This window comes from Acidipropionibacterium jensenii DSM 20535 (assembly GCF_000425285.1).
GTDB lineage: Bacteria > Actinomycetota > Actinomycetes > Propionibacteriales > Propionibacteriaceae > Acidipropionibacterium > Acidipropionibacterium jensenii.
The window spans coordinates 1-57671 of the sequence record NZ_AUDD01000001.1 but is presented as its reverse complement, the minus strand read 5'-3'; the positions used below and the strand labels follow the sequence as shown (position 1 = coordinate 57671).

The 57671-nt window shown below is 68.1% G+C and carries 51 protein-coding genes and 2 riboswitches (1 of these 53 running past the window's edge); of the genes, 22 read left to right on the top strand and 29 right to left on the bottom strand.

Going from position 1 to position 57671, the window contains the following annotated elements:
• The 3 genes in view from cobA to cobO are tightly spaced (at most 17 nt apart) and all read right to left on the bottom strand, a layout consistent with a single transcriptional unit that may run on beyond the window.
• A protein-coding gene (gene cobA, locus H590_RS0100255; RefSeq protein ID WP_028701971.1) for a uroporphyrinogen-III C-methyltransferase crosses the window boundary here: on the bottom strand, positions 1 to 500 show its 5' portion. The gene continues 292 nt to the left of window position 1, outside the view; only the first 500 of its 792 coding nucleotides appear in the window; the start codon lies at positions 498 to 500; the stop codon falls past the left edge of the window.
• Positions 497 to 3181, bottom strand: a complete 2685-nt coding sequence (gene cobBC / locus H590_RS14005; RefSeq protein WP_036980395.1) for a bifunctional hydrogenobyrinic acid a,c-diamide synthase/histidinol phosphate aminotransferase CobBC — start codon at positions 3179 to 3181, stop codon at positions 497 to 499. Before cobBC ends, cobA begins: the two co-directional genes overlap by 4 nt.
• 17 nt (positions 3182 to 3198) lie before the next feature.
• Positions 3199 to 3813 (bottom strand): cob(I)yrinic acid a,c-diamide adenosyltransferase, encoded by a 615-nt coding sequence (cobO, locus tag H590_RS0100245; RefSeq protein WP_028701970.1) that lies wholly within the window; start codon positions 3811 to 3813, stop codon positions 3199 to 3201.
• 281 nt (positions 3814 to 4094) lie between these two features.
• Here cobO and cbiT point away from each other — a divergent pair, with 281 nt between their 5' ends.
• Complete coding sequence (gene cbiT / locus H590_RS0100240; RefSeq protein WP_028701969.1) at positions 4095 to 4682, top strand: precorrin-6Y C5,15-methyltransferase (decarboxylating) subunit CbiT; 588 nt, start codon at positions 4095 to 4097, stop codon at positions 4680 to 4682.
• Between the two features lie 28 nt (positions 4683 to 4710).
• Here the strand turns inward: cbiT and H590_RS0100235 are convergent, their stop codons facing one another.
• From H590_RS0100235 to H590_RS0100220, 4 genes are read right to left on the bottom strand one after another with little or no spacing between them, the layout of a single operon-like run.
• Complete coding sequence (locus H590_RS0100235) at positions 4711 to 5553, bottom strand: energy-coupling factor ABC transporter ATP-binding protein (protein WP_028701968.1); 843 nt, start codon at positions 5551 to 5553, stop codon at positions 4711 to 4713.
• On the bottom strand, positions 5550 to 6353 hold the full coding sequence (cbiQ, locus tag H590_RS0100230) for a cobalt ECF transporter T component CbiQ (protein ID WP_028701967.1): 804 nt from the start codon (positions 6351 to 6353) through the stop codon (positions 5550 to 5552). Before cbiQ ends, H590_RS0100235 begins: the two co-directional genes overlap by 4 nt.
• Complete coding sequence (locus H590_RS14000) at positions 6350 to 6817, bottom strand: energy-coupling factor ABC transporter substrate-binding protein (RefSeq protein WP_051237996.1); 468 nt, start codon at positions 6815 to 6817, stop codon at positions 6350 to 6352. Before H590_RS14000 ends, cbiQ begins: the two co-directional genes overlap by 4 nt.
• Positions 6810 to 7517, bottom strand: a complete 708-nt coding sequence (locus H590_RS0100220; protein WP_028701966.1) for an energy-coupling factor ABC transporter permease — start codon at positions 7515 to 7517, stop codon at positions 6810 to 6812. The genes H590_RS14000 and H590_RS0100220 overlap by 8 nt, the downstream gene beginning before the upstream one ends.
• A 411-nt stretch (positions 7518 to 7928) precedes the next feature.
• Between H590_RS0100220 and H590_RS0100215 the strand changes: the two genes are divergently transcribed.
• Complete coding sequence (locus H590_RS0100215) at positions 7929 to 8582, top strand: precorrin-8X methylmutase (protein WP_028701965.1); 654 nt, start codon at positions 7929 to 7931, stop codon at positions 8580 to 8582.
• A gap of 220 nt (positions 8583 to 8802) precedes the next feature.
• Here H590_RS0100215 and H590_RS0100210 read toward each other — a convergent pair whose 3' ends face one another.
• The 3 genes from H590_RS0100210 to ngcE all read right to left on the bottom strand — a co-directional run bounded on the left by H590_RS0100210 (position 8803) and on the right by ngcE (position 12252).
• Positions 8803 to 9696 carry a carbohydrate ABC transporter permease gene (locus H590_RS0100210; protein ID WP_051237995.1) on the bottom strand — a complete coding sequence of 298 codons (894 nt, stop codon included), beginning with the start codon at positions 9694 to 9696 and terminating at the stop codon, positions 8803 to 8805.
• Positions 9693 to 10715, bottom strand: a complete 1023-nt coding sequence (locus H590_RS0100205; RefSeq protein WP_028701963.1) for a carbohydrate ABC transporter permease — start codon at positions 10713 to 10715, stop codon at positions 9693 to 9695. The genes H590_RS0100210 and H590_RS0100205 overlap by 4 nt, the downstream gene beginning before the upstream one ends.
• A gap of 133 nt (positions 10716 to 10848) precedes the next feature.
• Complete coding sequence (ngcE, locus tag H590_RS0100200; RefSeq protein WP_028701962.1) at positions 10849 to 12252, bottom strand: N-acetylglucosamine/diacetylchitobiose ABC transporter substrate-binding protein; 1404 nt, start codon at positions 12250 to 12252, stop codon at positions 10849 to 10851.
• A 394-nt stretch (positions 12253 to 12646) separates the two neighbouring features.
• Here ngcE and H590_RS0100195 point away from each other — a divergent pair, with 394 nt between their 5' ends.
• Positions 12647 to 13528 carry a patatin-like phospholipase family protein gene (locus H590_RS0100195; protein ID WP_036980319.1) on the top strand — a complete coding sequence of 294 codons (882 nt, stop codon included), beginning with the start codon at positions 12647 to 12649 and terminating at the stop codon, positions 13526 to 13528.
• Between the two features lie 61 nt (positions 13529 to 13589).
• Here H590_RS0100195 and hisC read toward each other — a convergent pair whose 3' ends face one another.
• From hisC to H590_RS0100180, 3 genes are all read right to left on the bottom strand, one after another.
• Entirely contained in the window at positions 13590 to 14678 is a 1089-nt protein-coding gene (gene hisC / locus H590_RS0100190; protein ID WP_414973623.1) for a histidinol-phosphate transaminase, read from the bottom strand.
• Positions 14679 to 15017: 339 nt separating this feature from the next.
• Positions 15018 to 15767: an amino acid ABC transporter ATP-binding protein gene (locus H590_RS0100185; RefSeq protein ID WP_028701959.1), complete on the bottom strand. Its 750-nt coding sequence runs from the start codon at positions 15765 to 15767 to the stop codon at positions 15018 to 15020.
• Positions 15764 to 17959, bottom strand: a complete 2196-nt coding sequence (locus H590_RS0100180) for an amino acid ABC transporter substrate-binding protein/permease (protein ID WP_084149153.1) — start codon at positions 17957 to 17959, stop codon at positions 15764 to 15766. The genes H590_RS0100185 and H590_RS0100180 overlap by 4 nt, the downstream gene beginning before the upstream one ends.
• A 258-nt stretch (positions 17960 to 18217) precedes the next feature.
• On the opposite strand from H590_RS0100180, the gene lplAB reads away from it, so the two are divergent.
• From lplAB to H590_RS0100160, 4 genes are all read left to right on the top strand, one after another.
• Positions 18218 to 19279, top strand: coding sequence for a lipoate-protein ligase LplAB (gene lplAB, locus H590_RS0100175; RefSeq protein ID WP_028701957.1), 1062 nt, complete (start codon positions 18218 to 18220; stop codon positions 19277 to 19279).
• Positions 19280 to 19444: 165 nt separating this feature from the next.
• On the top strand, positions 19445 to 19831 hold the full coding sequence (locus H590_RS0100170) for a GntR family transcriptional regulator (protein WP_051237994.1): 387 nt from the start codon (positions 19445 to 19447) through the stop codon (positions 19829 to 19831).
• Positions 19832 to 19846: 15 nt separating this feature from the next.
• Positions 19847 to 20773, top strand: a complete 927-nt coding sequence (locus H590_RS0100165; protein ID WP_028701955.1) for an ABC transporter ATP-binding protein — start codon at positions 19847 to 19849, stop codon at positions 20771 to 20773.
• Positions 20770 to 21495, top strand: a complete 726-nt coding sequence (locus tag H590_RS0100160) for a hypothetical protein (protein WP_028701954.1) — start codon at positions 20770 to 20772, stop codon at positions 21493 to 21495. The genes H590_RS0100165 and H590_RS0100160 overlap by 4 nt, the downstream gene beginning before the upstream one ends.
• Before the next feature lie 32 nt (positions 21496 to 21527).
• On the opposite strand, the gene H590_RS0100155 is transcribed toward H590_RS0100160, so the two are convergent.
• The 9 genes from H590_RS0100155 to H590_RS0100115 form a co-directional block, all read right to left on the bottom strand.
• Positions 21528 to 22556, bottom strand: coding sequence for a LacI family DNA-binding transcriptional regulator (locus H590_RS0100155; RefSeq protein ID WP_028701953.1), 1029 nt, complete (start codon positions 22554 to 22556; stop codon positions 21528 to 21530).
• 3 nt (positions 22557 to 22559) lie between these two features.
• Positions 22560 to 23003 carry a hypothetical protein gene (locus tag H590_RS13995; protein WP_154655302.1) on the bottom strand — a complete coding sequence of 148 codons (444 nt, stop codon included), beginning with the start codon at positions 23001 to 23003 and terminating at the stop codon, positions 22560 to 22562.
• Positions 23003 to 23776, bottom strand: a complete 774-nt coding sequence (locus H590_RS0100145) for an HAD hydrolase family protein (protein ID WP_028701952.1) — start codon at positions 23774 to 23776, stop codon at positions 23003 to 23005. Before H590_RS0100145 ends, H590_RS13995 begins: the two co-directional genes overlap by 1 nt.
• Positions 23777 to 24072: 296 nt before the next feature.
• Positions 24073 to 24930 (bottom strand): PTS system mannose/fructose/sorbose family transporter subunit IID, encoded by an 858-nt coding sequence (locus H590_RS0100140; protein ID WP_028701951.1) that lies wholly within the window; start codon positions 24928 to 24930, stop codon positions 24073 to 24075.
• 11 nt (positions 24931 to 24941) lie between these two features.
• Positions 24942 to 25757 (bottom strand): PTS mannose/fructose/sorbose transporter subunit IIC, encoded by an 816-nt coding sequence (locus H590_RS0100135; RefSeq protein ID WP_028701950.1) that lies wholly within the window; start codon positions 25755 to 25757, stop codon positions 24942 to 24944.
• Positions 25758 to 25772: 15 nt separating this feature from the next.
• Positions 25773 to 26264 carry a PTS sugar transporter subunit IIB gene (locus H590_RS0100130; RefSeq protein WP_027586374.1) on the bottom strand — a complete coding sequence of 164 codons (492 nt, stop codon included), beginning with the start codon at positions 26262 to 26264 and terminating at the stop codon, positions 25773 to 25775.
• On the bottom strand, positions 26264 to 26692 hold the full coding sequence (locus H590_RS0100125) for a PTS sugar transporter subunit IIA (RefSeq protein WP_028701949.1): 429 nt from the start codon (positions 26690 to 26692) through the stop codon (positions 26264 to 26266). The genes H590_RS0100130 and H590_RS0100125 overlap by 1 nt, the downstream gene beginning before the upstream one ends.
• 424 nt (positions 26693 to 27116) lie before the next feature.
• Complete coding sequence (locus H590_RS0100120) at positions 27117 to 28160, bottom strand: NAD(P)H-dependent glycerol-3-phosphate dehydrogenase (RefSeq protein WP_028701948.1); 1044 nt, start codon at positions 28158 to 28160, stop codon at positions 27117 to 27119.
• A gap of 83 nt (positions 28161 to 28243) precedes the next feature.
• Positions 28244 to 29818, bottom strand: a complete 1575-nt coding sequence (locus H590_RS0100115; RefSeq protein ID WP_028701947.1) for a xylulokinase — start codon at positions 29816 to 29818, stop codon at positions 28244 to 28246.
• 461 nt (positions 29819 to 30279) lie between these two features.
• Between H590_RS0100115 and H590_RS0100110 the strand changes: the two genes are divergently transcribed.
• From H590_RS0100110 to H590_RS13970, 11 genes are all read left to right on the top strand, one after another.
• Positions 30280 to 30690, top strand: coding sequence for a tautomerase family protein (locus tag H590_RS0100110; RefSeq protein WP_028701946.1), 411 nt, complete (start codon positions 30280 to 30282; stop codon positions 30688 to 30690).
• A gap of 170 nt (positions 30691 to 30860) precedes the next feature.
• Complete coding sequence (locus H590_RS13990) at positions 30861 to 32090, top strand: pyridoxal phosphate-dependent aminotransferase (RefSeq protein WP_071161676.1); 1230 nt, start codon at positions 30861 to 30863, stop codon at positions 32088 to 32090.
• A 54-nt stretch (positions 32091 to 32144) separates the two neighbouring features.
• Positions 32145 to 32286: riboswitch (adenosylcobalamin (AdoCbl) riboswitch) on the top strand.
• Between the two features lie 218 nt (positions 32287 to 32504).
• Positions 32505 to 33413 (top strand): ABC transporter substrate-binding protein, encoded by a 909-nt coding sequence (locus H590_RS13985; protein WP_051237992.1) that lies wholly within the window; start codon positions 32505 to 32507, stop codon positions 33411 to 33413.
• A complete protein-coding gene (locus H590_RS0100095; protein WP_051237991.1) occupies positions 33410 to 34450 on the top strand; it encodes a FecCD family ABC transporter permease in 1041 nt (346 codons plus the stop codon). Before H590_RS13985 ends, H590_RS0100095 begins: the two co-directional genes overlap by 4 nt.
• Positions 34447 to 35325 carry an ABC transporter ATP-binding protein gene (locus tag H590_RS13980; protein ID WP_232020895.1) on the top strand — a complete coding sequence of 293 codons (879 nt, stop codon included), beginning with the start codon at positions 34447 to 34449 and terminating at the stop codon, positions 35323 to 35325. Before H590_RS0100095 ends, H590_RS13980 begins: the two co-directional genes overlap by 4 nt.
• Positions 35322 to 39002: a cobaltochelatase subunit CobN gene (locus tag H590_RS13975; RefSeq protein WP_051237990.1), complete on the top strand. Its 3681-nt coding sequence runs from the start codon at positions 35322 to 35324 to the stop codon at positions 39000 to 39002. The genes H590_RS13980 and H590_RS13975 overlap by 4 nt, the downstream gene beginning before the upstream one ends.
• Positions 39003 to 39068: 66 nt before the next feature.
• Positions 39069 to 39653: a hypothetical protein gene (locus H590_RS0100080; RefSeq protein ID WP_028701943.1), complete on the top strand. Its 585-nt coding sequence runs from the start codon at positions 39069 to 39071 to the stop codon at positions 39651 to 39653.
• Between the two features lie 82 nt (positions 39654 to 39735).
• A complete protein-coding gene (locus H590_RS0100075) occupies positions 39736 to 41691 on the top strand; it encodes a VWA domain-containing protein (protein ID WP_028701942.1) in 1956 nt (651 codons plus the stop codon).
• 17 nt (positions 41692 to 41708) lie between these two features.
• Positions 41709 to 42683, top strand: coding sequence for a magnesium chelatase ATPase subunit I (locus tag H590_RS0100070; RefSeq protein WP_028701941.1), 975 nt, complete (start codon positions 41709 to 41711; stop codon positions 42681 to 42683).
• A 110-nt stretch (positions 42684 to 42793) separates the two neighbouring features.
• A complete protein-coding gene (locus H590_RS0100065) occupies positions 42794 to 43012 on the top strand; it encodes a CbtB domain-containing protein (protein ID WP_036980314.1) in 219 nt (72 codons plus the stop codon).
• Positions 43013 to 43045: 33 nt separating this feature from the next.
• The gene (locus tag H590_RS13970) at positions 43046 to 44482 is read left to right on the top strand and encodes a carboxylesterase/lipase family protein (RefSeq protein WP_051237989.1); all 1437 of its coding nucleotides are present in this window, start codon (positions 43046 to 43048) and stop codon (positions 44480 to 44482) included.
• On the opposite strand, the gene H590_RS17055 is transcribed toward H590_RS13970, so the two are convergent.
• From H590_RS17055 to H590_RS0100025, 7 genes are all read right to left on the bottom strand, one after another.
• On the bottom strand, positions 44466 to 45185 hold the full coding sequence (locus tag H590_RS17055; RefSeq protein WP_051237988.1) for a class I SAM-dependent DNA methyltransferase: 720 nt from the start codon (positions 45183 to 45185) through the stop codon (positions 44466 to 44468). The two genes, H590_RS13970 and H590_RS17055, sit on opposite strands and share 17 nt — an antisense overlap.
• The gene (locus H590_RS0100050) at positions 45182 to 46000 is read right to left on the bottom strand and encodes an ABC transporter permease (RefSeq protein ID WP_028701939.1); all 819 of its coding nucleotides are present in this window, start codon (positions 45998 to 46000) and stop codon (positions 45182 to 45184) included. Before H590_RS0100050 ends, H590_RS17055 begins: the two co-directional genes overlap by 4 nt.
• Positions 45997 to 46839: an ABC transporter permease gene (locus tag H590_RS13960; RefSeq protein WP_051237987.1), complete on the bottom strand. Its 843-nt coding sequence runs from the start codon at positions 46837 to 46839 to the stop codon at positions 45997 to 45999. The genes H590_RS0100050 and H590_RS13960 overlap by 4 nt, the downstream gene beginning before the upstream one ends.
• Positions 46836 to 47888: an ATP-binding cassette domain-containing protein gene (locus H590_RS13955; protein ID WP_036980311.1), complete on the bottom strand. Its 1053-nt coding sequence runs from the start codon at positions 47886 to 47888 to the stop codon at positions 46836 to 46838. The genes H590_RS13960 and H590_RS13955 overlap by 4 nt, the downstream gene beginning before the upstream one ends.
• Before the next feature lie 41 nt (positions 47889 to 47929).
• Entirely contained in the window at positions 47930 to 48685 is a 756-nt protein-coding gene (locus H590_RS18590; RefSeq protein WP_161625988.1) for a hypothetical protein, read from the bottom strand.
• On the bottom strand, positions 48682 to 51618 hold the full coding sequence (locus H590_RS0100030; protein ID WP_028701937.1) for an amino acid adenylation domain-containing protein: 2937 nt from the start codon (positions 51616 to 51618) through the stop codon (positions 48682 to 48684). The genes H590_RS18590 and H590_RS0100030 overlap by 4 nt, the downstream gene beginning before the upstream one ends.
• 141 nt (positions 51619 to 51759) lie before the next feature.
• Positions 51760 to 52641 (bottom strand): condensation domain-containing protein, encoded by an 882-nt coding sequence (locus H590_RS0100025; protein WP_028701936.1) that lies wholly within the window; start codon positions 52639 to 52641, stop codon positions 51760 to 51762.
• A gap of 231 nt (positions 52642 to 52872) precedes the next feature.
• Between H590_RS0100025 and H590_RS17050 the strand changes: the two genes are divergently transcribed.
• From H590_RS17050 to H590_RS0100005, 4 genes are all read left to right on the top strand, one after another.
• Positions 52873 to 53550: a 4'-phosphopantetheinyl transferase family protein gene (locus tag H590_RS17050; RefSeq protein ID WP_028701935.1), complete on the top strand. Its 678-nt coding sequence runs from the start codon at positions 52873 to 52875 to the stop codon at positions 53548 to 53550.
• A 238-nt stretch (positions 53551 to 53788) separates the two neighbouring features.
• Positions 53789 to 54562, top strand: a complete 774-nt coding sequence (locus H590_RS0100015; RefSeq protein ID WP_028701934.1) for a DUF305 domain-containing protein — start codon at positions 53789 to 53791, stop codon at positions 54560 to 54562.
• 9 nt (positions 54563 to 54571) lie between these two features.
• A complete protein-coding gene (locus H590_RS0100010; RefSeq protein WP_051237985.1) occupies positions 54572 to 56029 on the top strand; it encodes a 4Fe-4S binding protein in 1458 nt (485 codons plus the stop codon).
• Between the two features lie 59 nt (positions 56030 to 56088).
• A riboswitch (cobalamin riboswitch) is annotated at positions 56089 to 56290 on the top strand.
• Positions 56291 to 56449: 159 nt separating this feature from the next.
• Complete coding sequence (locus H590_RS0100005) at positions 56450 to 57436, top strand: ABC transporter substrate-binding protein (protein ID WP_028701932.1); 987 nt, start codon at positions 56450 to 56452, stop codon at positions 57434 to 57436.
• Positions 57437 to 57671: the final 235 nt, after the last annotated feature.

The following is a 57671-nucleotide window of genomic DNA, read 5'->3' as shown; positions in this document are numbered from 1 at the left end:
CAGTCCAGTACCGAGCGGGAGTCGCCGGGGGCGACGTGGCCGGAGACCACCGTGAACCCCTGGACCATGTGGCGATGGGTGAGCGGAACCCCGGCCAGCTCCGGCCCGGCGACCGATGAGGTGACTCCGGGGATCACCCGGACCGGCACCCCGGCGGCGGCGCAGGCCTGCCACTCCTCCCCTCCCCGGCCGAAGACGAAGGAGTCGCCGCCCTTGAGCCGGACGACCCTCTGCCCGGCCCGGGCGTGCTCGACGAGCAGTTCGTTGATCCGCTCCTGGGGGACGTAGGGGCCGCGCGGCACCTTCCCCACCGGGATCTTCTCGGCGGCGGGGGCGTCGGCGAGGATGTCCTGGGGTGCCAGCCGGTCGTAGAGGATGACGTCGGCCTGGCAGACCGCCTGATATCCGGCCAGGGTGATGAGGCCGGGGTCTCCGGGCCCGCCGCCGACCAGGGTGACGGTGCCGGGGACCAGATCAGGCGCGTACCGGGGGATGGTCATCGAATCTCCTTGTCGAGATGGTCAGGGTGGGGTCGGGAGGTGCGGCCGGCGGAGATGTCGGCCAGGGCGTCGGCGAGCCGGGCATGGATGTCGGGATCGCGGACCGCCAACCGGATCCAGGTCGGACCCAGTCCGGGGAAGGTCTCCCCGCGGCGGACCGCCAGGCCGCGGGCGGCCAGCTCCTCGCGGATCGACCGGTGCGGATCGACCGACGAGGTGTCCACGAGCACGAAGGGGGACTCGGAGTCGATGACGGTCAGCCCCTGGGCCCGCAGTCTCGCCACGAGATCCTGGCGTGCGGCCGGGAGCGCCTCGACGAGGTCCCGGCGATGGGCGGTGGCGGCCGGCGAGCAGCAGGCGATCATCGCGGCGATCGCCGGCGTCGACACCGACCACGGGGGCTGCTGGGCGGCCAGCCGGGAGACCAGGGCCGGGTCGCCGAGGACGTATCCGGCGCGGATCCCCGCCAGGCCGAAGGTCTTGGTGAGGGAGCGCAGCACCAGCAGCTGGTCCATCCGCGGGCCGATCAGCGACTGGGCGCCGTCGGTGGCGTCCATGAAGGCCTCGTCGACCACCAGCACCCGCCCGGGAGCCCGCAGCCGGTCGAGGATCTCGGCGGGGTGCAGGACCCCGGTGGGGTTGGTCGGATTGCCGACCATCACCAGGTCGGCGTCGCCGGGGATCTCCTCGGGGTGGAGACGGAACTGGTCGGCCGGGTCCAGCAGCACCCTGTCGACGCGGTGACCGGCTGCGCACAGGGCGGCCTCCGGCTCGGTGAACTGGGGGTGGACGACGACCGCACGGCTGGGGTGCAGAGCCCGGGCGACCAGCGCGAAGGCCTCGGCGCCGCCGCTGGTGGGCAGCACCACCGCGGGGTCGACGCGGTGGTGGGCGGCCAGCGCGAGGCGGGCCGGTTCGGCGTCGGGGTAGGTCTGCCACCGGGAGGACGTGTCGGTGATGGCGGTGACGAGCCACCGGGGGGTGTGGTCGACGCGGACATTGACGGCCAGGTCGACCAGTCCGGCGGCGACGTCGCGGTCGCCGTGGTGGAGAAGGTCCGGCTCAACGGCCCGATCCCGGGGCTCGGGTTCGGCAGCCGGCGAGGGCCGGGGGTCCGCCGGGCGGGGAGGGGCCGTCTCCCCGATGCCGGACGGCTGCGGGGCGGACGACGAACACCGCCAGGCCTCGGCGGCGAAGCGGGCGGCGCAGGCCGGCTGTCCGGCCCAGTGCAGGTGGAGGTAGGAGGCGTGGACGGTGGAGCGTCCGATCCCGGCCGGATCCGAGGAGACGCCCTCCAGCCGGGTCGACCCGTCGGGCATCGCGAAGCTCCAGGCCGGGGTCGAGGGGCCCGACTCCCGGTCTCCGGTCGGGTCGACGGCACTCACACCGGTCCGGTGGAACTCGTGGCCGATCACCCTCTCCCCCGCTCCCGCCAGCAGGGTGTCGGAGTCGGCGACGGCGTCCCGGTACCCCATCGTGAGACGCGGTCTCATCTCGGCCTGCAGGTCCAGCACCCCGGTCATCGGATGGCCGTCCAGGGTGCGGCACAGCATCAGCAGCCCGGCGCACTCGGCGACCACCGGCATTCCGGCAGCCACATGGGAGCGGATCGACTCGTGGAGGGACCGGTTGGCGGCCAGCTGGTCGGCGTGCATCTCGGGGAACCCGCCGCCCAGGTACAGCCCGGCGACCCCCTCGGGCAGGGCGGCGTCGGTCAGCGGGTCCACCTCGACGACCCGGCAGCCGGCGGCCTCCAGCAGTTCGGTCGTCTCGGCGTAGCGGAAGGTGAAGGCCCGGCCGCCCGCAATCGCGATCAGCGGGGACTCGGCGCCACCGCGCCGACGAGCCTCCTCCAGCGATCCCCAGGCGGCACTGCCCCTCAGCGCCGCCGCCGGATCCCAGGGGTGCACGGCCAGGTCGGGGGCCCGGCGGGCCACCGCCAGCACGGCGTCCAGATCCACGTGGTCGGCGATCAGCCGGGCCAGGGCGCCGACCTGTGCGGCCGAGGCGTCCCGTTCGGCGGCCGGGACCAGTCCCAGGTGCCGGGAGGGCACGAAGATGTCCTTGTCGCGGGGGATCTCGCCGAGCACCGGGATCCCCAGGCGATCCACCCCGCGCCGGATCTCGGCTCCATGGCGCGCCGAGCCGACCCGGTTGAGGATCACCCCGGCGACCCTCACCCGCGGGTCGAATCCCGCCAGTCCGGCGACCACCGCGGCGTGGGTCAACGAGGCGTGGGAGGCGTCGACCACCAGTACCACCGGGGTGGAGGTGAGCCGAGCGATCTCGGCGGAGGATCCGGCGCCGTCGCCGAGTCGGCCGTCGAACAGCCCCATCACTCCCTCCACGACCGCCAGCTCGGCGGACCCGGGAGCCTCCCCGGACACTGCCGAGGAGGATGCGCGGGTCTGCGCAGAGGTCTGTGCAGTGGTCGCGGGGGCGAGGAATCCGTGAGCCAGCAGCGGGGCCATCAGATCGGGCCCGCACATCACCGAGTCGAGATTGCGGCCGGGACGACCGGCCGCCAGGCTGTGGTAGCCGGGGTCGATGTAGTCCGGGCCCACCTTGAACGGGGCCACCGGGTGGCCGGCCCGGCGCAGGGCGGCCATCAGCCCGGTCGCGACGGTCGTCTTGCCGCCCCCGGAGGCGGCGGCGGCGATGAGGATCCGGGGGATCCTCATCGGCTCAGGTCCGGCGCTCACCATTCGATCCCCGCCTGACCGCGCTGGCCGGCATCGAAGGGGTGCTTGATCTTGGTCATCTCGGTGACCAGGTCGGCGGCCTCGATGAGCGTGTCGGGTGCCCGCCGTCCGGTGATGACGACGTGCTGGGTGCCGGGCCGGTGGGTGAGGACGTCGACCACCTCGTCGACGTCGATCCACCCCCAGTCCAACGGGTAGCTGAACTCGTCGAGAAGGTAGAAGTCGAGGGCCTGTTCGGCGAGCAGCGAGCGGACGTGACGCCACCCCTCGCGGGCGGCCTCGGCGGGATCCTCAGAGGCCGAGAAGGCCTTCGTCCAGGACCATCCGGTGCCCATCGTCTCCCAGGTCACCGGCCCACCGACCCCGGTCTCGCGGTGGATCCGACCGAGGGCCTCCAGGGCGTCCTGCTCACCGACGTGCCAGCGTCCGGACTTGATGAACTGGAAGACGCCGACCGACCATCCCTGGTGCCAGGCGCGCAGGGCGGTGCCCATCGCGGCGGTCGTCTTGCCCTTCCCGTCGCCGGTGTTGACCGCCAGTACGGGCCTGAGGCGCCGCTGGCGGGTCGACAGCCCGTCGTCGGGGTCGACATCGGTGTGTGCGCGCGGCATCCGGATCCTCCTCGCGGGTCCTCGCCCGCATCGTGACCTCCGATGGCGTCACGGAGGCTGCCGGCAGGGACGACCTGGCTCGCGCAGATGCGCTCACAGTGGCGGGACCGCTCCGGAATGGGGGACGGAGGACCCGTCCCCGGCACCGGGATTCCTCCCCGACCGGCCGAGGGAGATTCTGTCACACGATCCGCCGAGACGGCGTCTGCCCCCGCGACAGGGCCGACGCCGCGGCCCCCGGCGTCGATTCCCGCCCGGCGCCGATCTCGTAGGGTGTGCCCGTGACCGATGACCCTGACACCAGCCTTCTGGGACGTACCCCCGGCCTCGACGAGGAGCACTTCGTCCACGACGGCCTCATCACCAAGCACCCGGTGCGGGCGATGGCCCTGGCCGTGCTGCGCCCGCTGCCCGGCCAGCTCCTGTGGGACCTCGGCACCGGTGCCGGCTCGGTGGCCGTCGAGTGGTGCCGCACCGACCCCTCCTGCCGTGCGATCGGGGTCGAGAGGAGGGCCGACCGGGCCGCCAATGCCCGGGCCAATGCCCGGGCCCTCACCCTGCCCGGCCAGTTCGAGGTGATCGACGCCGACCTGGCCGAGGGGCTGCCCGAGATGGAGGCCCCCGACGCCGTCTTCATCGGCGGCGGGGCGACCCGCGAGCTGGCCGAGGCCTGCCGCCAGGTTCTGGCGCCGGGGGGCCGATTCGTCATCCACGGGGTGACCATCGAGGCCGAGAGCCTGCTGGCCGAACTGCACGCCGAGTGGGGCGGGGAGCTGATGCGGGTCGGCGTGGAGACAGCCGATCACATCGGTCGACTGCACGGCTGGAAGCCGGCCCGCACCGTGATCGGCTGGAGCTGGACGAAGTAACCGCCCGGATGCGCCTCCGGGCCGCTTGTCAGGCGGTCGGCTGACGGGAGCCGATCAGCGCCACGACCTCCTCGACGGTGCGCGGCCGGCCCTCGAGTCCCAGTCGGCGCGCCAGATCCAGCGGCCACGGCAGTTCCAGGTGAGCCCTCTCGATGAGTTCGGCATCGGCCAGCAGCTGGTCGATCGGCCCCTGGACCACCTGGTGGTCCACCACCACGAGCGCCTCGTCGGCCCAGGCCAGCGCCCGGTCGACGTCATGGGTGGCCATCGCCACCGTCGTCCCGGCCTCCTGCAGCCTGTCCAGGGCCCCCATCATCTGGACGACGCCGGCCGGGTCCAGCCCGGCGGTCGGCTCGTCGAGCAGCAGCAGGTCGGGCATCATGGCGACCGCCCCGGCCACCGCGACCCGTTTGCGCTCGCCGTAGGACAGCTGGTGGGTGGCCCGGTCGGCCAGATGGTCGGCACCCACCAGGTGCAGGGCGCGGGACACCCGGGAGCGCACCTCCTCGACCTCCAGGCCCAGGTTCATCGGCCCGAAGGAGACGTCCTGGGTGACGTCGGCGCTGAACAGCTGGTCGTCGGGGTCCTGCAGCACCAGCTGCACCGACCGCCGGTGCTCCCTGAGCGCCTTGCGGTTGTGGCGCAGCCGGACATCTCCTCTGCGGACCTCCCCGGAGACCGGTTCCAGGGATCCCGACAGGCAGCGCAGCAGGGTCGTCTTGCCCGACCCGTTGGCCCCCAGAATCGCCACCCGCACGCCGCGTCGGATGGTCAGGGACACCTCGGACAGCACCATCGGCCGACCCGGATGGGTGGCGCACAGCCCCTCGGTGCTCAGCAGCGAGTCGGCGTCGTGCAGTGGATCGTTCATCTCCACAGCCTTCCTGCGATGGGCCAGCACGCGGCCCAGGATCCGAGGATCACCAGCACGGTGACCAGTTTGAACCGCCAGCTGCCGACCCGCTGGATCGGCAGGGTGAGCAGCGAGTCCTCGAACCCGCGGTTCACCAGTCCCTCGTTGAGCCGGTTGGCGCGCGACCAGGCGCGCACCCCCACCGACCCCATCAGGGCGGCGGTGTTCTCGAGTCGACGCCGGTACCCGTTGAGCCTCCCGACCGGGGCGTCTCCCAGCCGGCACTTCTGCGCCTCGTGGGCGGTGAACACCGTGTTGAGCAGCACGAAGATGAGCCGGTAGGTGAGACTGGCGATCTCCAGCAGGGGGTCCGGGACGCGCAGTCGGCGCATCCAGGTGAGCAGGTCGACCATCGGGGTGGTCAGGGCCAGGATCATCAGGGCCAACGTCCCGGCCAGTCCGTGGGCCGCCAGGTTGGCGGCCTGGCGGGCCGAGACCGGTCCGATCGCGAAGATCCCGCCGTGCCACCAGACGTCGGCGGTGGCCTGCGCGGTGCCGACGCTGACCAGCACCGAGAGGCCGCCGAGGATCAGGAAGACGATCGGGGCCGACATCGCCTGCCGGAGCACCTTCGGCCGGATCCGGGCGCAGCCGAGGATCGCGACCACCGCCGCCACCGAGACGAACAGGGTGCCCGGCCAGGCGGGGGTGCACAGCGCGACGAGGATCAGCCCCACCGACAGCCCCACCTTCTCCCCCACCGGACGAGACCGCCAGGGAGAGTCCCAGGCGGCGTCGTCCAGAGAGGTGATGGTCATCGCGCGGTCCGGTCGGCGGCCGGATCGGCAGCCCTGGCATCGGCAGCCTTGTCAGCAGCCGGCTCGACGGCTCCGTGAGAAGTCGCGACGGCGGGAGGCATCGCGTCGGGCAGCCGGGCGGCGTCCATCTCCTCCTGGGCCTTCTTGCGGCCGCTCATCCGACCCAGGGCGTATCCGGCGATGCCGGCCCCCAGCGCCGCCTGGAGGGCGAACAGGCCGGATGCGACCTCACCGGAGTTGGGCTCGAAGATCGGCTTGATCCACTGCTTGGCGCCGGCCTTCTCGGCCGCCTGGGCGGCGGCGTCGTCGGTTCCGGCGAATGCCTGGCCCTCCCCGGCGGGCTTCCTGCCGCCCACGATGAGGCTGACGACGAAGATCGCCACCAGCAGGGCCAGCAGGACGGGGGTGACCCACTTGTGGTTGCTGGTGAGGAAGTTGTTCTGCTTCTGGACGGTCTCAGACATCTGCGGCCTCCTTCGCCGGGGTGGTGGATGCGTCGGACCCGCCGGACAGCACGCCGAGGGAGCGCAGCTGGGGGCCGGCGACCTTGGCGAGGAAACGGAACAGGAGGATTCCGAGAACTCCCTCGGCCAGGGCCAACGGGATCTGGGTGACGGCGAAGATCCCCAGGAACTTGCCGGCGGCGCCCATGATCCCCGAGTTCGGGTCGGGGAAGGCGAAGGCCAGCTGGAAGGAGGTGACGCAGTAGGTGCTGAAGTCGGCGAAGACCATGCACAGGAAGATCGCCAGGGCATCGGGACCGCCCAGCTTCTTGGTGATCCGGTAGAACGCGTACCCCACCCAGGGGCCGGCGATGGCCATCGAGAAGGTGTTGGCGCCCAGCGTGCTGATGCCGCCGTGGGCGAGCAGCAGGGCCTGGAAGATGAGCACGATCATGCCCAGGAAGGCCATCACCGGTGGTTTGAACAGGACCGCCCCGACACCGGTTCCGGTCGGGTGGGAGGAGGAGCCCGAGACGCTCGGCAGCTTGATCGCCGACAGGACGAAGGTGAAGGCTCCGGCGGTAGCCAGCAGGAGCTTGTTCTCCGGGTGATGCTTCACCTGGCGAACGACCTCGCGGGCGCCGTGGATGACAAATGGTGCGGCCGCCGCGTACCAGACGGCACACTCGGTCGGTGAGAGAACTCCCTCTGCGATGTGCATGAGTGAAGTCGCTCCTTTCTCGGGATCTGCGTCCCATCCTGGAAAGGATCGATGCCGTGACTTTCTGACTCCCACCCTCGACGGGGTGCTCACAGTGGCGCGACCGTGCCGGATCTGTCCGGCTTCCATCTCGGCATCGAAACGTTATTCGTGATGTGTGTGACGGCCGACGGGCGTCCGGCTGATGTGCTCATCAGTCGTCCACGGGCTCGGCCGTCCTCAATTCAAGCACAGCCGGTCCCCGCCCGATGACCCAGGGTCGGGGTGGGGTCCGCCACCTCGCCGCCACCTCGCCGCCACCTCGCCGGCCCAGGATCCCACAGGCACCGGACGCCATCTCGACTACGCTCGACGCAGGTCGGGGCAGCGGCTCCGTCCGCACAGCCAGTCCGCACGGACAAGGAGCCACAGGTGGGACACGAGTACGTCAACAACGGGGCAGACATCTACCGGGAGTCCTTCCGGATCATCCGTGCCGAGGCCGACCTGTCGCGGTTCCCCGCCGACGTCGAGCACGTCGTGGCACGGATGATCCACTCCGCGGCCGACACCGCGATCGCTCCCGACATCGCCTTCACCCCCGGTGTGGTCACCGCCGCCCGCCAGGCTCTGGAGCAGGGTGCGGCGATCCTGTGCGACTCCTCGATGACCGCCACCGGGATCATCCGTTCCCGACTGCCCCGCAACAACGAGGTGGTCTGCCACATCAAGGAGCCGAGGCTGGCGGAGCTGGCGAAGGCCCAGCAGACCACCAAGACCTGTGCCGCGGTCGACATGTGGTCGGCCGACGGCCAGCTGGACGGCTCGGTGGTGGCGATCGGAAATGCCCCGACGGCGCTGTTCCGGCTGCTGGAGGTGGTCGCCGAGACTGGTCAGCGTCCGGCGGCGGTGGTGGGCATCCCGGTCGGCTTCGTCGGAGCGGCCGAGTCGAAGCAGGCCCTGGTGGACTCCGACCTCCACCTGGAGTACCTCACCCTGCTGGGACGCCGGGGCGGCTCGGCGATGACGGTGGCGGCGATCAACGCCATCGCCTCCTGGGATGAGTTGGAGAACAACCACATCTGAGCCCTGCCCAGGGCCCTTGAACCGAGGGCCCCGAGGCACCGGGGACGACGTCATGAGGCTTGAACGGGACGTCTGACTCCCCGGCGACACAGCGGGGACGACGACGTCATGGACCCCGAGGGGGACGCCTGACGTGAGCCGTATGAGACGAACAGCCCGACCGGGAGATCCCGGTCGGGCTGTTCGTCTCTGAGTTGGCGTCCGGTGCGACTCCGAACGGCTACTTCATGGTGCCCTGGGACACCGACCCCTGGAGCTGACGCTGGAAGATGATGTAGACGATCAGCACCGGGAGGATGGTCAGCACCACCGAGGCGAACAGGGCGCCGAAGTCGACCTCGTAGTTCGTCCGGGCGGCAAAGGCCGCCAGGCCCTGGGAGAGCACGTAGTTGCTCGTGTTCGTGTTGAGGGCGACCGGGATGAGGTACTGGTTCCACAGGCCGAGGAAGTTGAAGATCGCGACCGAGGCGAAACCGGGCTTGGCCATCGGGAGCATCACCAGGAAGAAGGTCTGCCACTCCCCCGCACCGTCGATCTCCGCCGCCTCGTAGATCTCATTCGGCAGCGTCTTGAAGAAGGCGTAGAGGAAGAAGACGGTGAACGGCAGGGCGAAGGCCACATAGGTGATGATGAGGCCGGGACGGGTGTTGAGAAGTCCCATGTTCTTCAGGGTGAAGAACAGCGGCACCACGGCCAGGAAGATCGGGAAGGTGTTCCCGGCCAGGAACAGCACGTAGATGACCTTGTTCCCGTAGAACCTGAAGCGCGCCAGCACATAGGCCGACATCGCCCCGAAGACCATCACCAGGATCAGGGCGGAGAACACCACGATCACGGTGTTGATGAAGTAGTCGCCGATGCCCGCGGTGGTCCAGGCGTTGCTGAAGTTCTTCCACTGGATCTTCTTGGGAAGAGCGAAGGGGGAGGAGAAGATCTCGCTGGTGGTCTTGAAGGAGGTGACCAGGGTCCACAGCAGCGGACCCACCACGATCACCGACCAGATGATCAGCAGAATGTGGGAGACCGTCGATACCGCCCTGTCACCCTTGGTGACCTTGACGTGGTGCACCGCGACCTCGTCGGCCGACAGGGGAGCCGTGAGTTGACTGCTCATGCCATCGTCACCGTGTCCTTACCGCCGGTGAGACGGTTGAGCAGACCGATGATCCCGGCGAAGATCATGGTCATCAGGGCGATCACAACGCCCATTGCACAGGCAATGCCGTACTGGCCCTTCTGGAATGCCGTGGAGAACAGCTGCTGGCTCATCACCAGGGTCGAGTTGCCCGGCCCGCCGAATGGGTTCAGCACGCTCATGTAGACGAAGGCGTCCAGGGATGCAATACCCAGGTAGATCCAGGCGGTCTGAACATTGTCGCGGATCAACGGGATGGTGATCGAGATCGCGGTGCGGAACCTCCCGGCACCGTCGATTCTCGCCGCCTCGAAGATCTCCGCGGGGATCGACTTGATTCCTGCCACGAAGAGCAGCATGTAGAAACCGACATAGGCCCAGATCATGATGAAGATCGAGATCGGCATCGCGGTCGACCGCTCGCCCAGCCAGGCGAACTCCTTGGCCTGGTCGATACCGATACCGGTCAGCAGTCCATTGACCAGTCCGTGCGAGGGATCGAAGATCTGACCCCACATCAGGCCGATGACGACGGCGGGCACGCAGTAGGGGAAGAACGAGGCGACGCGGTAGAAACCGGAGTGTCCCAGACCCCTGGTGTGGCCGAAGCTGGACCCGCCGACCGTGAGCAGGGTCGCCAGAATCAGCGACAGCACGATGGTGACGATCGGGACCAGGACGGCCAGCACGACGTTGTTGAGCATCGCCCGGGTGAACAGGTCGTCGGTGAGGATCTTGGTGTAGTTCGCCAGCCCGACGAAGTCGAAGGTCGCCGAGAACCCTCCCCAGTTGGTGAGTGAGTAGTAGAACGCCTGGATGAACGGCGACAGCACGAAGATCAGATACACGGCCAGCGGGAGACCCAGGAAGACCGCGAAGAAGCTGACCTTGTCGAAGGTCCAGGGGCGGTGCCGGCGTCGCCTGGGTACCGAGGCTGCGCTGACCGGCTGTTCCAGCGCGGTCTCTGCGACAGCACTCGGGGGGACTGTTGCACTCATATCTCAATCAATCTGCTGGGGAATACATGACGAACCGCCCGACCCGATGAGAGGTCGGGCGGCCAGGAGAGCCCCTGACACGCGCCGGGCGAGGTCCCGTCCGGGACCTCGCCCGGCGCGTGTCAGGACAGGCTCACTTGATGGTGATCTTCTGGACCGAGGAGTCGTTGGCGACCTTGTCGGAGATCTCCTGCATGCTACTGGTGATCTGGGCGACCGAGGACTTGCCGGCCAGGAAGTCGTTCCAGACGACCAGGTGCTCGGTGTTGACGCCGTAGTAGTCGACCCACTGGATATTGAAGACCTTCTCGCCGGCGGCGTCGAGCATTTTCGTGAGGGAGACCAGCGCGGTCGAGCCGAAACCGTCGGCCGGGACGGTGCCCTTGACGATGGTCGGGGACAGGATCGTCTTGGCGAAGTTGGTGGCGGCGGCGTCGGAGAGCATGGCGCGCATGAACTCCTTGCCGGCCCCGGCGTTGACGGCCTGCTTCGGGAAGATGAAGGGCTCACCGGGAGCCGCGTTCATCGCCTCGTAGCCCATCTTCGGGGAATCGGTGAGCACGAACTCCGGGGCACCGGTCATCTTGAACCCGGACTTCGTCTGGGACTTCATCTCGTTCTCGATCCAGGAGCCCGAGGGGTACAGGATCGCCGACTGGTCGTTGGACCACTGGGCCTGGGCCGCGGTGAACTGGGTTCCGGCGCCGCCCGGCTTCACGAAGCCGGCGTCGATGATCTTCTTGAGCGCCGTGAGAGCCTGCTGGACGACCGGCTGGGACCAGGCCTTCGGCTTGAGGTTCTCGATCGCCAGACGGACCTCGGGGCCGCCCTCCTTGTAGGCGGTGCCCAGGATCAGGGTGCGGTAGTAGGTGGCCGCCTCCTTGCCCCAACAGAACAGGTACTTGCCCTTCGCCTTGGCCTGCTCGCCGAGCTTGTAGGCCTCGTCCCAGGTCTTCGGCACCGTCCAGCCGTTGGCCTTGAAGAGGGAGTCGGAGTACCAGACCGCGTAGCCGCTCATCACGTAGTTGAGGATGGCGAACTTGTCGCCGCGGGTGCCCATCTCCTTGACTCCCGGGTACAGGGTGTCGGAGATCGTCTTGCCCTCGTAGTTCTTCGCGGTGAGCAGGTCGTCGAGGGTGTCGAGCTGGCTGAGGATCGAGGAGACGCCGATCGCGTTGGCTCCGGAGTTGTCGATGACGTCGGGCGGGTTGCCGCCGACGAATCGGGGCTGCAGCTCCTGGGAGATGTTGTTCGACGGCTTCACCGAGGTGGTGAGCTTGGGGAACTTCTTCTTCATCTGCTCGGCGCCGAACTGCGCGTAGGAGATGCCGTATCCGCCGTTGAAGATGACGGCGTCCAGCTTGCCGTCCTCCTTGATGCCGAACGGGTTGTCGGCGGACTTCGCACCCCCGGCGGGAGCGGAGGACGCGCTGCTGCTGCTGCCACCTCCGGCTGCGCATGAGGCCAGGGGCACCACGGCCGCTGCAGCGGCCGCACCCTTGAGGAAACCTCGACGGTTGAAGGACGACTGGGTCATGTCTCTCTCCTCGTTTCAAGCCCACCCACGCTGGTGAGCAATGAATCAATCGCTCAGTGCTCTCAGGAGGGCCCTGCGTCCTGAACAGTAGTAAGGCCCCGTAGTCGGCTATAAGCAGGAGCAGTGGTTGCAACCGAACCGTTACGTCGCACTCACATAGAGCGTCATCAACGGGCTTTCGAGTGCAGATTCGATCGAATCTTCTGAGCGATCCGCTCCATGCCGGTGATCATTTCGGACCCCCGGGATGATGCCCGGAAATGTCGGCGCCACCGCCGGCTCTCCGGATGACGACGCTACCGCAGTGAACGCGAGGATGAGCGAGCACCGCCGGGGACGACCCACATTCACCCGGAGTCTCACCGCCCGGGGCCGTGGTGGCAGGATCGGCGGCATGGGAGCTTTCACCGTTGACGACGTCGCCCTGGTTCTGGAGGGTGGCGGAATGCGCGCCAGCTACTCCGCCGCGGTGATCGTCAAGCTGCTTCGCGAACAGGTTCACCTGCCCCATGTCTCGGGGATCTCCGCCGGCTCCTCGCACACCGCCAACTACCTGTCGAATGACCCGCAACGGGCCCGGGCCAGCTTCGTGGAGTTCTCCGGGGACCCGCGGGTCGGCAGCCTGTGGACCTTCCTCACCGGACGCGGACTGTTCAACGCCGACTACATCTATCAGCAGACCTCAGCCCCCGGCCAGGCACTGCCCTTCGACTACGCCGCCTTCAACGCCAACCCGGCCTCCCTGCGGATCGGCGCCACCCGCACCGCGGACGGCACCCGGCGCTGGTTCACCCGCAAGGACGTCTCCTCGATGGGCGACCTCATGACGATCGTCCAGGCCTCCTCGACGATGCCCGGGCTGATGCCCCCGGTGACGATCAACGGGGAGGAGTACGTCGACGGAGCGATCGGACCCGACGGCGGAATTCCGCTCGACGCCGCCCAGATGGACGGCTACCGGCGGTTCGCCGTGGTGATGACCAGGCCTCGCAACTACGTCAAGAAGCCGCCCCGCGACATCCGGGCGCTGCGCCGGATCTTCCGCCTTCGCCCCGCGGTCGCCGATGCGGTGGCCGGCCGGTGGCGCCGCTACAATGCCACCCGCGAGGAGCTGTTCGACCTGGAGAGGGACGGCCGGGCGGTGCTCTTCTTCCCCGACACCATGACGATCTCGAACCGGGAGCGCAGTGTCGCCAAGCTGCGGCGCTGCTTCGGTCTGGGGATGGGTCAGATCAACCGGGAGTGGCCCCGCTGGCGGGAGTTCCTGGGGATCTGAGCCTCAAGCCCGAACCGGGGCCGCCCCCGGACCGGGTCGATGGCCCGCCCGGGAGCAGCTTTCAGGCTCGAACCGGTGCCGGAGCGATGGCTCGGGCGAAGGCGGCCAGGCAACGATCGTTCTCGCTCGGGCTGCCGATGCTCAACCGGATCCCCTCGCCCTGCCAGCAGCGGGCGAAGACGTGCTCGCCGCGCAGCACCTCGTCGATCCGGGCGGTGTCGTCACCGGTGGGCAGCCACACGAAGTTGGCCTGGGAGTCGCCGAGCGTCCAACCCTGGTCGCGCAGGGCGGCGGTGACCCGGCCGCGCTCGGCCACGATCTTCTCCACCCGCTCGGTCAGCTCGTCCTCGTGCTGCAGTGAGGCCAGCGCCGCGCACTGGGCGACATCGCTGACGGCGAATGGCACGGCCACCCGGCGCAGGTCCTCGCACATCTCGACCGACCCGATCCCGAAGCCGACCCGCAGACCGGCCAGCCCGTATGCCTTGGAGAAGGTCTGCAGGGCGATGACATTGGGGTGCCGGGAGACCATCTCCACCCCGGAGACCGCCTGCGGGTCCCGGTTGAAGTGAACATATGCCTCGTCGATGGCGACCACGATGTTCTCGGGCACCTGCGAAAGGAAGTGCTCCACCTCATCGGTGGACAGGGTGGTGCCGGTGGGATTGTTCGGGGTGCACAGCAGAATGAGCCGGGTGCGATCGGTGATCGCGGCGAGCATCGCCGCCAGATCGTGATGCAGGTCGGCGGTCAGCGGCACCTTCACCGGGGTCGCCCCGGACACCACGGTGAGAATCGGGTAGGCCTCGAAGGACCGCCAGGCGAAGATCACCTCATCCCCCATTCCGGCGGTGGCATGAACGAGCTGGGTGGCGACCTCCACCGATCCGGCACCGACGGCGACCTGGTCGGCGGTGACCCCGAATCGAGAGCCGATCGCGGTGCGCAGCTCCATGGCCCCCATCGAGGGGTACCGGTTGAAGCTGCCGCGCGGATCCCGCATCCGGTCGGCGATCTCGGCCACGACCGAGGGCAGCGGCGGGTACGGATTCTCGTTCGAGGACAGCTTGACCGCATCGGGCCCCTCGGCCGCTCCCTGCTTGTACGGCGGCAGTGACCTCACCACATCGCGTCGGCTCATCGTTGACATCCTCCCTGCTTGACACGCACCTCTGACTGTTTCACACGCCGGCCCCGGTGCTCATCAGGGGCCACATGGGGAAATGCACCTGCCGGCACGGGGCCGCCAAGCACCGGACCGGACCACACAGGGGAATCCGCCGGCGCCGGGCTGGTGCCACATCGGGAGGTACCGATGAGATCTGCCACCACAGCAGCCACCGCGTGGATTATCCAGCCCCCGGCCCACAGATGGCAGATCTCAACCACAGCCCCGTCAACCCCCACACGAGATCTGCCACCACGGCAGGCACCACGTGGATATCGCAGGCCGTGCCGCCGTGGTGGCAGAAGTCGTCTCAGGTCCGGCTCACAGCACCTTGGACAGGAAGTCCTGGGTGCGCTCCTCCTGCGGGTGGGCGAGAATCTGGCGGGGATCCCCCTCCTCGACCACCACTCCGTCGGCCATGAACATGAGATGGCTGCTCACCTCACGGGCGAAGCCCATCTCGTGGGTGACCACGATCATCGTCATGCCCTCACTGGCGAGCTTTCGCATCACATCGAGCACCTCGCCGACCATCTCCGGGTCCAGGGCGGAGGTGGGCTCGTCGAAGAGCATCACATCGGGCCTCATCGCCAGCGCCCTGGCGATCGCCACCCGCTGCTTCTGTCCGCCGGAGAGCTGGGCGGGCCGGGCATCGGCCTTGTCCTCCAGATGGACCTGGCCCAGCAGATCGGCGGCCCGGTCCAGGGCCTCGGCCTTCGTCATCCGCTTCAGCTGCACCGGGGCCATGATGATGTTCTCGGTCACGGTCATGTGCGGGAAGAGGTTGAAGTGCTGGAAGACCATCCCGATCTTCTGTCGCACCTCGTTGATGTCGGTGCCGGGGTCGGTGAGGTCATGGCCCTCGATGAGGACCTTCCCGGAGGTGACCTCCTCCAGCAGGTTGAGGCATCTCAGGAAGGTGGACTTGCCCGACCCGGAGGGCCCGATGACAGAGACCACCTGCCCCTTCTGGATGGTGCTGCTGATGCCCTTGAGCACCTCATTGGAGCCGAAGCTCTTGTGCAGGTCGACGGCCTGGACGACCGGCGCCTCGGTGGTGTTCTCGCTCACTTGTTGACCTTCCGATCGACGAAGTTCGACAGTGTTGTCAGGGCGTAGATGACGATGAAGTAGATCGCGCCCACCATGATCCAGATCTCGAAGGACCTGAAGTTACGGGCGATGATCTGCTGGCCCTGGTAGGTCAGTTCGGCGAATCCCAGGACAGCCAGGATCGAGGTGTCCTTGAGGCTGATGACGAACTGATTGATGAAGGAGGGGGTCATGATCTTGAACGCCTGGGGCACGACCACCTTGCGCATCGACTGGAGCCAGTTCAGGCCCAGCGACCGGGAGGCCTCCATCTGTCCGGGATCGACCGACTGGATGCCGCCGCGGACGATCTCGGTCATGTAGGCGCCGGCATTGAGGCTCAGGGTGAGCACTCCGGCGGTGAAGACATCGATCTTCTGTCCAGTGACGGTCGGCAGGCCGAAGTAGAAGAAGAAGGCCTGCACCAGCAGCGGGGTGCCGCGGAAGATCGCGACATAGACCGATGCGATGCCCGACAGGATCTTGACCCCGGACACCTTGCAGAAGCCGAAGATGACGCCGAGCGCCAGGGCGATCAGCAGGGACAGCGCGGTGGCCGCCACGGTCATCGCCAGGCCCTTCATGAGGGCTGGGAAGCTCTCGGCCAGCAGGGCGAAGAACCCCTCGTTCTTGTCCGACTCGGAGTCAGGAGCCTTGAGGTACTTGTCGATGAGCTGCTGGTAGGAACCGTCGGTCTTCATGCCGCTCAGACCGGCGTTGAAGGCGGCCAGCAGCGGAGCGTTGGTGCCCTTGAGGACGGCGAAACCGTAGGAGGCACCGGACTCCTTGGCGGTGACCACCTTGAGACCGTTGCCCTGCTTGATGCCGTATGCCAGTACCGGGTAGTCGTCGAAGACGGCGGCTGCATTCCCGGAGTTGACCTCGGAGTAGAGGGTGTCAGCCTTGTCGAGGGCCTTCACCGTGTACCCGTACTTGGAGGCGTTCTTCTGGGCGAAGGACAGCGACTCGGTGCCGGTCTTGGCGACCACCGTCTTGCCCTTGAGGTCGTCGTACCCCTTGATGTCGGAGTCCTTGGCGACGGCCATCTGGATGCCCGAGTCGAAGTACGGGTCGGAGAAGTCGAAGACCTTCTTGCGCTCATCGGTGATCGACATCCCGGCGATCACGCCGTCGGCCTGCTTGGCCTTGACCGCCTGGAGGGCGGCGTCGAACCCGACGGACTTGATCTGGACGGTGAACCCCTGCTGCTTGGCGATGGCCCGGATGAGGTCCATGTCGATGCCGGTCATGTTGCCCTTGGCATCGCGGTACTCGAAGGGGGCGAAGGTGGTGTCGGTGGCGATGATGAAGGACTTGCCCTTCACCGCCGCGACCGCGGCGTCATCGGCCGGGGCATTGTCGCCGAGGTACTTGACGAGAAGCTTGTGGTACGAGCCGTCGGCCTTCATCGCCGCCAGGCCGGTGTTGAAGGCCTTGAGGAGGGCGGCATTGGTGCCCTTGAGGACGGCGAAGCCGTAGGACGCGCCGGCCTCCTTGGCGGTGACCACCTTGAGGCCGTTGCCCTGCTTGATGCCGTAAGCCAGCACCGGGTAGTCGTCGAAGACGGCCGAGGCATTGCCGGAGTTGACCTCCGAGTACATGGTGTCGGCCTTGTCGAGGGCCTTCACCGTGTACCCGTACTTGGAGGCGTTGGCCTGGGCGAAGGACAGCGACTCGGTGCCGGTCTTGGCCACCACCGTCTTGCCCTTGAGGTCCTCGTAGGACTTGATCGAGGTGTCGGACTTCTTGACCGCCATCTGGATGCCGGAGGCGAAGTACGGGTTGGAGAAGTCGAAGGCCTTCTTGCGCTCGTCGGTGATCGACATCCCGGCGATCACCCCGTCGGCCTGCTTCGACTGGACGGCCTGCAGGGCCGCGTCGAATCCGACCGACTTGATCTTGACGGTGAACCCCTGCTGCTTGGCGATCGCCTGGATGAGGTCCATGTCGATGCCGGTCATATTGCCCTGGGCATCGCGGTACTCGAACGGAGCGAACGTGGTGTCGGTGGCGATGACGAAGGACTTACCTTTCACCGAATCGCCCGGAGAGTCGTCGGCCCAGGCCCTGACCCCTTGAGATCCGGGCGCTACGGCGAGAAGCGTGACCAGCACGCCGATGAGGGCGGCGAAGCGGGTCGCCCACCGCGACCTGCGAGTTCTGGAATGCATGGGGCCTCCAAGCGGTCAAGTGGCGGATAGATACGCCGTGACGCTACAGGGTCGTTTCGCCAGTTGGCGTGGGCATTCGCTGTGTCGAGACGTTTCGCAGAGGACACACGAAAGGACTACGGGACGGTGTCGACGACGTCATCGAGACACCTTGAGCCCATCTCACCCTCGGATGAATGCCCGCCGTGGGAGGAGCCGAGCACATAGCATGGCGTGGCTCCGGAGAGCTCGATGGAGACCAGCGAAAGGCGATGCGGAATGCACGGTGAGCACCACGGCGAGTACAAGGTTCCCGGCGGAAAACTGATCGTCGTCGACACCGGGGTCGAGGACTCCCGGCTCAGCGGCCTGCAGATCTCCGGCGACTTCTTCCTGGAGCCCGATGAGGCCCTGGGGCGCATCACCTCCTGCCTGGAGGGGGTCCCGGTGGAGTCCTCGGCCACCGAGATGGCGGCCCGGGTGAGGGCGGCCCTGCTGCCCACCGACGTCCCCTTCGGAATCACCCCGGAGGGGGTCGGGATCGCGGTCCGCCGGGCTCTGGGTCGCGCGGTGGACTGGGACGACATCGACTTCGATGTCATCCACGGCCCGGTCGTCGACCCGATGGTCAATGTCGCGATGGACGAGACCCTGGTCGCCGAGGTGGCGGCCGGACGACGTCGCCCCTTCATGAGGCTGTGGGAGTGGAACGCCCCGCAGGTGGTGATCGGCTCCTTCCAGTCCTATGACAACGAGGTCAACCAGGCGGGGGTGGACCGGTACGGGATCACGGTCTCGCGGCGGGTGACCGGCGGTGGGGCGATGTTCATGGAGCCGGGCAACTGCGTGACCTACTCCCTGGTGATCCCCCAGGCACTGGTCGACGGGCTGAGCTTCGCCCAGTCCTACCCGATGCTGGACCAGTGGGTGATGGAGGCTCTGGCGGAGGTCGGGGTGAGTGCGCACTACGTCCCGCTCAACGACATCGCCTCGACGGCCGGCAAGATCGGCGGCGCCGCGCAGAAGCGGTTCGGCAACGGCTACATGGTCCATCACGTGACGATGTCCTACGACATCGACGCCGAGAAGATGCTGGAGGTGCTTCGGATCGGCAAGGAGAAGGTCCGCGACAAGGGGCATCGCTCGGCGGTGAAGCGGGTGGACCCGATGCGGTCGCAGACCGGGATGTCGCGATCGGCGATTCTCGACGTCTTCTACCGGCACTTCAAGGAGAAGTACGGGGCCACCGACGGGTCCATCACCGATGAGGACCTGGCGGTCGCCGAGGAGCGCTGCCGGACGAAGTTCTCCACCGAGGAGTGGACCCACCGACTGCCCTGAGCCCGGGCCGGGTCCGGGAGGGGCGGGTGGATCCCTCCCGGCAAGACATCAACACCACACACGGCATCACCACCACACACGGCATCGACAACACATCTGCCGGAGGCCTTGATCCCTCCTTGGTTTAGTGGTTCACTAGTTGAGTAACGAACCAAGGAGGTGCACATGAGTCCTGTGCTCGACGACGGTCGCCCGATCTTCCTCTCCCTCGCCGACCAGATCGCCGACGACATCCTCTCCGGCGTCTACCCCTCCGGAAGCCACGTGCCCTCGACCAATGAGCTCTCCGCGTTCTACAAGATCAACCCCGCGACGGCGGGCAAGGCCCTCAACAGACTGGTGGACCAGCAGGTCCTCGAGAAGAGACGGGGGCTGGGCATGTTCGTCACCGAGGACGGCGTCGAACTGCTCCGGGAACAGCGAAGAGCCCGGTTCACCGAGAGCTACCTCGCTCCCCTGCTGGACGAGGCCGAACGCGTCGGCCTGTCCACCGACGACCTCATCACACTCATCCACCGCCAACGTTCCGGGCCCACCCACTCCCGCCCCTGACGGAAGGAGCATCCCATGCCCACCACCGGCACGGCCGCCGAGAGCGGCATCACCATCTCCTCAGTGTCCAAGTCCTTCGGTCGCACCGAGGTCCTCCACAGCATCGACCTCCAGCTGCCGCCCAACCAGGTCTACGGCCTGCTGGGGTCCAACGGGGTCGGCAAGACGACCCTGATGTCCATCATCTGCAATCACATCTTCCCCACCTCCGGCGAGGTGCTCATCGATGGCCGGCACCCCGCCGAGAATGCCGAGATCCTGGAGCGCACCTGCTTCATCCACGAGGACCAGCGGTGGCACGACGACTTCACCCTCGACATCCTCATGAGGGTGGCCCCCAGGTTCTTCGCGAGATGGTCCGCCCAGACCGCCGAGACCCTGGCCGAGAGGTTCCGGCTGCCCCGCCGGACCAGGCTCAAGAAGATGTCGCGGGGGCAGCGCTCGGCCCTGGCGATCACCATCTCGCTGGCCTCCCGCGCCCCCTACACCTTCCTCGACGAGCCCTACCTCGGCCTTGACCCGAGCGCCCGCTCGATCTTCTACTCCGAGCTGCTCCAGGAGATCTCCGAGGTGCCGCGGACCGTCATCATGTCCACCCATCTCATCGACGAGGCCGCCTCCCTCATGGAGGACGTCATCCTGATGCGACAGGGCCACGTGGAGATGCACGCCGACGTCGACTCGATCACCTCCCAGTCCTTCACCGTGCGCGGACTGAGCGCCGACGTCGCCCAGGTGGTGGCCGGCCTGGAGGTGCTCTCCCGGAAGTCGATGGGACGCATCGAGTCGACCATGGTGCGCGGCAACCTCAACGGCCAGGCCCACCGGCGGGCCGAGGAGTTGCACGTCTCGATCGAACCGGCCGGACTCCAGGACCTCGTCGCCGCCCTCGGCGTGATGTCCGAGCCGGCGTCCACCGCCCCGGAAGGAGCACAGTCATGAACCGCACTCCACGACCCCTCCGGTCGTTCCGACTCACCGTCTACTCGCTGAGCTCGGTGCTCCTGGCACCGCTGTCGATCCTGGCGATGATGGTGATCATCTCGGTCGCCATCGTGCTCATCATCGGCATCAGGACCGGACTCCCCCTCGACCCGCAGGCATCGATGGGGATGGCCAACAACATGGGATCGGTGCTCTCGATCCCCGGATTCCTGGTCACCCTGGGAGCGATGACGGTCAACCGGCAGTTCGCCACCGCGATGGCCTTCGGCTCCACCCGGAAGTCCTTCTGGCTGGGAAGTTCACTGGGCTTCCTGGTGATCTCCCTGGTCACCGGGGTGGGCAGCGTGCTGCTGCTGTGGCTGGAGAAGGCCACCGACCACTGGTTCATCGGGGCCCGGGCGATGGACGTCTTCGTCCTGGGCAGCGGCGACCCGTGGCAGACCTTCCTCACCATCACCGCCACCTCGCTGTGCTCGCTGTTCCTGGGCGCCGGGTTCGGCACCCTGTTCCGGGCCTGGGGACCGCGGGCGGTCATCGTCGCCTCGGTCGCCCTGGGAGTCGTGCTGTGCGGCGGGCTGGCGCTGACCGTGTGGCAGTGGGAGGCCTGGGGTCCGGCCCTGATGCGGCTGGGAGCCTGGCTGATCACGATCGCCACGACGGTTCTGGGTCTGGTCGCCGCGGCCGGCAGCTTCATCGCCGTCCGCCGCAGCACCGTCTGAGCAGGCGCCACGGCCCCCGACGCCGGCCACGATCAGCGGGGAGCCGGGATCTCCCCCGACCCACGCTCCACCAAGGTGGGCCGGATCACGATGTCGCGAGGTGCTGCGGAACTGCCGCGGATCCGCTCGGCCAGGCAGCCCACGGTGGCCCGGGCGAGCTGGTCGATGTCCTGACGCACGACGGTCAGCGGCGGGTCGACCAGGGAGGCCATCGGCATGTCGTCGAAGCCGACGATGGCCACCGTGTGCTGGAGACCGTTGTGCTGGAGGGCCTCCAGGGCGCCGATCGACAGATCATTGCGGCAGACCAGGATGGCGGTGAAGTCCACACCCTCGTCGATGAGGGACTGCACCGCCCGGCGTCCGTCCTCCGCGGAGCGCTCCCCGGAGAGCACCAGCCTGGAGTCGACCGGGACACCGGCGTCGCGCATCGCGTCGAGATACCCGGTCAGCCGGTCCTGGGCCGGCTCGATCGTGGTGCGGTCACCCAGACAGGCGATCTGTCGGTGGCCGGCGGCGATCAGGTGAGCGGTTCCCATCTGCGCGCCCAGCCAGTTGTCGGTGGTCACGGAGTCGACCGGCAGGCCGCGCGGCCGACGGTCCACGCAGACCACGGCCAGCCCGGAGTTCACCACCGTGCGCAGATAGGACTGGTCGGACAGGGTGGGCACCAGCACCAGGCCGTCGACCTGGTGGGCTACCAGGTCCTTGACCACCCGGCGCTCCCTCTCGGGCTCCTCGTCGAGGCTGGCCGCCAGCAGGGCGACGTCCTTGAGGAACTCCGAGCGCTCCAGCGACCTCAGCAGCTGGGAGGAGAAGTTGTTGCCGAGGTCCTGGGTGACCACCGCGATGCTGCGGGTCGAGCGGTCGTTCCGGCGCAGCCCGGCGGCGGCGACGTTGGGGGTGAAGTCGAGTTCATGGATCGCCCACTCGACCCGTTCGCGGGACTTACGGGCCACCTCGGGGGACTCGTTGATCACCCTGGAGACGGTTTTGATCGACACCCCGGCCAGCCTCGCGACGTCGCGAATGGTCGGGCGGCGGGTCGCCGGTGAGGCCACCTGTCACCGACCCTTCCGTGCGTTGCCGGCCTGACGCCGCTCAGCCCAGTCGAGGTACTCCGAGACGACCTTCTTGCTCTCGGGGCGCAGCGCCTTGTTGTCGCGCAGCATCTGCTTGGAACGGGCCTCGACGAAGTCGAGGTACTCGCCGTTGTGCGTGCGGTTGTACTGCTTCTTCGCCTCGGCGAGGTCGGAGAAGTCCCCGGTCGCCTGACGCTCCAGCATCCGCCGGCCGAGCATCGACATGATCGCGACCGCCAGGCAGACCACCATCGCCCAGGGGGTGACCAGGTAGAGCACGCCGCCGAGCACCATGAGACCGGTGACCAGCTTGCTCACCCCGTAGGTGTACCCCCCGTGGCCGTACTCGCCGCGCACCCACTCGGCTGCGGCCGTGCGCCGCTCCTCCTTGCTGGGGCGGTCCTCCTTGCGAGGGATGATGGCCATCATTTCTGCTCCTTGAGGATCTGGGCGATGAGTTGGGCGGCGGAGTCCACGGTGGCCTCGCAGTGCGCCCGCACCTGCGCGGGCGAGTGGGCCAGCGCGACGGGGTGGTCTGCCACCTCGTGCATGGACAGATCGTTCCACGAGTCGCCCAGAGTGTAGACGTCGCCGTGGTCGCCGATGAGATCGGTGAGGAGCCGGCGCAGGCCGGCCCCCTTGGACACCCCGGGCGGGACGACGTCGAGGAAGTTCTGGTTGCGGTGCACCTCGGCACGGCCGGCGCACAGCTTCCTGAGCGCGGGTTCGACGCGGTCCATCACGGTCGGGTCGGGGATGTAGAGGGGGATGCCGAACAGGTCGGTGTGACGGAGTCGGTCGAGGTCGGCCGGGTAGGACCGCGGCACGATCGAGGAGTGCTGCGAGACCCGGGCGGCGACCACGTAGTCGTGCTCGATGTCCGAGGCGTAGAGCACCAGGGGTTCGCCGTCCACCAGGGAGACGATGTCGTCCAGCAGGCCGGGTTGGTGGGCGGTGACGGCCAGCGGGTGGAGGGAGCCGTCGGTGATGACCGATCCCGTGAAGGCGATGACGTAGTCGGGGTCGGGCATCCCGACCTCGTGCCAGACGAGTCTGACGGCGTCCACGGACTTTCCGGTGGCCAGCACGAGGGTGTTCCCGGCCGCCAGCCAGGATCCGATGGCCTCCCGGTCGGCGGGGTGGATGCCGTCCTCGACGACCACCGTTCCGTCAAGATCGGTGGCAAGCACGGTACTCATGCGGACTCCATGCTCATGAGACTCGATGTTCATGGGACCTCGATCCCCTGGCGATGGAGCCAGGATCTCGTCCACGCGACGTCAGTGACGGGTGGAGCTGCGCGTGGGGCGACGACTGGTGACGGTGGGTTGCGGAGGGCGGGTAGTGGAGGGTGGGTTGCGGAGTGCGGGTGCGGGAGCGCGGTGTGCGGGACGGGTGCCATCACGAGGTGATGACGACGATCCCGACCGCAGGTCGGGTCCCGGGTCGAACGACCCGGGACCCGACCCCGGCGGAATCTTCAGGATCGACGGCCTCAGCCGAGGAACCCGGACCAGTAGCCGAGGATACCGACGGCGAACATGCCGAAGATGATCCAGATCGGGTTGACCTTCTTCTTGAGGATCCACATGCACAGGAAGGTCAGCAGCAGGGCGACCAGGCCTGGCAGCAGGGAGTCCAGGATGCTCTGGAGGGTTGTCACAACCTCCTTGCCGTCACTTCCCTTGTACCTGGAGATGACCAGTGGGAAGTTGATCGTTGTCCACTTGGACACCAAGGCGCCCATCACGAACAGGCCGAGCACCGAGGCGGTGGCGGTGAGCTTCTTGAGCTGGCCGCCGCCGAGATCGGAGACGATGGCCGTGCCGCGCTCGTAGCCGACCTTGAAGCCGTACCAGCGCATCAGCATCCGGATGATGTTGATGACGACGAAGAACAGCAGGGGTCCGATGACCGATCCGGTGAGCGCCATCGAGGCGCCGAGAGCCGCCAGGACGGGTCGGGCGGTGCCCCAGAAGATCGGGTCGCCGACGCCGGCGAGCGGCCCCATCAGGCCGATCTTGACGTTGGTGATGTCCGAGTCCTGAATGGGCTCGCCCTTGGACTTCTGCTCCTCCATCGCCGAGACGACGCCGAAGATCGGCGATGCGATCCACGGGTGGGTGTTGAAGAACTCCAGGTGGCGCTTGAGGGCCTCGGCCTGATCGTGCTTGTCAGAGTAGAACCGCTTGATCGAGGGGATCAGCGAGACCGCCACGCCGATGGCCTGGAAGCGCTCGAAGTTGAAGGATCCCAGCATGAAGGTGGACCGGATGTAGATCGACCGGTAGTCCTTCTTGGTGAGAGCCCCGGCAGGAGCCTTGCTGGTCTCGGGAACAGTGTCTGTAGTCATGGGTGTCCTCCTCAGTCCAGCTCGTCGTCGAGATCGTCATCGAGAGCGGCTGATCCGCCTCCGCCGGTGGCGGCAGCGGGCATCTTGATCTGGTCGTGGTACAGCGGGTTGAGCTGCACGTAGATCACGGCGAGGCAGGCGCCCATGATGCCGAGACCGACCAGGTTGAAGTTCGTGAACGAGGCCACCACGAAGCCCAGGAAGAAGAAGGGCATGAGGGCCTTGGCCTGCATCATGTTGATGACCATGGCGTAGCCGACGACGACGATGAAGCCGCCGGCCACCTGAAGGCCACCGGTGACGACATGGGGGATGGCGTCGAGGGCGTTCTTGACCGCATTGGTGCCGGAGACGGCGGCCACCACGGCGGTCGGAATGGCGACGCGCAGACCCTGCAGGAGCAGGGCTGTGAAGTGCATCAGTTCGACGCCTCTGAAGTTCGCCTTCGCCGCGAAGTTGTCAGCCTGATGTTGGAAGAACACGTTGATGGTACGGACGAAGATCGTCAGCACCTGGCCGGCGGCGGCCAGCGGCACGGCGATCGCGATGCCCTCCGCGACCCCCTGTCCACTGGCGATGACGACGACCGCGGAGATCGTGGAGGCCAGGGCGGCGTCCGGGGCCATCGCGGCACCGACGTTCATCCAGCCGAGGGCGATGAGCTCCAGGGAGCCGCCCAGGATGACACCGGTGTGAAGATCACCGAGGACCAGACCCATCAGGGTGCAGGCCACCAGGGGACGGTGGAACTGGCGCTCATCGAGCACACTCGCCATGCCGGCGACCAGGGCCACCAGGATGACGAGAATCATCTGAACTGCAGACATGTGGTGATCCCCGTCCTAGATGAGCTTCGCGGAGCGGAGCTTGTCCATCATGTTGGCGCGCGAGCTGGAGGGGACCTGCTGGACCTCGAGCTTGATGCCGCGCTTGTCGAGCTCCTGGAAGGCCTCGATCTCGGCGGGACCGACGGAGACCGACTCGGTGACCCGGGTCATCCCCTCGCGGTAGGTGATGCCGCCGACGTTGACCTTGTCGACGGGCAGCCCGGCGTCCATCAGTCGGATGACGTCCTGGGGGGACTCCACCACGACGAGGGCGTCGAGGTCCTTGTACTTCGGGTTGTTGTAGACCCGCATCATCTTGGCGAGGTCGAGCACGAAGGTCTTCGTGTTCTCCTTGCCGACCTGCAGCAGCAGGGTCTTGCGGATGTCGTCGTGGGCGGCCTGGTCCGAGACCGCGATCATGGTCTGGACGCCGACCGTGTTGACCCAGTTGTTCGCGATCTGACCGTGGATCAGTCGGGAGTCGATGCGCAGCAACTTGATGTTCATCAGAGTTCATCGTCCCCGGCGTCGCTGGCCGAGGTGGTGTTCATGTCGCTGAACGTGCACACCCCGGCAGTGCCGGAGGTGCGGGCCTGCTGGACGAGCGCCGGAACGTCGGTGAGCACCGCCCGGCTCATCAGCACCTCGATGAGCATCGGCAGGTTGACGCCGGTGACGACGTCGGTGCCGGGGTGGGCGGCAGCGAACCGGGCCGCTGCGTTGAACGGGCTCCCGCCGAACAGATCGACGAGGAACAGGACGTCGGAGCCGAGCTCCTTGCTGGCGTCCTCATATTTCTTGAGAAGGTCATCCGGCCCCTCCGACTTCGAGAAGGTGACGGCTCTCACATCTTCTGAGGGGCCGGCGATCATCTCGGCGGAGGCCAGCAGTGCCGGGGCCATTTCGCCGTGTGCGGCGATGACCAGAGCAACCATCCTTGGTTCTCCTTGCGTGTATCGGGGCACCACGGCCCCTGGGGTCACCGAGTTGTGACCCGCCGTTATCCGACCACACGATTGACAACGTTGACAAGAGTGACTCCCCGGGGCTCGGGACACGACGGCGCGAGGATCCGCCACGGGACTCACAGATTCGGTGTTGACTAGGCTCGCCACCCCGATATCACGCGCCCGAACGGGACTCGTAACATTTCGGTAATAATCAGAACCCGACGATGTCGCGCTCAGTAATTATGAGCGTTTGCTGTTTTGTATGAACATGGAAAGGCGGCCCGGTCCGAAATACCCTCCGGACCGGGACCGCCTTGTGTCGTGCGGCAAGGCATCTTGTGCGAGTTATCACAGTCTGTCCGCGATTCAAGACGCCTCCCTGAGCGCGCACCCGTCCGGGCGCGCCAGATCAGGGCCTGGCCGGCTTCACGGCTGCCGCCACGGCGGCATAGACGTCGTCGACGCCACCCTGGAGGATCCGGGCCACCGCGTGGAGCAGCGGGAGGGTCCCCTCATCGGCACCGGCCTGGTGGGCGAAGGCCACCGCCAGCGGTGCGGCTGGGTACCCCTCGACGGTCTGCTCCAGCCGGTTCATCTCGGCGAGGGCGCCGTCGGGCGTCTCCCCCTTGCCGAGTCGGACCCCGTAGAGCTTGTTGCGCCCGGACAGTCCGGTGACCTCCAGGTCGCCCACCCCGGCGAGCCCGTAAGGGGTCTCGGAATGCCCGCCGACCGCGGCCACCAGCAGGGACATCTCGCGGATCGCCTGGGCGAAGGCCGCCGCCTTGAGATTGTGACGCGGCACCCCGGTGGCCTCCCCCAACCCGTCGGCGATGCCCAGGGAGATGGCGTAGACGTTCTTGAGGGCTGCGCACAGCTCCACCCCGGTCTCGTCGTCGCTGGGCCGGATGCCGTAGGTGTCGGTGGCAGCCTCGCGGGCCAGGGTCTCGGCGAGAGCCAGATCCCTGGAGGCGTAGGTGGTGGCGGTCACCTCCCCGGCGGCGCACTCGTTGGCCTTCACCGGGCCGCCCACGGCGACCAGCGGGGGCAGCGAGACTCCTTTCTGGTCGGCGATGGCGCGGATGGCGTCGGGCAGCAGACGGATCCTGCCCTCGGGGTCGGTCCAGAATCCCTTCGCCGTCAGGCACAGCGCCCTCAGCCCTGCGATGTGATCGAGAGCCATCTCGGTGACCCTGGGAAGTCCCTCGGAGGTGACGGCGATGTCGACGACGTCAGCCCCCTCCAGAGCCTCGGCCAGTTGGCCGGAGCGGAAGGTCCTGATCCCGGGGGCGGCCGCCACCTTGATCCGGGGATGGGGTTGGCCGGCCTCGATCGCGTCGATCAGGTGGTCGTCGAGCCAGGTTCCCCACAGCCGGACCTCCCACCCGGCGTCGATGAACGGCTTGCACAGCGCGGTGCCCATGGCACCTGCGCCGAGAACGGTGAAGGTTGGCATCTGTGATGTCCTTTCGCGAGTGCTCAGTAGTCCCGGGTCTGACTGCCCAGGTCTGTACTGCCTACTGGTCTGTTCGGTACTGCTCAGCTCTCCACGGTGGGGGACTGCGGCTTGGTGCTGGGGTAGCGCTGGGAGAGGGTGTGGAGGTCCTCGAAGACGTCCTGGAGCTGAGGGTAGAGGCGGCGCTGGACGGCGGCGACGTCCCGGTACTGCTCATGGAGGGCGGCGTCGGGCTCGGTGGTCTGCCCGAAGTGGGCCATCGCGATGGCGGAGGCCGCGACGTCATGACTGCCGTGGGCCCCGATCGCGGCCATCGCCAGCACCGCAGCGCCGAGGGCGGAGATCTCGTCCTGGACGCAGGTGGTGATGGGCAGACCGGCGGTGTCGGCCATGATCTGACGCCACAGCGCCGATCGGGTGCCGCCGCCCATGGCGCGCAGGGTGGTGATCCTCACCCCGGTGCGCCTCTCGATGGAGTCGAGATTGGCGCGCATCTCGAAGCCGATCGATTCCAGGATCGACCGGTACATGTGGGCGCGGGAGTGGGTGCCCCGCCAGCCGACGACGGCGCCGCGAGCCACCGGATTCCAGTAGGGCGACTGGACGGCGTTCCAGTAGGGCAGGGTGATGAGGCCCTCGCATCCCGGCGGGATCTGGGATGCGGCCGAGTCCAGTGCGGGGTCGGGAGCGCCCAGCAGCTTCGGGTCACCGAGGGCCTCGCGGAACCAGCCGGCCAGGTAGGAGCCCGAGGACTGGAGCACCTCGAAGACGTACTCGCCGGGGATACCGGAGACCAGGGTGCGCACCCCGGAGTCATAGGCGTAGGTCGGTGACTCGACGCCGGCGTTCACCGCGGTGCCGAGGTTGAGGTAGGCGATCTCCGGGCTGATCGCTGCGGCGCCGATACCGGCGGCCTGACCGTCACCGAGGCCGGCGACGACCGGGATCGAGCCCGACAGCCCCCAGGCCTCCGCCAGATCGGCTCGCAGGTCGGCGACCGGCTGGGCGGGCGGCACCAGGTCGGCCATCTGGTCGCGGCGGACCCCGGCGATCTCGAGCAGCTCGTCGGCCCAGGTGCGGGCCTCGATGTCGAACAGCCCCAGGGAGTCGGCAGAAGCCTCCGAGGTGGCCCACCGACCGGTGAGCTGGAAGGAGATGTAGCCACCGACGTCGACGATCTTGTCGGCCTTGTCCATCACCTCGGGCTCGTGCTCGCTGACCCAGGTCATCTTGTAGATGGCGGGGGTGACGCCGGCCGGCTTGCCCGACAGCTCATGGACATGCTCCGTGCCGAACCGGCGGATCTGGTCGGTGGCCCGACCGTCCAGCCACAGGATTCCATTGCGAAGAGGGGTGCCGTCGGCCGTGAAGGGGGCGAAGGACTCGCGTTGCTGAGTGATGCCGATCGCACTCACCCGCGCCCGATCGGCCGCGCTGAGGCGTGCCAGCACCTCGGCGATGGTGTCCCGGGAGGTCTCCCACCATCGAATGGGATTGTGCTCGTACTCGTCCATCGCCGGGGTGTGGAGCTGGATCTCCCGCTTCGCGGTCTCCCAGACGTTGCCCTCGACGTCGACGACGATGGCCTTGGTGGAGGTGGTCGATGAGTCGATGGCCACGACGAGCGGGCCCTCAGAGCTCCGGGCTTCTACTGACATGTGAGTCCGTTCCTGTCTGGCTGCTGTGCCAGCGATGGTGTCCGGAGTCCGTCCCTTCTCCTCCCTCACCGGGCTTTCCGACGGGAGAGTGTCCTAGTCAACGATGATTGGGGGACGGTCTCGCGGGTACTCAACCCTAGAGGTTCGAGACCGTGGACCCCAACCCGCGCGCACCCCTCACCCGGATGGCGCCAGTCGCTGAAGTCCAGGTAACCCCAGGACGCCCACGGATTCCAGCACATCCACGATGCTCGCGAAGTTCGACGATGCTCGCGCTATAGCGCGAGCATCGTCGAACTTCGCGAGCATCGTGGAAGAGGGTGCGGGCCGGCTGAACCCTCCAGCGAGGAGGAGCCCGCCTGGAGCGGCTGACAAACTCCCGACAAAAGCGGGCATGCCCCCATTTGACACATGCAATTGGGTCATATAGACACATATGTAACGACAAATTGGAGGCTGTCATGCCACTGGTCCGCATCGACTTGAACAAGGGTCGCACCCCGGAATCCATCCGCGCGATCGCAGACGCGATCCACTCCGCCCTGGTCGGCGTCTACGGGATCCCGGAGCGCGACCGGTTCCAGATCATCACCCAGCACGACGAGGGCGAGATCATCGCCCAGGACGCCGGACTCGGGTTCGAGCGCGACTCGGGCGTCGTGATGGTCCACATCTTCACCCAGCAGGGCCGCTCCGACAAGGAGAAGGAGGCGCTGTTCGCCGGGATCGCCGGCAACCTGGAGAAGGCCGGAGTGCCGGCAGAGGACGTGTTCATCGGCTACTTCGAGAACACCCATCACGACTGGAGCTTCGGATTCGGACGTTCCCAGTACGTCGATGGCGAGCTGGCGGTGCCGAAGTCGGGTCAGTGACGGCGGCGAGCGCTCACCTGCGCCGGCCTCCCCGGCCCGGCCTCACCTGCCCCAACCTCCCCGTCCGGCTTCCCCGGCCCGGTGTCATCGGCGCGTAACGGCGATCGACCACAATCTGCCCTGACCGCTGTGGGCCCGCCACAGCCCACACGATCCCGAGGATCCCGCCGATGGAACCGATCAGTTCCGCGGCCAGCGCGACGCCCCTGTCCCTGCTGCGGGTCATCTTCAACCAGATCATCGGGATGGACGACGTCATCTCCTTCGCCGTCGGCGAGCCCGACTTCCCCACCCCGCCGGCCGTCATCGAGGCCGCGACCCGGTCCCTCGAGCACGACCGGATCGGCTACACCGACAACTCGGGGATCCGCCCGCTGCGCGAGGCGGTGGCCCGGGAGTTCCGTCGCTTCGACCGGATCGACTACGACCCGGCCTCCGAGATCATGGTCACCAATGGCGCCATGGAGGGGCTCTACCTCACCCTCGCGACACTGACCAACCCCGGCGACGAGGTGCTGGTGACCGATCCCTGCTACGCGAACTACCAGGGCACGATCGTCCTGAACCGGTGCACCCCGGTATTCGTCCCGACCCGCGAGGAGACCGGATTCTGCTTCGAGGAGGAGTCCCTGAGGAGGGCCGTCACCGACCGGACGAAGGTGATCCTGGTGAACTCCCCGGCCAATCCGACCGGCACCACCGCCTCCCGGGAGAACCTCGAGATGATCGCCCGGGTCGCCCTCGAGAACGACCTCTACGTGATCTTCGACGAGGTCTACAAGCACCTGGTCTACGGGCAGACCGAGTTCTTCAACATCGCCCGGCTCCCCGGCATGCGGGAGCGCACCTTCTGCGTCGACTCGGTCTCCAAGGCCTACGCGATGACCGGATGGCGGGTCGGGTTCATCCTCGGCCCCCGGGAGATCATCGGCCGGATGCCCGCCATGCAGGAGTGCCTGCTGAGCTGCGTCAATGCCACCGCACAGGTGGCCGCGGCCACCGCCCTGGACGGCGACCAGTCCGTGGTCGAGACGATGCGGGCCAGCTATCTGCGCCGGCGCGATCTCATCGTGGCGGCGATCAACCGGATCGACGGACTGGAGTGCCGCACCCCCAACGGCGCGTTCTACGTCTTCGTCAACATCGAGCGCACCGGCTTGACCTCGCAGGAGTTCGCCACCCGACTGCTGGCCGAGCAGCGCGTGGCGGTCGCCCCCGGGATCGACTTCGGATTCCTCGGAGAGGGACACGTCAGACTCTCCTACGCCACCTCGCAGGACGCCATCGAGGAGGGCACCAGCCGGATCGCGACCTTCGTCGCCCCGCTGATCCAGTCCCCCAGGCTCGCGGGGTCACTTGGAGGCCCACTCCCGTTCAGCCGAGTTCCGGAGGAATCCTAGTAGCGGCGGTCGGCATGATCTGCAGAGATTGCGACTGATAGCGTAATTGCGTCACGGAAGACGTGACCACATCGAGTGTCAGCGAAGCCGGTGAGAATCCGGCACTGTCCCGCAACGGTGACGCCATCTCGGCGAAGTCCGGTCGCCTGCCTCGGCGTGTCCACTCGAGTTCACGATGGATGAACTGGTGCGTCATGCGTCCAGCGCGTCCGTCCGGAGGCGCAGGTCATGCTCACACACCGTTCGTTTCGCCGTTCCCTCACCGCATCCTGTGCCGCGCTGACGATCGCCTGCACGGGCCTCCTCACGAGCTGTTCAACGCCGTCCGGGAGCGCCACCGGGTCCCCATCGGCCGCCAGTGGATCCCCGAGTGGATCACGGTCCGGGTCGGATGCCTCGGCGGGAACGAACCCGGTGAGAATCTCCGGAGCCTCCTTCCCCCTGACGGTCACCGATTTCAACAATCAGAAGCTCGTGTTCACCCACGCTCCTCGTCGAGTCTGCGTGATATCGGCGACTCCTCTCAATCTGTGGTTCGATGTCGACGGGAAGGCGGTGTGCCGGTCCGACATCACCCAGAATCTGCGCATCGTCCCGGCCCATGAGAAGGAGATGAAGGCGGTCCCCACCGTCGGTGGAGCGCTGTCCCCCAATATGGAGGCCCTCACCTCGTACAAGCCCGATCTCGTCATCATCATGAGCGGCGAGCAGGACACCCTGTACAACCGGCTCCACGAACTCGGCCTGCGCACCATGACCGTCAAGGCCCGATCCATGGATGAGCTGAGCGCCACCTACCGGGCATTCGGCGCTCTCACCGGGCACCCCGAGATCGCCGAGCAGCGCATCTCGCACATCCGGACTCAGGTGAACCGCGTCGTAGCCAAGCTGCCGAACCGCACCACCAAGGTCGCCATCGTCTACGTCACCGCCACCGCCCTGTCGGTCAAACTGGACAACAGCATCGCCGGCCAGATGGCCCAGACCCTCAAGTTGAGGAACCTGGCCTCCGGGCTCACCCCCGACAACCCCGGATCCGAGACGACTCCTCTGGACATCGAGGAGATCGTCCGCCAGAAGCCCGACTACATCCTCGTGACGAGCATGATGAAGTCGAACTCCCTGGCCAAGCAGCGCATCAACCAGGAGTTCGCCACCAACAAAGCCTGGCAGGCCGTCGACGCCGTCCGCAACGGCAAGGTCATCTACCTCCCGCAGCAGTACTTCCTGATGAATGCCGGCCCGTACTACGGCGACGCGATGGAGTTCCTCGCCGCCAGCATCTACCCGGACGTCTACGGCGCACCGAAGCAGGTCGCATGACCGTCCCGGAGATCCCCGCCAGGTCTCCGGCCCCGCTCGCGGCGTCATCCCTTCCTCTTCAGGAGCGCCGCTGGTACCGGACGACGGTGCTGACCGGTCTCGCCGTACTCGTGGTCGCTGCCGGCCTGCTGGCAGTCGGATGGGGAACCATCGACCTGACGCCGGGGCAGGTGGTCTCCGCGCTGGTGCACACCGACGACAGCTGGCACCGGGTGGTCTGGGACATCCGCCTGCCGCGGATGCTGCTGGCGGCTCTGGTCGGGATGAACCTGGCGACCAGCGGCACCATCCTGCAGGCCGTGATGGCCAATCCGCTCGCCGACCCGAGCATCATCGGGATCTCCTCGGGAGCCGGTCTGGTGGGCATCGCCATTCTGGTGATCCACCCGGAGAACCAGACCCTGGTTCCTCCGCTGGGATTCGCCGGTGCGATGGCGGCCGCGCTGACCATCTACGCCCTGGCCTGGCGGGGTGGGATCCAGCCGCTCCGGATCATCCTGGCCGGGGTGGCGGTCTCCGCGCTCTGCGGGGCCGGCATATCGGCTGTCATGGTGCTCTACTCCGACCGGGTGCAGGGCGCGCTGATGTTCATGAACGGCAGCATGTCGCTCCGCGGATGGACCGAGTTGCGGATGATCTGGCCGTACAGTCTCGTCGCCCTGGCCATCACCCTCATGGTGGACAGCCGTCTCAACATCCTCGTGCTCGGTGACGACGTCGCCGGTTCGATGGGCATGAATGTCCAGGCCAGTCGGCTGTTCTTCACCACCCTGGCCGCCCTGCTGGCCGCCGTGTCCGTCGCTGCCGTGGGCCTGCTGAGCTTCGTCGGGCTCATCGTCCCCCACATCATGCGGCTCGTCCTGGGTTCCGACCATCGAGTGCTGATCCCAGGCTCCATCCTGTGCGGTGCCGCACTTCTGATGCTCAGCGACACTCTCTCGCGCACCCTGTTCAGCCCGGTGGAGATTCCCGTCGGAATAGCCATGGCCGCCCTCGGCGTCCCCTTCTTCCTCTTCCTCCTGAGGAGGACGCTGTGACGGGCACGGCCCTCCCGGCACCCGCCCCCCCGGGAGGCATCCGCACGGTCGACCTCCGTGTCGAACTCGCCGGCACCGAGATCCTGCACGGCATCGATGCCGACTTCCGCGCCGGGGCGATCCATGCGGTGCTGGGCCCCAACGGTTCGGGCAAGACCACTCTCATCCGAGCCATCTGCGGGGCGCTGCACTGCACCGGCGAGGTCCTTCTGGACGGGCGGCCGGTCTCCGACCTCAGCAGCACCGCCCGGGCGCGGGCGATCGCCACCGTGTGGCAGAGTCCCCGGATCAGCTCCGACGTGACCGTGCGCAGAATGATCGGCTACGGCCGCTACGCCCATCGCCGGTGGTGGCAGGCGGGACTGTCCGACGACCAGCAGGTGGTCGACAACGTCCTGGACCTCACGGGCCTGACACACCTGGCCGACCGACGCATGGGCACCCTGTCGGGAGGCGAGCGTCAGCGGGCCTGGCTGGCCACCGCACTGGCCCAGCAGCCCACGGTGCTGCTCCTCGACGAACCGACGACCTACCTCGACATCGCCTTCCAGATCGACATCCTCGACCTGGTCGCCGAGCTCAACCGGGAGCGCGGGATCACCGTGATCATGGTGCTGCACGATCTGACACAGGCGGCACGCTATGCCGACACCTGCCTGGTGATGACCCAGGGACGAGTCCTGACGGCAGGCGCGCCGCAGGAGGCTCTGGCCCCCGTGGTGGTGCGCGAGGGGTTCGGCGTCGACGTGTGGACCACCAGTGATCCGCTGACGGGAAGGCCGGTGGTCCAGCCCTGCCGGCGGGCCGCTGCCACGCCCGGGACCGCCGTGGACCACGCCCCGGACGCCTGCACCCTCGGAGGACCGGCGTCATGAGGATCGTCATCGTCACGGTCTGCCCCGAGGTGATCGGCCGGCTCATCGACGCCGCCGACCGGATCGAGGCCACCCACCCCGGGGCCAGCGACCTGGTTCCCTTCAACGCCTCCCTCGCTCCCGCACGCCCCGACCTGGCCCGTCTGGCCGCGACGATCCCGGGTGCCGACATGGTCGTCGTCGACGAGATGGGGGCCGACCCGCGCTGGGCCGAGGCGATGGCCGTCCCCCTCAGCGGCTTCGACGGCCAGCTGCTGCCGACCGGTCGCGGTTTCAGCGAGAAGCTGCGGCTGGGCAGCGTCACCGCATCGGCACCGTCGGTAGGCCGAGGGCCAATGGGCGGGCGAGCCCTCGCAGGCTCCGCAGCCTCCCCGTCGGACCGCCGCAACCTCGGGACCCTGCTGTCCTGCTTCCACGCCATGGACGCCGACCGGGCGATGCAGTTCCTCACCATCTGTCTGCACTTCTACGGAGACCACCCGGAGATCGAGGTCACCGTTGCCACGACCCCCGTGGACGGGGTCCTGCCCTCTGACCCGTCCACCGCCACCCGCTATCACGACATCGCCGCCTTCGCCGATGCCCACCCGCAGTTCGGCGGTCGCGGCGGCCCGCTGGCCGTGCTGATCTACTCGGGACGCAGCTATCCGACCGCCACCGAGCCCATCGCGGCCGTCCTGGCCTCGGCCCTGTCCCGCATCGCCAGGGTGCTACCGATCGCCGTCCTCGGCGACGCCGGGCGCAGCCCCGAGGCACTGCGCACCCTGATGGCCGACGCCGGACTGACACCAGACCTCGTGATCAACCTGATGGGCTTCCGGCTGGGGGCCGGGCCCCGTGGTGGCAATGCAGACCGGGGAACCGACCTTCTCCGCGAATGGGGGGCGGCCTACCTGAGGCCTCTCGCACTCACCCGTCACACGGTCGAGGAGTGGCGGCGGAGCCCGGCCGGGCTGGGACCGGCCGAGACCATGGTCTCGGTGATGCTGCCCGAACTGGACGGCTGCATCGACGAGATCCCGGTGGCAGCGATGGGAGAGGCGACCCGCGACGAGCGCCACCAGGTCGCCTTCAGCTCGCTGGTACCGATCCCGGACCAGATCGACCGTCTGGTGAGCCGGGCCGCCGGCCTGCTGAGACTGCGCCGGTTGCCGGCCGGGAGCGTCCGCGTGGCGATCGTGGGGTACGACTACCCCGCCGGCGAGGATCGACTGCTGGGCGGCGCCTTCCTGGACGTCGCCGCCTCCATCTGCGCCATCCTCTCCGACCTGTCCCGGCGAGGCTACGACGTCGCCACCCCGCCGGCCGGCCGACTTCTCGACGACCTGCTGGCGCGGGCCGTCAACTCACCGAGGTACGTCACCGCCGGGGATCCGATCCGCTACCCGCGTCGGGAGGCAGAACGCGATCTCGGCGACGACGACGCATGGGCACGGGTGCGCGCCGAATGGCCGCACGGCGGCGCCGGCCAGCCCATGACCGCCCCGGATGGCGACTTCCTGATACCCGCAGTCGAGTACCGGAACGCCCTGGTCGCCATTCAGCCCGGCCGGGGCGGCGGTCCCAACGACGCCCACGACCGCACCCGGCCGCCGCACCCGCAGTACCTGGCCTTCTACACCTGGCTGAGGGAGGTCTGGTACGCCGACGTCATCATTCACGTCGGCACCCACGGCACCCTGGAGTTCCTGGCCTCCAAGGAGAACGCCGTCAGTACCCGCGACTTCCCCGACCGAATGCTCGGCGGAGTACCGCACATCTACCTCTACTACTGCGGAAACCCGTCCGAGTCGCTCATCGCGCTTCGCCGGTCGCACGCCCAACTGGTGAGCTACCAACCGGTCGCGATGCGCCCCGGAGGACTCCACGACAGCCTGGCGGACCTCGACGAGGTTCTTCAGGAGTACCGGCGCAGCCTCACCCTGGCGCCGGCCACCAGCGAGGATCTCCGGGACCGACTGAGGGCACTCGCCGAGGCCGCGCATCTGCCCACCGACGCCGACCGGCTCGAGGCCGAGCTCGAACGCACCCGGGAGGGTCTCATCCCGATCGGCCTGCACGTCTTCGGATCGCCCTGGGATGCCGATCAGATCGCCGCGATGGTGGAGGCCGTTCTTCTCCACGGGGCCGACTCGGTGCCCCCGGCGGAGGAGGTGCTCGCCCGGCAGCAGGGCCTGGACGCGGATCTGGACACCCTGCCCTCAGACACCCGCCAGGCGCTGCGGCGCCGGGCACGCACGGTGGTCCGGTCCTGCCTCGGCGGTGACTCCGATGCGCCTGAGGAGCTGCAGTCGGCGGCTCGCGAGCTGGCCCGGCGGTTCTCCACCAACCACGAGTGGGACGGCCTCCACGCGGCCCTGGCGGGACGGCACGTCCCGGCCCGGCTGGGCGGCGACGTCGTGCGCACTCCCGATGTGCTCCCCGCCGGCGGCGGCCTGTTCCAGTTCGATCCCAGGCGAGTGCCCACCGAGGTGGCCTGGAGGCGCGGCGTCCAGATCGCCGCCGGAGTCCGGTCCTCCTACCGCACCGGCCACCACGGACGCGACCCGCGCAGCGTCGGCGTCGTGCTGTGGGGGCTGGAGACCTCGCGCACCCAGGGAGAGAGCTTCGCCCAGATCCTGTCGCTCATCGGGGCGCGGCCGGTCGCACACCCCCGACCGGGCCGTCCCCGGTTCGAGGTGGTGCCGACCGACCAGCTCACCCACCCCCGGGTCGACGTCATCGTCACCATCTGCGGCTTCTTCCGCGATCTCTTCGGTCCACTGATCGGTGAGCTGGACGACCTCTTCGCCCAGATCGCCCAACTCGACGAACCGGACGAGGTCAACCCGATCGCCGCCCACACCCGTGCCGATCGCACCCGGCTGCTGGCCGCCGGGGGAGACACCGAGCAGGCCGACGAACTGAGCCGTGCCAGGATCTTCGGACCCGCCCGGGGCAGCTACGGCACCGGGCTGACCGACACCATCGAGTCCGGCGAGTGGGACGACACCCAGAGCCTGGCGGAGGCCTTCACCAGGGCGACCAGCCATGCCTACACCCGCAACCTCACCGGCGAACCGGCTCCCGCCCAGTACTTGGCGGGCCTGTCGCGGGTCGACGCGGTCTCCCAGACCCGCTCCTCCAACGAGTACGCCGTCACCGATCTGGACCACTACTTCGAGTACCTCGGGGGACTGACGGCGGCGGTCGGCCACGCGCGCGGCCACCAGGTCCCCGTGCTGGTGACCGACACGACGACCCGACGTCCCCACACCTCGACCGCCACCGAGGCGGTGGCCCTCGGTCTGCGCACCAGACTGTTCAACCCGCAGTGGCAGACCGCCATGCTCGCTCATCGGCACCGCGGCGGGGCCGAGATCGCCACCCGTGTGCTCAATCTCGTCGGGCTGGCAGCGACCACCGGTCAGGTCGAGGGCTGGATGTTCGACGAGACCTTCGACCGCCTCATCGGCGATCCCGAGATGCTCGACCGGCTGGTCGCCAACAACCCGCATGCCGCCATGGACACCGCAGCCCGTCTTGGCGAGGCCGCCCGCAGAGGCCTGTGGCAGGCCGACGATCAGCGCCTGGAGGGCTTGGCCCGGGCGATGTTCGAGATCGACTCAGATCTTGAGGCCGCCGGCGACACCGACGACCCCGACCCATCCATCCCCACCGACATCCATCTCACCTGACATCCGTCCCTACTGACTTCCCAACCCCACTGACTTCCCATCCCTACTGACACAGGAGAATCCACCATGAAGAAGACCGCACTGGCCACCCTTGCCATCCTCACCCTCGCACTGGGAGCCACCGCGTGCTCATCCGGTGGCACCGCGGCTCCGGCCGCCAGCAGCCCCGCCGCGACCGCGCCGGCCAGCAGTGCCGCCTCGGCCAGCAGTGCTGCAGCCTCCCCCGCGACCCTTGTCACCAAGGCCGGGAAGATCACCGTCACCGATCGCAGGGCCAACATCGAGAAGGGCTCCGGGGCGGCCATCACCATCACTCCCGGGGCGAGCGGACAGGCCAGGTTCCAGCTCATCGACCCCACCTCCGGTGGCAACTACGCCGACTTCTACGTCTTCAACTACGCGACCAACACCTTCCTGCGTCATCACAAGTCGGTCGCGATGGGCAAGACGTACGAATACACAGTGGATCTGCGGACGAAGAAGCTGCTGTCGGTGAAGGACGCCACCGGCAAGGACCTCTCCGCCTCGACCAAGAAGATGAACCGCTGGGACAGCGCCGAGCAGGAGAATGTCGGTTTCATGGAGACCGCCGAGACGTACTTCCAGAAGACCTATGGAAAGTCCATCCAGGACGCCACCACGAAGGCCTGAGCGCGTCCTCCACCCGACAGCAGCGAGAATGCCGGCAACAGCCCCGGATGGGGCCGGCAGCAACGATGCCTAGAGGATGACGATGACCGGATATCCGTTCTCCGCGGTGGCCGGGCAGGAGGAGACCCGCCTGGCCCTGCTGCTCGCCGCCGTGAACCCGTCGATCGGCGGCGTACTGCTGCGGGGACAGAAGGGCACCGCCAAGTCGACCATTGTGCGGGGACTGGCACGGCTGCTTCCCACCGGCCCGCTGCGCACGCTGTCCCTCGGCGCCACCGAGGACCGTGTAGCGGGAGGGCTGGATCTGGAGGCCAGCATCGTCTCGGGCCGGCCGGTGTGCTCCCCGGGACTGCTGGCCGAGGCGGACGGCGGGGTGCTCCACGTCGACGAGGTGAACCTGCTCGACGACCATCTGGTCGACCTGGTCCTCGACGCCGCCGCCAGCGGGCGTTGCATCGTCGAGCGGGAGGGTGTCAGCTCCTCCCACCCCTCCCGGTTCATCCTGGTCGGCACCATGAACCCGGAGGAGGGGGAACTGCGTCCCCAGCTGCTCGACCGGTTCGGGCTGTGCGTCGAGGTGGCCGGGGAGACCGATCTCGCCGTCCGCACCACGATCCTGAGGCGACGGCTGGCCTTCGACGCCGATCCGGCCGGATTCTCGGGGGCCTGGTCACAGGAGGAGGACCGACTGGCCGCGCGGCTGGCCGACGCGCGTCTGAGACTGGCCACCACCTCGGTGCCCGAACCGCTGCTGGACATGGTGGTCGCGCTTGCCGTGAAGGCTCATGTCGCCGGTCACCGGGCGGACCTGGTGATGGCCGAGTCTGCCCGCGCCCATGCCGCATGGTCCGGGCGCACCGAGGCGACTGAGGAGGATGTCGGGGCCGTGGCGCAGATGGTGCTGCGTCACCGGCGGCGGGAGACCCGCGCACAGAACAGGCCTCCTCGTACCGGTCCCGATGAGCGCACTCCGAGCTCCCCCCGCGGCACGCCCGGCGCCAGTCCCGACCGCTCGCCGATGGGCGGTCCCGGGCCGGACGGTGCGAGTCGCGAACAGGACATGCCGACACGCCGCGACGACCGGCACTGTCAGGACCGGCACTGTCAGGACCGGAGCGGTGGTGAGGAGGTCTCACCCATCGGGCAGGCCTTCCATGTCAGACCCATCGAACCGGATCGGGACCGGCGGACCAGATCGGGTTCGGGTCGGCGGCTGACCTCTCACAGCGAGGATCATCGGGGACACTGCTCCGGATCCCGACAGACCGATCTGGCCGATGACCTGGCGATCGACGCCACCCTGCGGGCAGCGGCCCTTCACCAGAGAGCTCGCCATCAGCAGGCGCGGCGCTCCGACGATGATCTTCCGGCGATCATCGTCACCAGGCAGGACTGGAGACGAAAGGTCCGGGTGCATCGCGTCGGATCCTGCGTCGTCCTGGTCGTCGATGCCTCGGGTTCGATGGGAGCACAGGGCCGGATGATCGCCAGCAAGGGAGCGGTGATGTCCCTGCTGCTGGACGCCTACACGCGCCGCGACCAGGTGGCGCTCATCGCCTTCCGCCGACGCACAGCCGAGACGCTGGTGCCGCTGACCCCATCGGTGGAGGTCGCCAGGAGGGGTCTTGCCGAGCTGCCCGTCGGCGGTCGAACGCCGCTGTCGGCGGGACTGGCCGGTGCGGACCGGCTGCTCAGGCCAGTCCTCTTGAAGGAGCCGACCACCCGTCCGGTCGTCATTCTGGTGACCGACGGACGTGGCAATGTCACTCTGGCCGGCGAGCCCTCCAGGACTGCGACCGAGGAGGCCCTCGCCCTCGCCGGCAGGCTGGCGGCCGACCGGCGCATCAGCTGGGTGGTCATCGACACCGCCGACCACCGGAACCCCACCGGTTCTGCGCGAAACGGGCTGTCGAGCGCAGCCGAGCTGGCCAGGGCCCTGGGAGCGTCCTGCCTGCGCATCAAGGACCTGCGCGCCGAGGATCTGATCGGTGCATCCCGACTCGCCTCCACCAGCACCTCCCCTCGCTCGCGACCATGACTTCGGAAAGGACCCCCATGGCACACCTCGGCTACCCCTTCGCCGCAATCGTCGGGCAGGAGGAGATGAAGCTCGGTCTCATCCTCACCGTCATCGCGCCGGAACTCTCCGGCATCCTCATCCGGGGGGAGAAGGGCACCGCCAAGTCCACGGCGGTGCGCGGTCTGGCGGCACTGCTGCCCCATCGGGCCGAGGTGGCGGGCCCCTACCATCTCGATCCCGATGAGTACGACGAGTACGCACCCGGACTCGGCCTGCCCCGGCACCCGGAGGAGATTCGTACCGTCCAGGTACCGGTGGTCGAGCTCCCGGTGGGCGCCACCGAGGATCGCGTCATCGGTTCTCTGGACCTCGAGACGGCCCTGAGACAGGGACGACGCCACTTCCAGCCGGGACTGCTGGCCGCTGCCCACCGAGGCATCCTCTACGCCGACGAGGTCAATCTCCTCGACGACCATGTCGTCGACCTGCTTCTCGACTCGGCCGCAATGGGGGTCAGCACCGTCGAACGGGAGGGTGTCAGCGTCACCCATCCTGCCCGGTTCACCCTGGTGGGCACCATGAACCCCGAGGAGGGGGAGCTGCGCCCACAGCTGCTCGACCGCTTCGGGCTGTGCGTCACCGTGACCGGGGAGGCGGACCCCGCGCTGCGGGTCGAGGTGATCCGGCGCAGGATCGCCTCCGAGACCGACCCCCAGCGGTTCGCCGATTCCTGGCGCGAGGCCGGGGAGACACTTGATTCCGGCATCACCGACGCGATGGAGCTGAAGCCCGCGGTCGAGGTGACTGACGACGTCCTCGTGACTGTGGCGACCACCTGCCTGGAGGCCGGGGTGGACGGTCATCGCGCCGACATCATGATGGTGCGCGCCGCCCGCGCCCTGGCAGCGTGGAATGGCCGCACCACGATCACCGACGAGGACCTGAACCAGGCAGCCCGGTTCGTCCTGCCCCACCGGATGCGCCGGCGTCCCTTTGACGAGATCTCCTGAGGGCTGAGAGTCCTGACCATCATGTGCGCGCGCAGGCGCGTAGGGTGCCGGTGTGCCCCGCGTGGGGCATCCAGGATTTATGGGGATCTGATACCCCGGGAGGTTTTGCCATGGCTTCGCATGAGATTGCCGTCAAGCCGCAGGTTGGTGCTGTCGACTGGGCCAAGGACTCGGCCCTCGGCTGGGTGATCGGCGCTGTCGTCGTCGCTCTGCTGCTGTACTACTTCATCGGTGTCGACCAGGGCGCCTACTCGGTCTTCGGGAATGACATGCACATCCACGAGTGGGTGCACGACTCCCGTCACTTCCTCGGGTTCCCCTGCCACTGAGTCGTCGCGCTGAGACCGTCGAACCCCCTCCCCGTGAGGGGGTTCGACACGTTCACGGGCCATCTGTCGGCAGACGCCACGATCACCGGAGAACTGGGAGGGACGATGAACCCGACGGTGATGACCGCCCAGGGGCCGGTGGTCGGCGTCGACCAGGGCGCCACCCGGGCCTGGTACGCCCTGCCCTATGCCGCCCCTCCCCTCGGCCCGCTCCGGTTCCGTCGCCCCTCACCGCCGTTGCCGCATCGCGAACCGCTGGACGCCGGGAGGTGGGGTCCGGCTCCGATCCAGCGCCTCATCGACGGCAGCGTGTCCGGATTCGGCGGTACCGCCGTGGCCGAGGACTGTCTGACCCTCGACGTGGTCCGTCCCAGCACCGACCGTGCCGGCAGTGACGTCGACGGTGACGTAGAGGGTGACGTCGCTGATGGTGCGGGCCTTCCGGTGCTCGTGTGGATCCACGGCGGGGCCTTCATGACGGGAACCGGCTCGACCTACGACGCACGGCGTCTCGCCGAGGCCGGCCGGATGATCGTGGTCACCCTCAACTACCGCGTCGGCCCGTTCGGCTTCCTGGACCTGTCCAGCCTGTCGGCCCCCGGGGTCCGGTGCGACTCCAATGTCGGCCTGTTCGACCAGATCGCCGCGCTGAAGTGGGTGCGGGCCAATATCGCGGCCTTCGGCGGCGATCCCGGCAATGTCACCCTGGCGGGCCAGTCGGCCGGAGGCACCTCGGTGCTGGCGCTGCTGTGCATGCCCGCGGCCAGGGGCCTGTTCGCCCGAGCCGTCGCCCAGTCCCCGGCGCCGGCGATGGGGCTGAGCGGGGCCGTCCACGCCCGCTGGGCGCACCGGTTCGCCGATCTGCTCCGGGCGAGGGTCGGTGCCGACACCGCGACGGCCCTGGAGACGGCGTCCCCCGATCAGCTCCTGGACGCCATGGACGCGTTGCACGCGATCTCGGCGGCCCGGTGCCCCGACGTCTCGATCCTGTGTCCCTGCATCGACCGGTCCCTTCCCGCCCCGATCCTGGAAGCCTTCGAGACCGGCAGGCAGGCCGCCGTCGGGCTGCTCATCGGCACCAACAGGGACGAGGATGGCCTGGCCCCGGGCCCCTACGACGAGTCGGTGGCCGCCGAGCTGAGGGCCTGGCACCGGACCGTGGTGCGGACCGCGGCGGCGCACGGCCGACGCGCCCCGACCTGGATGTACCGGTTCGACCACGTCTCCGCCGACCCGCGGATCGGCCCGCGGGGAGCCGCCCACAGTCAGGAGCTGCGCTACCTCTTCGGCACCCTGCCCGCCGACTCCCCCGACCGCGACTCACGGTTCTCCTCGACGATGCAGCGGCTGTGGTCCCGGTTCGCCGCCGATGGACGCCCCGCCGAGTCGCGGGACTGGCCGACATACCGTGCCGACCGCCGTCGGATCATGGTCCTCGACAACGACCCGGCGGTCATCTGCGGGGCTTGATCATCGTCACCAGCATGACGATCCCCCACACCCGGATCGCCTCGAACCGGAGACCCGCGCTCTCGGCCATCTGCCGGACCTCCCCGATCGGGAAGACGCGGTGGCCGAAGTGCTCCAGGACCCGGACCACTACCGAGCGCCGAGCAGATCGACGGCCGAAGGTCTGACAGAGCAGCACGCCTCCGGGGTCGAGGATGGCACCGGCCTGCTGCAGCACCCGATCGGCATGACCCATCTGGTGGAGTGCACCGCAGATCCACACCTCCTCGGCCCCCGGTCCGAGCAGTTGTGCGGCCCGGCCGGCGTCCCCCACCGAGAACTGCGGGGACCCGTCGGGGTCCCCTGCCCCGGCCCGGGAGGCGGCCTTGCGGCGTGCGACGTCGATCGCCTGCTCGGACAGATCCAGGCCCACCACAGGGAGGCCCCGGTAGTGCGGGTCTGCCGACATTCGCCGCGAGTACCACCCCGTGCCGCAGCCCAGATCGACGATCCGGCCACCGGTACGAGGCCTGCCATCAGAGCCTCCCGGACCGACGTCACCGGTTCCCCCGGCTCCGGCAGCCATCTCCCGAAGGCTCCGGTAGACCGTCCGGTAACTCACCGGCCGCAGGGCGAAGGCGCTGAGGAAGGGCCCGTAGACGAACCGTTCGTAGGCCGCCAGGAACCACGGGTGCTGGAAGGTCCGTTGCGCGAGGGTGCTCATGCTCTCCTCCGACGGGTGATCGCCTGGATGCCCAGCAGCCCCAGGACCACGATGCCGCCGAACCAGGCCAGCACCAGCGCCCACCGGCCGGGGGTGGCGCCCGATCCCAGGGTCGCGTCCATCAGAGAGACGACCGCGCTGACCGGGGTGTGGGCGGCGAAGCCGCGCAACGAGGGGGCGAACAGATCGGCCGGCAGGATGCCGGTGTTGACGATCATGAAGACGATGATCACCGGGATGACGCCGACCTGTCCCTGGGGGCTGTTGATGGCCACCGAGACCAGCACCCCGGTGCACGAGGCCGCCGCGGCCGCCAGGACCGTGACCGCCACCAGTGTCGTCGGAGCCTGGCTCCACAGGGTGAAACCGGTGGTCCAGGCGGAGACCGTCTCGACCAGCACCATCATCAGCGCGCACAGCAGCAGCTCGGCCAGCACCCGGGCGTACAGCGCGACTCCCTGAGGGGAGCGGCCGGTCCGGGCCCGGCCCACCGGCAGGGTGTCGAAACGATCATGGAGTCCGGCCCGACGCTCGGCCAGCATCGCCCCCGACCCGCTCACCGCCAGCACGAAGGCCCAGGACACCGCGACCACCATAGTGATGTGGTTGGCATCCAGGGTCCCAGTGAGGGTGCGGATGAATCCTCCGAACAGCTCATGGGTGATGTAGAGGTAGATCAGCGGCACCACGAGAGCGGTCAGGTAGCTGGCGGGCTGCCGGCTCCAGACACGCAGGTACCGGCCGGCGTGAAGGCCCAGCGCCCGGGGCACTCCCGGGCCTCCGATCAGGCCGGAGAGATCATGATCGGTACTCATCGGGTCCTCCTGCGCCGCAGTGCGTGAACCGACAGGGTCAGCCCCACCAGCAGCATCCCGGCCAGCCAGCACAGCGCCTCGGTCCAGGTGGCCCGGGAGGCCGAACCGGCCGATCCGGGAGCGGCCAGGACCGAGCGGGTGACCTCGATGACCGGTGACAGCGGCATGTGGATCACCACGTTCTTCAGGGCCCCGGAGAGGCTGGCCGCCGGGATGAAGGTTGTGGAGAACAGCACCAGCAGCATCTCGAGGGTCTGGATGAGATCGGCCCTCTCGACCGGGTGCCCGGCGACCAGAACCAGTCCGGTGGTGAGCACCCCCCACACCAGGGCGACCAGCAGGCCCCACAGGCAGGCCGACAGCACCCGCGAGGCGGCGACGTCCATCCCGCAGGCCCGGGCCACCGCGATGACCGCCAGGCTCGACAGCCCCATCCGCACCATGTCAGTGGCCATCCGACCCAGCAGGTATCCGGCGGTGCTGCGCGGGTAGATGCGGATCCGGTCGATGAGTCCCGAGTCCAGATCCACCGCCACCGCCATGCAGGACGCCGCGCCGGTGAACAGCGCTGCCTGGACCAGGCATCCGGCGAACAGGAAGGTGGCGTAGTCCAGGCCGATGGTGTCGGCCGCGTGACCGAAGACGGCGTACAGACACACCATGAACAGTCCGGGCACGATGAAGGTGCTGATGAGGGAGGCCGTGTTCCGCCTCAGCAGGGTGAGGTCGCGGACCAGGAAGGCCCCTGCCGATCTCACCCCTGCCGGGCGTGAACCACCCACCACACCGGCGGCACCGGCGGCACTGGCCCCGGGGGACCTCACTGAGATCTCGCTCATGAGTCCGCACCGTCCGTCATAAGGTGGACGAAGACGTCGTCGAGAGTGGGCGGGGCGACCGAGACGGACCGCGGATGGGCACCGGTTCTGCCGAGTGCCTCGGCTATCCTGCGCACCGTCGCGCCGGGCTCCTCGGTCCGGAAGCTCACCTGGTAGCCCTCGGCGAGCCGGGACACGTCGACGGCCGCCGGACCCTGCCGCGTCGTCGAGTCGGACGGAGTGGTCGGCCCGGGTTCCCCGGTCAGGACCGGCCGTGCGGACATCCCCGCCGTGCCGCTGCGCACCGCATCCCGGAACGCCTCGGCGAGGCTCTTGTCCTCGAGCACGACGCTGCAGACCGACCCGCCGAGCCGGTGCCGCAAGTCCTCGGGGGTCCCCTCGGCGGCCACCTGGTGGTCCTTGAGGATCACGATGCGGTCCGAGAGAGCCTCGGCCTCGTCGAGGTACTGGGTGGTGAGCAGGACCGTCAGACCGCCGTCGCGCAGCCGGCGGATGTAGCGCCACAGGTCGGCACGGCTGATCGGATCCAGCCCGGTGGTCGGCTCATCGAGGAAGAGCAGTCGCGGCACGACGCACAGCGACACGGCGATGTCGAGACGTCGTCTCATCCCCCCGGAGTATCCCGAGACCTTCTGCCGGGCGGCGTCGGCGAGCCCGAACTGGTCGAGCAGCTCGCCGGCCCGGTGGCGCGCCTGCCGGCCGCTCAACCCCCTCAGCTCCCCGAAGAAGACCAGGTTCTCCAGCCCGGTGAGGTTCTCGTCGACGGCGGCGAACTGGCCGGTCACCGCGATCATCGACCTCACCCGGTCGAGATAGTGCCGGACGTCGGCACCGAAGATCCGCGCCTGCCCGGAGTCGAACCCCAGCAGGGTGGTGAGGATCCGCACGGTCGTCGTCTTGCCCGCTCCGTTGTGGCCGAGCAGGGTGACGATCGTGCCGCCGGTCACCTCGAAGGTGACGCCGTTCAGGACCGTTCTGCGGTGCCTTCCGGTGCCGTAGGAATTCTGCAGTCCTACCACCTCGATGGCCGCTGGAACTGTGTTTTCCACATCATTTCCGGACCGATTCCCCTGCGTTGTCATGATGGTCATCACTTCGTCACCCCAGTCACACTCTGATCCCCTTGTCGATCATTCTTCCCGGTCCTCATCGGCGATGATTCCCGAGCACTCCCGGTGATCTCCGGGACGTCGATCCCGAACCGGGAGAGCTCCGCCCAGATCGCCCGGTGGAACTGTCCCAGCCGGTCCAGCTCACTGACCCCGGCCGGCACTCGGTCGACCTCCTCGGTGACGACCCGAAGCACCGCGAGGGCGCATGCCGCCGTCATCCGGTAGGAGGACGGCCCCGTCACGGTGCCCCGGAGGGTCTGCCCGTCTCGTCCGTGCAGTGCGATCGACAGGACGGCGGGATCGGCCTGGCGCCCCCGGCGGCGGTTGAGGGCCGTCGCGATCCCGGCCGCGCATCCGGCCAGGGCGGCGACGGTCCGGGCGCGGCGCGCCCTGCCCCGCTCGGACACCCCGATCCCCCACCCCCTGCCGTACTCCGAGAGGCGGTGAACCAGATCCACCGCAAATCCCGGGAGTTGCTCGAAACAGACCCGATAGGAGTACTCGGAGACCCCCGGGACAATTCTCTGCACGACATCGATGTCGGGACATTCATAGCCCACGAGATAGCGCGTCCTGATATCCCCGACCCGGACGGACCGGTCGACCGTGGCAGGCACCCGAACCACTGTTCCGGCCCGCCTCGCCCGGACCTCGCCGGTCAGGGAGAGCAGCATCGAGGTCAGCGAGGCGGCGCCGACGGGTTGGCCGGCGCCCACGATGAGATCGGAGGTCACCGACTCGACCGGCCAGTCCGCCCGGACCACTGCGGCCCTGGTTGCGCGCCGCCAGCCTCACCAGGTAGTCGCGGAAGGTGCCGGAGACCGGCAGGGGGTCGCGACCCTGGTAGAACCGGGTGAGGTCCTCCATCAGGATCGCCTGACTCGTCCCGTCGGCGATGATGAGGTCGATGCTGAGGAACAGCCGGTGCCGGCCCTCCCCCAGATCCGGCGGCGGCCAGCCGGAACATCGGCCAGCTGCCCACCGCGAAGACCTCATGGCTCATCCGGGAGCGCAGCGCCGCCAGGTCCGGGGCCCCGTACCGCTCGATCCGGTAGTGGGGCACCTCGGCCAGGATCCGCTGGGTTCCGTCGGCGTCGATCCGGCAGCGCAGCATCGGGTGGCGGGCGATCAGGGCGTTGAAGGCGTCCTCCAACCGCTCCGGATCGATCTGGGCCTCGGTCTCCCGGTAGTAGTGCTCCGAGCCCCCACTCAGTTCGAAGGCGGCATTGCGGCCCGTGAGATAGGCCAGCTGCATCTCGGTGAGGGGGAAGGGGGCGTACGGGTCGTCATCGCCGGTCTCGACACTCCGGGTGTGGTCGTCGGGCTCGGCATTCGAGCCCTTCGGGACGACGTCGTCGGGGCCGGTGGCGGTCACCGGCTCCGAACCGGCCAGCTCGCAGCACCGGCGCACCGTCGGATCCAGGATGATCTCCCGGAAGGCGAGCGGGCGCCCGGTCTCCTGATGCACCCGGCGCAGCAGGTCCTGGAAGGTCAGCGAGTCCCCACCGATCGAGAAGAAGGAGGCCTCGTCGTCGGTCACCCGGCCACCCAGCACCTGTGACCAGATCCTTCTCATCCAGGCCCTGGACGGGTCCTGGCAGGTGAACTCCGGGCAGGACTCCCGGCCCGCCGAGGAGTCGGGGTCCCCGGCACTGTCGCCGGCCACGCCGGCCCCGGCAGCCCCGCGGACCACGGCGGTTCCGGGACGCCGGAGCCGGCTCTGACGCGACCCGGCGTCGACCCTGGAGTCGCAGATCTCCTGGAGCCTGCGTTGATCGACCTTGCCGTTGGCGGTGGTCGGAATCTCGTCGACCACCGGGATCACCGAGGGCACCATGTACTCCGGCAGGAATCCGCCGGACCTGGCGCGCAGGGCCGCGACATCAACGGCGTCCGCCGGTCCGGAGGGCACCACGAAGGCGGCGATGGTGGGCTGACCGGACCGCTGCACGATAGCGACGACGACCTGGCTCACCGCGGGATCGTCCTCCATCACCGTCTCGATCTCACCCAGTTCGATCCGGTGCCCGCGGACCTTGACCTGGCGGTCCCGCCGGCCCAGGAAGTCCACCCAGTGGTGGGCGTTGAAGACCCCCATGTCGCCGGTCCGGTAGAGCCTGCCGAAGGGCCGGACATCCCGGAACGAGGCCGCGGTGCGGTCGGGATCGCCGCAGTATCCCAGCGCCAGACCCGCTCCCCCGATCCAGATCTCGCCGGGCACCCCCACCGGGCAGGGACGCCGGTCGAATCCGAGGACATGGATGGTCTGGTTGGCCAGCGGGGATCCGTAGGGCACCGCCGTGGCGTCGCAGTAGCCGTCCAGAGGATGGATGATCGACCAGATGCTGGCCTCGGTGGCACCGCCCAGGCTGAACACCTCGGCGTGGGGAAGGAGCCGGTGGCACCGGGCGGGAAGGGTGAAGGAGATCCGGTCGCCGCTGAGCATCAGAGTCCTCAGGGAGGGGGCGACGTCGTCATCGCCGGCTCTCAGCAGGGTCAGCTCCAGCAGTGCCGGGGTGGAGTTCCACAGCGTGACGCGGTCGCGGCGCAGCACCTCGAGGATCTCGTCGGCGTCGCGCTCGTCGTTGACCATCGAGAGCCTTGCGCCGGCGGCGAGGGTGCCGTAGATGTCGTAGATCGACAGGTCGAAGGTCAGCGCGGACAGCCCGATGACGGTGTCGGAGGTCCCCAGGCGGAACCGGGAGTTGATGTCGGCGATGGTGTTGAGGGCGCCGCGGTGGGAGATGACCACTCCCTTGGGCCGGCCGGTCGAGCCCGAGGTGAAGATGATGTAGGCCGGATCGTCGGGGTCCACCTGCACGGGTTCGACCTCGGCCGGCAGGGCCGCCAGGTCCTGGTCCCGGTAGGTCGAGTCCGCCAGGGTGGCGGTGGCCCTGGCGGCGTCCGCCATGTATCTCCTGCGCTGGGCGGGCAGCCCGGCGCCGACCGGCAGGAAAGCGCAGCCGGCGCGCAGTACCCCGAGCTGGTTGACCACCGACATCGGGTGCTTGGTGGTCTCCACGGCGACGACGTCTCCGGGCCGACAGCCCTGGCCGGCCAGATGTTGAGCGATCCGGGCGGACATCTGGTCCAGGTCCCGGTAGCTGTAGCTGACCCGGGCGGTGTGATTGACCACGGCGGTGCGTTCCGGATGGCGCGCGCAGGAGGCCAGCACCGCCTCGAGGAGGGTCTGACCGGGGACCGGGGCGGCGGTGTCGTTGTAGTGCTGCTGGAGCTTCTCGGAGCGGGAGTCGACGACGGGCAGCACCTCCTGGCCGCCCGCCGCACAGCCCTCGATCGTCCGGCAGGTGGCCTCGAACATCTCCTCGACGTCGAACCCGAAGTACCCGGGGACGACGTCCCAGGACAGCAGGACCGAGCCCGAGCGCGGGATGACCTGCATGTCGAGGAAGACCTGGCTGGTCTGGGTGTAGATCTGCTGGAGGTCCATGTCGATGTTCGCGGCCCGGGCGTGGCTGCCGAGCAGGCTGGTGAAGACCACCGGCAGGACGGCGGTTCCGGGCTGCTGACCCGCGGTGAGGTGCTCCCTGATGACCTCGACCCCGCTGTACCCGCGATGCCGGTGGTTGCGGGCCATCTCGCGGCCCAGGGCGTGGCAGAGCCGGCGGGTGCCCTCGGACCGGGAGACGTCGACGCCGACCACCATAGAGGTGGTGAGGTCCCCGATCAGTGCTCCAGAGGTCTCCTCGGGCAGCCGGTCGCGGTCGGTGAGGGTGACATTGGCGCTGAACCGAGGGGTGTTCGACCACCGGGCGATGACCGCGCTGTGCAGTGCCAGCAGGAGGACCTACAGGCTCGTCCGATCCTGCCTGCAGCGTCGCTCCAGGCCCGCCACCAGCTCGGCGGACAACAGTTTCTGGTACCCGCGGGTCTGCCAGCCGTCGATCATCCTCGCGCCGCGGCGGAAGCGCGGTGCCGGCGGCAGAGTCGGCGCCTTCTGCGCCCAGTAGGCCTTGTCGGGGTCCGGGTTCTGCCCGTCCGCCCTGGCCGCGGCGAGGGTCTGGACCTGGTGCATCGCATTGGTGTATCTGGCCGGGGCGGGCAGCGGCTCGCCGCGCAGCAAGGAATGGAGTTCACCGATGAAGACCACTCCGGAGACGGCGTCGGCGATGATCATGGAGGCGTAGAGGCAGACCCGGGAGGTGCCGTCGGCCAGCGGGATCGCCTCGGCGCCGTAGAGCCGCCCGGTGCGATGGCAGTCGCGGGCCTCGGCCATCAGCCGTTCGCGGACCTCGGCGATGAGTCGGCTTCCCGCCTGCCCTGACTGTGTCGCCTGGTCACACTGCTCGCGCTGGTCCTGCCGTTGCGCCGACCGCGGGGTCCCGTCCTCCTCGACACGGTCCGGACCGTGAACCCGGCAGGTCCGGATCGGGAGCTCGGGATCGAGCCGGATCACAGCCTCCTCCGGCCGCAGAGTCGCGGTGAAGATGTCGTGGCGGGCGAAGAGGGTGTCCATCAGGCGGGCGGCCCGCCCCGCGTCGCAGGCCATCGCGATGTCCACGTAGAGGAAGGTCGCCTGACCGCCCAGCTCCTGACCCTCGAGGCTGCCGAGCAGATAGGCCCGCTGCATCGGGGTCATCGCCACATCGACGACACCCTCGCGAGTCGTCGGATGCGGTGCCGGCCGAGGTCGGACCTGGGTCGGTGCCTGACGGGCGGCAGCCTTCATGGATCTGCTCCTTGGAAATATCGGGGTTGGGGACGTCGGGAACCGTTGCGAACGCGTGCATCGGGAGCACGAGCAACCGGCCCGCCCGGAGTGCCCCGGGTGGGGAGCACGGGAATCGGGGGCGGGGAGGAGACCCCCACACCGTACATGAGTATCATTCTCATTAATAACCCGGGGGCTCCCCACCCGGCGCCAGTCCATCCCGGCCGATCCGGTGTGAGGAGGACCCCTGTGAACTCACTCGCCCTGCACCACGCATCGAGCGGCCTGCAGGCCGTGGTCGCCTGGGCGGCGGTTCCGAACGCCGCGACCTGCCGGGAGGCGGAGAGCCGACTCAGCGGCGCGGAGCTCGGTCTCATGAGGCGGTTGCACCGCCCCCAGGACCAGCACCGGTTCGTCGCGGCCCGCCTTCTGCTGGCAGATCTGGCCGCCCGCCAGACCGGTGCCACTGCGTCCGCCATCCATCTCGGCGAGGTCCCCGGCGGTCCGGGACGGGCCAAGCCGCGCCTCAGTGTGCCGGGCTGGGACGCCTCGATCAGCCACGACGCCGGGATGGTCGCCGCGGCCGTCTCGCCCGCGCCCGTCGGGGTCGACATTCAGATGACGTCGTGCGCCGACCGGGTGCGCCGGCTCAGCGAGGTCTTCACCGAGGCCGAGCTCCACTGGCTCGCCGGCCACCGGAGCCGGGAGGACGCCTGCCTGCGCTGGACCGCCAAAGAGGCGATCCTCAAGGCGCGCGGGACCGGGTTCTGGGAGGATCCGAGGGACGCGCGCAACGATTCGCTGCACGCGAGGGCCAACGGCGTCGAACTGGTGAGCCTGTACCCGACCCCGGGATATGTGCTCAGCCTGGCCCTGCTGGCGCCGCAGGTGCCCCGGCGTCCTCACCGTGAGCCACCGCACCCCTGAGACCCCGCTGTCCGACCCCGGCGACAGAGCCGCCGGGCATGCTCACTATCGTCTGGAGAGTCACATGACGTGACCACGTCGAGACCCAGCGAAGCCGGTGAGAATCCGGCACTGTCCGCGCAACGGTGACGCCCTCAGGGCGAAGTCCGGTCGCCTGGCTCGAGGTGTCCCACAGTTCACGATGGATGAACCGGGGCCGCTAAACGACTCCGTGACATCCGCCCGTCCGGAGGTTCACATGAGTCCCAAGTCCCGCGTCGCGATCGGTTCCGGGGTCGCCGTGGTGGCGGTGATCGGGCTGGTCAGCTGTCTGGCCGCCACCAATCCCAGCACCGCCACGAGCTCCCCCTCAGCCTCGGCCCCGGCATCGGCGGCCGTCTCGCCGAAGCACAATGCCCAGGACATGAGTTTCACCACGATGATGATCGTCCACCACCAGGGTGCGATCGACATGTCGGCGCTGGTTCCCGAACGCGCCAGTAGTGACGCCGTGAAGACCCTCGCCGTTCAGATCCAGGAGGCCCAGGGCCCCGAGATCCAGCAGATGAAGGGCTGGCTGACGGTGTGGAAGGCCGCGATGGCGGGCTCCTCGGCCATGCCGTCGGCATCCTCCACAGGATCACCGATGGGCGGGATGAGCATGCCGGCGTCCTCGATGCCCGGCATGTCGATGCCGGCGTCCTCGATGCCAGGGATGGATCACTCCTCCCACCAGATGGAAGGCATGACGTCGCCCGGTTCGGCGGCGTCCTCCCCCAGCACCATGAGCGGGATGGACATGCCCGGCATGACCCCGGCCGACATGGCCCAGCTCAAGGCCGCCAGGGGGACCGCGTTCGACAGGCTCTTCCTGCAGAAGATGATCGTCCACCACCAGGCGGCGGTGGAGATGTCGAAGACCGAGCTCACCCACGGCACGAATCCACAGGCGATCAGCCTGGCCGCCGACATCATCAGCTCGCAGACCGCTCAGATCACTCAGATGCAGAACATGCTCGACGGGATGAAGTGAGTCCAAGTCATGACCACGACGTCACACCATGAGGTCCTTCTCGATCCCCGGATCCCTGTTCGGGATCCGAACCATCGGCAGCCCGATCCGGACGACGAGTTCCCTCCCCCGGACCTGTTGGCCAACCGGGGGGTGAACCGCCTGCTCAACAGCCGATGGTGGCCCGCAGCCCTGCAGATCCCGATCCTGCTGTTCTTCGTGTACTTGGTCTACGACCTGTTCGCCGGGCCCCGCGACGCCGACATGAACCTCGGCAGCGCGGTGATGTGGATCCTGTGGTGGTCGGCCCTGCCGATCGTCCTGCTGCTGTTCGGTCGGGTGTGGTGCGCCGTCTGCCCGTTCGGGTACCTCAACGACCTGGTCCAGAAGATGGTCGGACGCCGCCACCGCGCCCCCGCCTTCCTGAAGCGCAATGCCATGTGGATCATGCTCGGGGTGTTCCTGGTGGTCACCTGGTTCGAGCACGTCACCGGGATCGTCGAGGCTCCGCGCGCCTCCGGGATCATGCTGCTGCTGTTCGCCGCGGCGACGGTGGCTTTCGGCGCCCTCTACGAGAGGCGGACCTGGTGCCGCTACGTGTGCCCGGTCGGCGGATTGTCGAGCAACTACGCCCGGGCCGGGATGCTGGAGCTGAGAGCCCACCGATCGACCTGCTCGAGCTGCCAGACCAAGGCCTGCTTCCGAGGCACCGCGCAGGCGCCCGGTTGTCCGATGTTCGAGTTCCCGCGTGCCATGGACACCAGCGCCGAGTGCACACTGTGCGCCGACTGCGTCAAGACCTGCCCGTCGAACGCCATCCGGATCAGTCCCCGAATGCCCACCAGCGAGCTGTGGACCACACTCAAGCCGCGGTTCCCGGTGGCCGGTCTGGCGGTCGGGATCATGGGCATCGTGCTGCTGGAGAACGCCACCATGCTGCCGATCTGGGACGACGTGATGAACGTGCTCCACGCCGACGTCACCACTACCGCGAACACGGCTGTGGACTTCAGCGTCGCCTACCTTCCGACTGTTGCCATCCCGGCCGTCCTGGTGCTCCTGGCAGCACTCCTCGCCGGTGCGATCAACGGGAGGACGGCCAAGCAGAACTTCAGTCAGTTCGGCTACACCATGATCCCGCTGTGCCTGGGAGTGCACATCGCCCACGCCTGCTTCCACCTGCTCGGCGAGGGCAAGGCGCTGTGGTTCTCCCTGCTCCACGCCCTGGGGATGGCCCACCCGATGTCGACGGCTGGCGGAATGGACATGAACATGGGTCTGGTTCCCCCGGACGCCATCAAGACGGTCCAGTACACCCTCATCGCTCTGGCGACTGCCGGCGCCCTGTACACCGCCTACCGGATGGCTCACGGCAATCGCGCCGATCCTCGTCCCGGCGCGACCTTCGCCGTCAACGCAGTGGCGATCATGCTGCTCGTCGCGCTCAACTGCATCCTCTTCGCAATGCCGATGGCGATGGAGATGTGAACTGGGGTCTGCTGTGGCTCAGGTCACCGTCGGATCACTGCGCCGCCCCAGATGCACCACTTGAGAACTCATCGTCTAGGCTGACTACCATCAGGTCAAGGGAATCCGGTGAGATGCCGGAGCTGACGCGCAGCGGTATTGCTGACTGGCACTGGCTCGGAGACGAGTAACCACTGGCAGGGTGTGTGACCACCCGACTGGGAAGGTTCTGGTGCAGGGTTGAGGCCGAGTCCGAAGACCACCTGGCAGAGCTGTTAACACAGCGGCCGCGCAAGCCGCCATACAGGAAGCGCATCTGGCATGCCTTTTCTCTCTGTGACCATGGCATCCCTGTTCCATCGCACTGACGCCTCGCGTCCCACGGCCGGTCCCGATGGTTCGTCACTCAACCAGCACTCCACTCGTCGCGCCCACTTCTCGCTGACCGCGACGGCCGCGATCTCAGCGTTGGCAATCGGACTCTCCGGATGCGCTGGCGCCCCCAGTCCCACCTCGGGTCCGTCAGCCTCAACGTCAAGTGCTGCGACGCCGACCAGCATCTCCCTCACCAACTGTGGCCACAAGATCACTCTCGCAAAGCCGGTCACCCGAGCTGTCACCCTCAACCAGGGAGCCACCGAGAACGTTCTCGCCCTCGGAATGCAGAAGAGCCTCGTCGGTACCGCCTATCTGGACGGTGTGATGCCCGAGAAGTGGCAGTCGGCCTACAAGTCGGTGAAGGTGCTCTCAAAGGAGTACCCCGACAAAGAGGCCTTCCTGGCCGCCAGACCAGACTTCGCCTTCGCCTCGTATGCCAGCGCCTTCACCGACAAGGCCGTGGGCACCCGCGAGGCGCTCGCACGACAGGGCATCGGCACATACATCAGCCCATTCGGCTGCCCGGACGGCACCAAGTCGGCAGACGCCACTTGGGACAACGTCTACTCCGAGGTGACCAACGTGGCCAAGATCCTCGGCCGGCCAGAAGCGGCCAAGACCGTGATCTCCAAGCAGAAGGAAGAGCTGAACGCTGTCCAGGCCGCGCAGAACGGCAAGGGCCTCACAGCAGTTTGGTTCGACTCGGGCGACAAGACGCCATTCCTGGGAGGAGGGACTGGCGGGCCACAGTTGATCCTCAGCGCCGCTGGCGCCACCAACGTGTTCGCACATCAGAAGTCGAACTGGTTCGACGGGTCCTGGGAGAAGGTCGTAGCAGCCGATCCGGACGTCATCGTGCTGGCCGACGCGTCATGGGATACGGCCGCCAAGAAGATCAAGTATCTGGAGACCGACCCTGTCCTGAAGAACCTCCGGGCAGTGAAGAACAAGAGCTTCATCACTCTGCCCTTCGCCGCTACCACCCCGGGAGCGCAGCTCACCGACGGCGCGACAATCGTCAGTGACGGACTGGCGAAGTTCCAGAGGTGACCGGCCAGGAGGCCAATGCACCCACCTCCGACATCACGCCCGCGACGGGTGCAGAGGCCGGAGGCCTTCGCCATGTCGGAGCAGCGGTGTGGTCAGTCGTCCTCCTGACGATTCTGGTTGCAAGCGCGGTGGTGGTACTAGTGGTTCGCTTCTGAAGTCTTTTTTGGGTTGGCTTTCTTGAGGATCTGGTCGGCGGTCTTGGTCCAGACGAACGGATGTGAGCGGTCGTTCCAGC

Bases quoted from the DNA above. Each gene is read 5' to 3' on its own strand.
- H590_RS0100010 (WP_051237985.1), top strand. From the start codon at position 54,572: ATGACCACGACGTCACACCATGAGGTCCTTCTCGATCCCCGGATCCCT.
- H590_RS0100075 (WP_028701942.1), top strand. From the start codon at position 39,736: ATGACCGGATATCCGTTCTCCGCGGTGGCCGGGCAGGAGGAGACCCGC.
- lplAB (WP_028701957.1), top strand. From the start codon at position 18,218: ATGCACGGTGAGCACCACGGCGAGTACAAGGTTCCCGGCGGAAAACTG.
- H590_RS0100120 (WP_028701948.1), bottom strand. From the start codon at position 28,160: ATGCCAACCTTCACCGTTCTCGGCGCAGGTGCCATGGGCACCGCGCTG.
- H590_RS0100195 (WP_036980319.1), top strand. From the start codon at position 12,647: ATGGGAGCTTTCACCGTTGACGACGTCGCCCTGGTTCTGGAGGGTGGC.
- H590_RS0100210 (WP_051237995.1), bottom strand. From the start codon at position 9,696: ATGAGCAGTCAACTCACGGCTCCCCTGTCGGCCGACGAGGTCGCGGTG.
- hisC (WP_414973623.1), bottom strand. From the start codon at position 14,678: ATGTCAACGATGAGCCGACGCGATGTGGTGAGGTCACTGCCGCCGTAC.
- H590_RS13990 (WP_071161676.1), top strand. From the start codon at position 30,861: ATGGAACCGATCAGTTCCGCGGCCAGCGCGACGCCCCTGTCCCTGCTG.
- ngcE (WP_028701962.1), bottom strand. From the start codon at position 12,252: ATGACCCAGTCGTCCTTCAACCGTCGAGGTTTCCTCAAGGGTGCGGCC.
- cobBC (WP_036980395.1), bottom strand. From the start codon at position 3,181: ATGAGGATCCCCCGGATCCTCATCGCCGCCGCCGCCTCCGGGGGCGGC.
- H590_RS0100180 (WP_084149153.1), bottom strand. From the start codon at position 17,959: ATGCATTCCAGAACTCGCAGGTCGCGGTGGGCGACCCGCTTCGCCGCC.
- H590_RS0100130 (WP_027586374.1), bottom strand. From the start codon at position 26,264: ATGAACATCAAGTTGCTGCGCATCGACTCCCGACTGATCCACGGTCAG.
- H590_RS0100015 (WP_028701934.1), top strand. From the start codon at position 53,789: ATGAGTCCCAAGTCCCGCGTCGCGATCGGTTCCGGGGTCGCCGTGGTG.
- H590_RS0100160 (WP_028701954.1), top strand. From the start codon at position 20,770: ATGAACCGCACTCCACGACCCCTCCGGTCGTTCCGACTCACCGTCTAC.
- H590_RS0100140 (WP_028701951.1), bottom strand. From the start codon at position 24,930: ATGACTACAGACACTGTTCCCGAGACCAGCAAGGCTCCTGCCGGGGCT.
- cobO (WP_028701970.1), bottom strand. From the start codon at position 3,813: ATGCCGCGCGCACACACCGATGTCGACCCCGACGACGGGCTGTCGACC.
- H590_RS0100220 (WP_028701966.1), bottom strand. From the start codon at position 7,517: ATGCACATCGCAGAGGGAGTTCTCTCACCGACCGAGTGTGCCGTCTGG.
- H590_RS0100110 (WP_028701946.1), top strand. From the start codon at position 30,280: ATGCCACTGGTCCGCATCGACTTGAACAAGGGTCGCACCCCGGAATCC.
- H590_RS0100205 (WP_028701963.1), bottom strand. From the start codon at position 10,715: ATGAGTGCAACAGTCCCCCCGAGTGCTGTCGCAGAGACCGCGCTGGAA.
- H590_RS0100065 (WP_036980314.1), top strand. From the start codon at position 42,794: ATGGCTTCGCATGAGATTGCCGTCAAGCCGCAGGTTGGTGCTGTCGAC.
- cbiQ (WP_028701967.1), bottom strand. From the start codon at position 6,353: ATGACCATCACCTCTCTGGACGACGCCGCCTGGGACTCTCCCTGGCGG.
- H590_RS13960 (WP_051237987.1), bottom strand. From the start codon at position 46,839: ATGAGCGAGATCTCAGTGAGGTCCCCCGGGGCCAGTGCCGCCGGTGCC.
- H590_RS17055 (WP_051237988.1), bottom strand. From the start codon at position 45,185: ATGAGCACCCTCGCGCAACGGACCTTCCAGCACCCGTGGTTCCTGGCG.
- H590_RS0100050 (WP_028701939.1), bottom strand. From the start codon at position 46,000: ATGAGTACCGATCATGATCTCTCCGGCCTGATCGGAGGCCCGGGAGTG.
- H590_RS0100145 (WP_028701952.1), bottom strand. From the start codon at position 23,776: ATGAGTACCGTGCTTGCCACCGATCTTGACGGAACGGTGGTCGTCGAG.
- H590_RS0100125 (WP_028701949.1), bottom strand. From the start codon at position 26,692: ATGGTTGCTCTGGTCATCGCCGCACACGGCGAAATGGCCCCGGCACTG.
- H590_RS0100025 (WP_028701936.1), bottom strand. From the start codon at position 52,641: ATGAAGGCTGCCGCCCGTCAGGCACCGACCCAGGTCCGACCTCGGCCG.
- H590_RS0100070 (WP_028701941.1), top strand. From the start codon at position 41,709: ATGGCACACCTCGGCTACCCCTTCGCCGCAATCGTCGGGCAGGAGGAG.
- H590_RS0100235 (WP_028701968.1), bottom strand. From the start codon at position 5,553: ATGAACGATCCACTGCACGACGCCGACTCGCTGCTGAGCACCGAGGGG.
- H590_RS13995 (WP_154655302.1), bottom strand. From the start codon at position 23,003: ATGGCCATCATCCCTCGCAAGGAGGACCGCCCCAGCAAGGAGGAGCGG.
- H590_RS0100135 (WP_028701950.1), bottom strand. From the start codon at position 25,757: ATGTCTGCAGTTCAGATGATTCTCGTCATCCTGGTGGCCCTGGTCGCC.
- H590_RS0100030 (WP_028701937.1), bottom strand. From the start codon at position 51,618: ATGGTGGTCGGCGTCGACGTCTCCCGGTCCGAGGGCACCCGCCGGCTC.
- H590_RS14000 (WP_051237996.1), bottom strand. From the start codon at position 6,817: ATGTCTGAGACCGTCCAGAAGCAGAACAACTTCCTCACCAGCAACCAC.
- H590_RS0100095 (WP_051237991.1), top strand. From the start codon at position 33,410: ATGACCGTCCCGGAGATCCCCGCCAGGTCTCCGGCCCCGCTCGCGGCG.
- H590_RS0100165 (WP_028701955.1), top strand. From the start codon at position 19,847: ATGCCCACCACCGGCACGGCCGCCGAGAGCGGCATCACCATCTCCTCA.
- H590_RS0100170 (WP_051237994.1), top strand. From the start codon at position 19,445: ATGAGTCCTGTGCTCGACGACGGTCGCCCGATCTTCCTCTCCCTCGCC.
- H590_RS0100115 (WP_028701947.1), bottom strand. From the start codon at position 29,818: ATGTCAGTAGAAGCCCGGAGCTCTGAGGGCCCGCTCGTCGTGGCCATC.
- H590_RS0100080 (WP_028701943.1), top strand. From the start codon at position 39,069: ATGAAGAAGACCGCACTGGCCACCCTTGCCATCCTCACCCTCGCACTG.
- H590_RS13975 (WP_051237990.1), top strand. From the start codon at position 35,322: ATGAGGATCGTCATCGTCACGGTCTGCCCCGAGGTGATCGGCCGGCTC.